Source organism: Pseudomonas sp. SMV7, assembly GCF_052041995.1.
In the GTDB taxonomy this organism is placed as follows: Bacteria; Pseudomonadota; Gammaproteobacteria; order Pseudomonadales; family Pseudomonadaceae; genus Aquipseudomonas.
The window spans coordinates 1-57,671 of record NZ_JBKGGT010000025.1; the positions used below are offsets into that span (position 1 = coordinate 1).

48 protein-coding genes (1 of these 48 running past the window's edge) are annotated in these 57,671 nt (G+C 63.1%); 19 read left to right on the forward strand and 29 right to left on the reverse strand.

All coding sequences use genetic code 11. From position 1 onward, the window contains the following. Nucleotides 1-39: 39 nt before the first annotated feature. The 9 genes from gcvP to ACLEJP_RS22990 form a co-directional block, all read right to left on the reverse strand. On the reverse strand, nt 40-2,895 hold the full coding sequence (gcvP, locus tag ACLEJP_RS22950; protein ID WP_440810210.1) for an aminomethyl-transferring glycine dehydrogenase: 2,856 nt from the start codon (nt 2,893-2,895) through the stop codon (nt 40-42). 11 nt (nt 2,896-2,906) lie between these two features. Next, entirely contained in the window at nt 2,907-3,290 is a 384-nt protein-coding gene (gene gcvH / locus ACLEJP_RS22955) for a glycine cleavage system protein GcvH (protein ID WP_440810212.1), read from the reverse strand. Between the two features lie 264 nt (nt 3,291-3,554). After that, entirely contained in the window at nt 3,555-4,628 is a 1,074-nt protein-coding gene (locus tag ACLEJP_RS22960; RefSeq protein WP_440810214.1) for an SGNH/GDSL hydrolase family protein, read from the reverse strand. Between the two features lie 255 nt (nt 4,629-4,883). Continuing rightward, nucleotides 4,884-5,798, reverse strand: coding sequence for a glucose-1-phosphate thymidylyltransferase RfbA (gene rfbA / locus ACLEJP_RS22965; RefSeq protein WP_440810217.1), 915 nt, complete (start codon nt 5,796-5,798; stop codon nt 4,884-4,886). Nucleotides 5,799-5,836: 38 nt separating this feature from the next. Beyond that, nucleotides 5,837-6,901, reverse strand: a complete 1,065-nt coding sequence (gene rfbB, locus ACLEJP_RS22970; RefSeq protein ID WP_440810218.1) for a dTDP-glucose 4,6-dehydratase — start codon at nt 6,899-6,901, stop codon at nt 5,837-5,839. Nucleotides 6,902-6,943: 42 nt separating this feature from the next. Further along, on the reverse strand, nt 6,944-9,076 hold the full coding sequence (locus ACLEJP_RS22975; RefSeq protein WP_440810221.1) for a prenyltransferase/squalene oxidase repeat-containing protein: 2,133 nt from the start codon (nt 9,074-9,076) through the stop codon (nt 6,944-6,946). A gap of 77 nt (nt 9,077-9,153) precedes the next feature. Next, the gene (locus ACLEJP_RS22980) at nt 9,154-10,368 is read right to left on the reverse strand and encodes a hypothetical protein (protein WP_440810224.1); all 1,215 of its coding nucleotides are present in this window, start codon (nt 10,366-10,368) and stop codon (nt 9,154-9,156) included. Next, the gene (locus tag ACLEJP_RS22985) at nt 10,365-11,336 is read right to left on the reverse strand and encodes a DapH/DapD/GlmU-related protein (protein WP_440810227.1); all 972 of its coding nucleotides are present in this window, start codon (nt 11,334-11,336) and stop codon (nt 10,365-10,367) included. The genes ACLEJP_RS22980 and ACLEJP_RS22985 overlap by 4 nt, the downstream gene beginning before the upstream one ends. Nucleotides 11,337-11,731: 395 nt before the next feature. Then, a complete protein-coding gene (locus tag ACLEJP_RS22990) occupies nt 11,732-12,343 on the reverse strand; it encodes a TetR/AcrR family transcriptional regulator (protein ID WP_440810228.1) in 612 nt (203 codons plus the stop codon). Between the two features lie 336 nt (nt 12,344-12,679). Here ACLEJP_RS22990 and ACLEJP_RS22995 point away from each other — a divergent pair, with 336 nt between their 5' ends. Then, the gene (locus ACLEJP_RS22995; RefSeq protein WP_440810231.1) at nt 12,680-13,147 is read left to right on the forward strand and encodes a flavin reductase; all 468 of its coding nucleotides are present in this window, start codon (nt 12,680-12,682) and stop codon (nt 13,145-13,147) included. A 20-nt stretch (nt 13,148-13,167) separates the two neighbouring features. Continuing rightward, a complete protein-coding gene (locus ACLEJP_RS23000; RefSeq protein ID WP_440810233.1) occupies nt 13,168-13,725 on the forward strand; it encodes a chorismate--pyruvate lyase family protein in 558 nt (185 codons plus the stop codon). Between the two features lie 38 nt (nt 13,726-13,763). Here the strand turns inward: ACLEJP_RS23000 and ACLEJP_RS23005 are convergent, their stop codons facing one another. The 6 genes from ACLEJP_RS23005 to ACLEJP_RS23030 all read right to left on the reverse strand — a co-directional run bounded on the left by ACLEJP_RS23005 (nt 13,764) and on the right by ACLEJP_RS23030 (nt 22,043). After that, a complete protein-coding gene (locus ACLEJP_RS23005; RefSeq protein WP_289134023.1) occupies nt 13,764-14,123 on the reverse strand; it encodes an ArsR/SmtB family transcription factor in 360 nt (119 codons plus the stop codon). A 413-nt stretch (nt 14,124-14,536) separates the two neighbouring features. Next, the gene (locus ACLEJP_RS23010) at nt 14,537-15,976 is read right to left on the reverse strand and encodes an efflux transporter outer membrane subunit (RefSeq protein WP_440810235.1); all 1,440 of its coding nucleotides are present in this window, start codon (nt 15,974-15,976) and stop codon (nt 14,537-14,539) included. A gap of 4 nt (nt 15,977-15,980) precedes the next feature. After that, entirely contained in the window at nt 15,981-19,067 is a 3,087-nt protein-coding gene (locus ACLEJP_RS23015; protein ID WP_440810238.1) for a MexW/MexI family multidrug efflux RND transporter permease subunit, read from the reverse strand. Between the two features lie 9 nt (nt 19,068-19,076). Then, nucleotides 19,077-20,162, reverse strand: a complete 1,086-nt coding sequence (locus ACLEJP_RS23020) for an efflux RND transporter periplasmic adaptor subunit (RefSeq protein ID WP_440810241.1) — start codon at nt 20,160-20,162, stop codon at nt 19,077-19,079. 140 nt (nt 20,163-20,302) lie between these two features. Then, nucleotides 20,303-21,454, reverse strand: coding sequence for an acyl-CoA dehydrogenase family protein (locus ACLEJP_RS23025; protein ID WP_440810244.1), 1,152 nt, complete (start codon nt 21,452-21,454; stop codon nt 20,303-20,305). A 250-nt stretch (nt 21,455-21,704) separates the two neighbouring features. Then, nucleotides 21,705-22,043 (reverse strand): tautomerase family protein, encoded by a 339-nt coding sequence (locus tag ACLEJP_RS23030; protein WP_440810323.1) that lies wholly within the window; start codon nt 22,041-22,043, stop codon nt 21,705-21,707. Between ACLEJP_RS23030 and ACLEJP_RS23035 the strand changes: the two genes are divergently transcribed. Then, complete coding sequence (locus ACLEJP_RS23035; protein ID WP_440810247.1) at nt 22,030-23,112, forward strand: CE1758 family FMN-dependent luciferase-like monooxygenase; 1,083 nt, start codon at nt 22,030-22,032, stop codon at nt 23,110-23,112. The two genes, ACLEJP_RS23030 and ACLEJP_RS23035, sit on opposite strands and share 14 nt — an antisense overlap. 17 nt (nt 23,113-23,129) lie before the next feature. Here the strand turns inward: ACLEJP_RS23035 and ACLEJP_RS23040 are convergent, their stop codons facing one another. The 6 genes from ACLEJP_RS23040 to arcD (ACLEJP_RS23065) form a co-directional block, all read right to left on the reverse strand. Next, on the reverse strand, nt 23,130-24,638 hold the full coding sequence (locus ACLEJP_RS23040; protein WP_440810249.1) for a sigma-54-dependent transcriptional regulator: 1,509 nt from the start codon (nt 24,636-24,638) through the stop codon (nt 23,130-23,132). Nucleotides 24,639-24,720: 82 nt separating this feature from the next. Next, nucleotides 24,721-25,089 carry a DUF5064 family protein gene (locus ACLEJP_RS23045; RefSeq protein ID WP_440810252.1) on the reverse strand — a complete coding sequence of 123 codons (369 nt, stop codon included), beginning with the start codon at nt 25,087-25,089 and terminating at the stop codon, nt 24,721-24,723. A 56-nt stretch (nt 25,090-25,145) separates the two neighbouring features. Continuing rightward, complete coding sequence (gene arcC / locus ACLEJP_RS23050) at nt 25,146-26,075, reverse strand: carbamate kinase (RefSeq protein ID WP_440810254.1); 930 nt, start codon at nt 26,073-26,075, stop codon at nt 25,146-25,148. A gap of 170 nt (nt 26,076-26,245) precedes the next feature. Further along, a complete protein-coding gene (locus ACLEJP_RS23055) occupies nt 26,246-27,256 on the reverse strand; it encodes an ornithine carbamoyltransferase (RefSeq protein ID WP_225780574.1) in 1,011 nt (336 codons plus the stop codon). A gap of 68 nt (nt 27,257-27,324) precedes the next feature. Beyond that, nucleotides 27,325-28,578 carry an arginine deiminase gene (gene arcA / locus ACLEJP_RS23060; RefSeq protein WP_440810255.1) on the reverse strand — a complete coding sequence of 418 codons (1,254 nt, stop codon included), beginning with the start codon at nt 28,576-28,578 and terminating at the stop codon, nt 27,325-27,327. Between the two features lie 33 nt (nt 28,579-28,611). After that, nucleotides 28,612-30,039, reverse strand: a complete 1,428-nt coding sequence (gene arcD / locus ACLEJP_RS23065; protein WP_440810257.1) for an arginine-ornithine antiporter — start codon at nt 30,037-30,039, stop codon at nt 28,612-28,614. A gap of 434 nt (nt 30,040-30,473) precedes the next feature. Between arcD (ACLEJP_RS23065) and arcD (ACLEJP_RS23070) the strand changes: the two genes are divergently transcribed. Further along, nucleotides 30,474-31,901, forward strand: coding sequence for an arginine-ornithine antiporter (gene arcD, locus ACLEJP_RS23070; RefSeq protein WP_440810258.1), 1,428 nt, complete (start codon nt 30,474-30,476; stop codon nt 31,899-31,901). Here arcD (ACLEJP_RS23070) and ACLEJP_RS23075 read toward each other — a convergent pair. From ACLEJP_RS23075 to gap, 6 genes are all read right to left on the reverse strand, one after another. Beyond that, entirely contained in the window at nt 31,881-32,294 is a 414-nt protein-coding gene (locus tag ACLEJP_RS23075) for a YbaN family protein (RefSeq protein ID WP_440810261.1), read from the reverse strand. The genes arcD (ACLEJP_RS23070) and ACLEJP_RS23075 overlap by 21 nt on opposite strands. A 56-nt stretch (nt 32,295-32,350) precedes the next feature. Further along, nucleotides 32,351-32,944: a biliverdin-producing heme oxygenase gene (locus ACLEJP_RS23080; protein WP_289134045.1), complete on the reverse strand. Its 594-nt coding sequence runs from the start codon at nt 32,942-32,944 to the stop codon at nt 32,351-32,353. A gap of 158 nt (nt 32,945-33,102) precedes the next feature. Beyond that, nucleotides 33,103-35,691, reverse strand: a complete 2,589-nt coding sequence (locus ACLEJP_RS23085; RefSeq protein ID WP_440810265.1) for a TonB-dependent receptor — start codon at nt 35,689-35,691, stop codon at nt 33,103-33,105. Between the two features lie 286 nt (nt 35,692-35,977). Then, complete coding sequence (locus ACLEJP_RS23090; protein WP_440810268.1) at nt 35,978-36,940, reverse strand: FecR family protein; 963 nt, start codon at nt 36,938-36,940, stop codon at nt 35,978-35,980. 71 nt (nt 36,941-37,011) lie between these two features. Continuing rightward, a complete protein-coding gene (locus ACLEJP_RS23095) occupies nt 37,012-37,524 on the reverse strand; it encodes an RNA polymerase sigma factor (RefSeq protein WP_440810271.1) in 513 nt (170 codons plus the stop codon). A gap of 170 nt (nt 37,525-37,694) precedes the next feature. Then, the gene (gap, locus tag ACLEJP_RS23100; protein WP_225780583.1) at nt 37,695-38,696 is read right to left on the reverse strand and encodes a type I glyceraldehyde-3-phosphate dehydrogenase; all 1,002 of its coding nucleotides are present in this window, start codon (nt 38,694-38,696) and stop codon (nt 37,695-37,697) included. Between gap and ACLEJP_RS23105 the strand changes: the two genes are divergently transcribed. The 12 genes from ACLEJP_RS23105 to ACLEJP_RS23160 all read left to right on the forward strand — a co-directional run bounded on the left by ACLEJP_RS23105 (nt 38,695) and on the right by ACLEJP_RS23160 (nt 52,152). Further along, entirely contained in the window at nt 38,695-38,889 is a 195-nt protein-coding gene (locus ACLEJP_RS23105) for a hypothetical protein (protein WP_440810273.1), read from the forward strand. The two genes, gap and ACLEJP_RS23105, sit on opposite strands and share 2 nt — an antisense overlap. A gap of 71 nt (nt 38,890-38,960) precedes the next feature. After that, nucleotides 38,961-40,787 carry a phosphogluconate dehydratase gene (gene edd / locus ACLEJP_RS23110; protein ID WP_225780584.1) on the forward strand — a complete coding sequence of 609 codons (1,827 nt, stop codon included), beginning with the start codon at nt 38,961-38,963 and terminating at the stop codon, nt 40,785-40,787. Beyond that, complete coding sequence (locus tag ACLEJP_RS23115) at nt 40,784-41,740, forward strand: glucokinase (RefSeq protein ID WP_440810275.1); 957 nt, start codon at nt 40,784-40,786, stop codon at nt 41,738-41,740. Before edd ends, ACLEJP_RS23115 begins: the two co-directional genes overlap by 4 nt. A 76-nt stretch (nt 41,741-41,816) precedes the next feature. Next, entirely contained in the window at nt 41,817-42,542 is a 726-nt protein-coding gene (gene gltR / locus ACLEJP_RS23120) for a two-component system response regulator GltR (protein WP_225780586.1), read from the forward strand. Further along, a complete protein-coding gene (locus ACLEJP_RS23125) occupies nt 42,523-43,977 on the forward strand; it encodes an ATP-binding protein (RefSeq protein ID WP_440810277.1) in 1,455 nt (484 codons plus the stop codon). Before gltR ends, ACLEJP_RS23125 begins: the two co-directional genes overlap by 20 nt. Before the next feature lie 128 nt (nt 43,978-44,105). Beyond that, the gene (locus tag ACLEJP_RS23130) at nt 44,106-45,356 is read left to right on the forward strand and encodes a D-mannose isomerase (RefSeq protein ID WP_440810280.1); all 1,251 of its coding nucleotides are present in this window, start codon (nt 44,106-44,108) and stop codon (nt 45,354-45,356) included. Between the two features lie 104 nt (nt 45,357-45,460). After that, complete coding sequence (locus ACLEJP_RS23135) at nt 45,461-46,759, forward strand: ABC transporter substrate-binding protein (RefSeq protein ID WP_440810283.1); 1,299 nt, start codon at nt 45,461-45,463, stop codon at nt 46,757-46,759. 132 nt (nt 46,760-46,891) lie between these two features. After that, a complete protein-coding gene (locus tag ACLEJP_RS23140) occupies nt 46,892-47,800 on the forward strand; it encodes a carbohydrate ABC transporter permease (protein ID WP_170028457.1) in 909 nt (302 codons plus the stop codon). Next, the gene (locus tag ACLEJP_RS23145; protein WP_440810285.1) at nt 47,793-48,638 is read left to right on the forward strand and encodes a carbohydrate ABC transporter permease; all 846 of its coding nucleotides are present in this window, start codon (nt 47,793-47,795) and stop codon (nt 48,636-48,638) included. Before ACLEJP_RS23140 ends, ACLEJP_RS23145 begins: the two co-directional genes overlap by 8 nt. Before the next feature lie 3 nt (nt 48,639-48,641). Continuing rightward, nucleotides 48,642-49,796: an ABC transporter ATP-binding protein gene (locus ACLEJP_RS23150; protein ID WP_440810286.1), complete on the forward strand. Its 1,155-nt coding sequence runs from the start codon at nt 48,642-48,644 to the stop codon at nt 49,794-49,796. A 41-nt stretch (nt 49,797-49,837) separates the two neighbouring features. Then, nucleotides 49,838-51,181 carry a carbohydrate porin gene (locus ACLEJP_RS23155; RefSeq protein ID WP_170028460.1) on the forward strand — a complete coding sequence of 448 codons (1,344 nt, stop codon included), beginning with the start codon at nt 49,838-49,840 and terminating at the stop codon, nt 51,179-51,181. 116 nt (nt 51,182-51,297) lie between these two features. Beyond that, nucleotides 51,298-52,152: a D-hexose-6-phosphate mutarotase gene (locus tag ACLEJP_RS23160; RefSeq protein ID WP_440810289.1), complete on the forward strand. Its 855-nt coding sequence runs from the start codon at nt 51,298-51,300 to the stop codon at nt 52,150-52,152. On the opposite strand, the gene hexR is transcribed toward ACLEJP_RS23160, so the two are convergent. Then, complete coding sequence (hexR, locus tag ACLEJP_RS23165; protein WP_169774905.1) at nt 52,145-53,008, reverse strand: DNA-binding transcriptional regulator HexR; 864 nt, start codon at nt 53,006-53,008, stop codon at nt 52,145-52,147. The genes ACLEJP_RS23160 and hexR overlap by 8 nt on opposite strands. A 211-nt stretch (nt 53,009-53,219) precedes the next feature. On the opposite strand from hexR, the gene zwf reads away from it, so the two are divergent. Genes zwf through ACLEJP_RS23180 form a run of 3 tightly spaced genes read left to right on the forward strand, consistent with a single transcriptional unit; the run spans nt 53,220 to nt 56,087 of the window. Further along, nucleotides 53,220-54,689, forward strand: coding sequence for a glucose-6-phosphate dehydrogenase (zwf, locus tag ACLEJP_RS23170; RefSeq protein WP_440810291.1), 1,470 nt, complete (start codon nt 53,220-53,222; stop codon nt 54,687-54,689). Then, nucleotides 54,676-55,389 (forward strand): 6-phosphogluconolactonase, encoded by a 714-nt coding sequence (gene pgl / locus ACLEJP_RS23175; RefSeq protein WP_440810294.1) that lies wholly within the window; start codon nt 54,676-54,678, stop codon nt 55,387-55,389. The genes zwf and pgl overlap by 14 nt, the downstream gene beginning before the upstream one ends. A gap of 17 nt (nt 55,390-55,406) precedes the next feature. Next, nucleotides 55,407-56,087 (forward strand): bifunctional 4-hydroxy-2-oxoglutarate aldolase/2-dehydro-3-deoxy-phosphogluconate aldolase, encoded by a 681-nt coding sequence (locus tag ACLEJP_RS23180; RefSeq protein ID WP_440810297.1) that lies wholly within the window; start codon nt 55,407-55,409, stop codon nt 56,085-56,087. Nucleotides 56,088-56,325: 238 nt separating this feature from the next. On the opposite strand, the gene leuA is transcribed toward ACLEJP_RS23180, so the two are convergent. Next, nucleotides 56,326-57,671 carry the 3' portion of a 2-isopropylmalate synthase gene (gene leuA, locus ACLEJP_RS23185; protein WP_289134075.1) on the reverse strand. It continues 328 nt past the right edge of the window, so 1,346 of the gene's 1,674 nt are visible here — the last part of the coding sequence; its start codon lies off the right edge, out of view; the stop codon is at nt 56,326-56,328.

The window sequence follows — 57,671 nt, forward strand, 5'->3', positions numbered from 1 at the left end:
GAGGCCCACACCTCAAGCAAGGTAGCGGGCCGGGGGCTATCAGGCGTCCTGATAGCTCTCGATCGACGGGCAGGCGCAGACCAGGTTGCGGTCGCCGAACACGTTGTCGACCCGGCCGACCGGCGGCCAGTACTTGCCTTCCACCAGGCTCGGCAGCGGGTACACCGCCTGCTCGCGGCTGTAGCCGTGGGCCCATTCGCCAACCAGCTCGGCCGCCGTGTGCGGCGCGTTCTTCAGCGGGTTGTCGTCCTTGTCCAGGCTACCGTTCTCGACCGCGCGGATTTCTTCGCGGATCTGGATCATCGCGTCGCAGAAGCGGTCCAGTTCTTCCTTGGACTCGCTTTCGGTCGGTTCGATCATCAACGTACCGGCCACCGGGAAGGACATGGTCGGGGCGTGGAAGCCGAAGTCGATCAGGCGCTTGGCCACATCGTCGACGCTGATGCCGCTGGTGTCCTTCAGCGGGCGCAGGTCGAGGATGCACTCGTGAGCCACCAGGCCGTTGCCGCCGGTGTACAGAACAGGATAGTGCTCTTCCAGGCGGCGAGCGATGTAGTTGGCGTTGAGGATCGCCATCTGCGAGGCACGCTTGAGGCCAGCACCGCCCATCATGCGGATGTACATCCAGGTGATCGGCAGGATGCTGGCGCTGCCGAACGGTGCGGCACAAACCGCGCCCTCGGTGTTTTCCAGCTGCGCGTGGCCGGGCAGGAACGGTGCCAGGTGCGACTTGACGCCGATCGGGCCGACACCTGGGCCACCGCCACCGTGCGGGATGCAGAAGGTCTTGTGCAGGTTCAGGTGGGACACGTCGCCGCCGAACTTGCCCGGCGCGCACAGGCCGACCATGGCGTTCATGTTGGCACCGTCGATGTACACCTGGCCGCCGTTGTCGTGGATGATCGCGCAGATTTCGCCGATCGCCTCCTCGAACACGCCGTGGGTCGACGGGTAGGTGATCATGATCGCGGCCAGGCGCTCGCGGTGTTCGATGGCCTTGGCGCGCAGGTCCTCGACATCGACGTTGCCGCGGGCGTCACAGGCGGTGACCACCACGCGCATACCGGCCATGTGCGCAGTGGCCGGGTTGGTGCCGTGGGCCGACGACGGAATCAGGCAGATGTCGCGGTGGCCTTCGCCACGGCTGCGGTGGTAGGCGCGGATGGCCAAAAGGCCTGCATACTCGCCCTGGGAGCCGGCGTTGGGTTGCAGCGACACGGCGTCATAACCGGTGGCGGCGCACAGCATGGCCTCCAGTTCGCTGGTCATCTGCAGGTAGCCCTGGCTCTGCTCGGCCGGGGCGAACGGGTGCAGGTTGCCGAACTCGGCCCAGGTGACCGGGATCATTTCGCTGGCGGCGTTGAGTTTCATGGTGCACGAGCCCAGCGGGATCATGCTGCGGTCCAGCGCCAGGTCCTTGTCGGCCAGGCGGCGCAGGTAGCGCATCAGCTCGGTTTCGCTGTGGTAGCGGTTGAACACCGGGTGCTGGAGGATGGCCGACTGACGCAGCAGCGCCGCAGGCAGCAGCGAGCCGGTGCTGCTGGCCAGGGCGTTGAAGTCTGGCTGCGCCTGGTCGCCACCGAGCAACTGCCACAGGGCCTCGACATCGGCCTGGCTGCTGGTTTCGTCAAGCGACAGGCCGAGGTGCTCGGCGTCGATCTGGCGCAGGTTGATGCCTTGGGCGCGGGCCTGTTCATGCAGGCGGGCGGTGGCGTTGCCGGTGGCCAGGGTCAGGGTATCGAAGGCGCTGCTGCCGACTACCTGAAGGCCTAGTGCCTTCAGGCCGGCGGCGAGGATTGCGGTCAGCGCATGGGTGCGTTCGGCGATGCGCTTGAGGCCGGCCGGGCCGTGGTACACGGCGAACATACTGGCGATGTTGGCCAGCAGCACCTGGGCGGTGCAGATGTTGCTGGTGGCCTTCTCGCGGCGGATATGCTGCTCGCGGGTCTGCATGGCCAGGCGCAGGGCGGTCTTGCCGAAGCGGTCGATCGACACGCCGACCAGGCGGCCCGGCATGTCGCGCTTGAACGCATCGCGGGTGGCGAAGTAGGCCGCATGCGGCCCGCCGAAGCCCAGTGGCACGCCGAAGCGCTGGGCGCTGCCGATGGCCACGTCGGCGTCGAACTCGCCCGGCGGGGTCAGCAGGGTCAGGGCCAGCAGGTCGGCGGCCACGGCGACCAGGGCATTGGCCGCGTGGAAGCGCTGCACCACGTCGCGGTAGTCGAATACTTCACCCTTGCTGGCCGGGTATTGCAGCAGGGCACCGAAGAACGCGCTGACATCACCCAGCTCGCGCTCGTCGCCGACCACGATCTCGATACCCAGCGGCTCGGCACGGGTGCGCAGCACGTCGAGGGTCTGCGGGTGGCAGTGCACCGAGGCGAAGAAGGCATGGCTGGCCTTGTTCTTCGACAGGCGCTTGCAGAAGGTCATGGCCTCGGCCGCGGCGGTGGCTTCGTCGAGCAGCGAGGCGTTGGCGATCGGCAGGCCGGTCAGGTCGCTGATCAGGGTCTGGAAGTTCAGCAGCGCTTCCAGGCGGCCCTGGGAGATTTCTGGCTGGTAGGGGGTGTAGGCAGTGTACCAGGCCGGGTTTTCCAGCAGGTTGCGCAGGATCGGCGCCGGCGTGTGGGTGTTGTAGTAGCCCTGGCCGATGTAGCTCTTGAACAGCTGGTTCTTGCCGGCGATGGCCTTGAGCGCGGCAAGCGCGTCGGCTTCGCTCTGGCCGTCGTGCGCGCCCAGCACGCTGGTGCCCTTGATGCTGTCGGGGATGACCGCGGCGGTCATGGCGTCCAGCGAGTCAAAGCCGAGAGCGGCCAGCATGGCCTGCTCGTCAGCGGTGCGCGGGCCGATGTGGCGGGCGATGAATTCGTTGGCGGTGCCGAGGTTGATGGTCATGGCGGGGTTCCTCAGGCGTCGTCGTTGGCTTTGATCAGGCGGTCGTAGGCGTCCCGGTCGAGCAGGGCGGCTACGGCGCTGGCATCGGCGGGAATGAAGCGGAAGAACCAGCCTTCACCCAGCGGGTCTTCGTTGACCAGTTCCGGGCTGTCTTCGAGCTGGTCGTTGACCTGCACCACCTCGCCGGTCAGCGGCATGTACACGCCGCTGGCGGCCTTGACCGACTCGACGGTGGACGCTTCGCTGCCTTTCTCATACTGCTGCAACTCTGGCAGTTGCACGAAAACCACGTCGCCAAGGGCGTTCTGGGCGTAGGCGGTAATGCCCACGGTAACGCTGCCATCGGCTTCGACGCGCAGCCATTCGTGGTCTTCAGTGAAACGCAACTCGCTCATGGGGAATCCTCGGGAAGCAGGGGCGTTGGGCGCGGTGGCTCCGCGCTCTTGGGTTAGGATTCCCATAGCAATAATGCGGCCAATGTTGAAAATTGGTTTTTAATCAATGAGTTAGGTGATCATTGAAGGCGATGCGACACTTGCGTGGAATGAAAACGCTACAGCAGGTGTCGGAAGTAAAAGGGTTTGAGGATCAAACCCTTGCACAGCCGCACCTCGACTACAGGTGTATCGATATAAGTACACTGTAGTGAAACCGATACATCATGGCCTACGCGTGACCAGGTCCTGCAGTGCTGGCTGCTCCAGCAGCCACTGCACAATGGCCTTGCTTCCTTCTGCACCCGGATGCAGATGGTCGCCCGAGTCGTAGCTGCCGAGCAGCCGCCCTGGGTGCTGCGGATCACGTACAAGCGCATCGATATCGAGCACGGCGTCAAACCCGCTTTCTTCGCGGATCCAGCGATTCAGACGCTGGCGCAGGCATTCCTTCTCTGGTTGATGGAACGCAGCGAATGGCGTGCCGGCGAACGCGCCTTCGAACGGGCTCAGGGTCATGCCGAGCAGGCGGATTCCCCGTGCATGGGCCGCCTCGATCAGCCAGGTGTAGGCGTCGATCAGGGCTTCGTAGCCTGGCAGGCAAGATCCTGGGTCCACCACCGAGTCTGCCCAGCCCAGGTCATTCAAACCCACCTGAACGACCGCCAGTGCAACCCCGGGCTGGCGCAGCACATCGCGCTCGAAACGGCCCAGTACACTGATGCCGAGCCGGTCGCGCAGAAGCCGTCCCCCGGATTGCCCGGCATTGATCAAGGCCACCCCATGCGGGGCCAGGTGTCTGGCCAACAGATCGCTCCAGCACCCATGCGTGTTCTTTTCCAGGCCATGGCCATTTACCAGCGAATCACCGATCACTGCCAACGCCATGCCTTCACTCTGGACCTCGACGGCATGGACCAGTATTCGCACATTCAAGGGCTGGGCATCGGGCAGGGCGAAGTCATTGCCGGTACGATCGCCAGGTTCGATGCTGCCCGTTTGACGGGGGTCCCAGTGAAATGTCCTGACTGGGGTGGCTGCTGGCAGATGGACCGTGACCATCAGGTCGGCAAGGTCGGGGATCGCCAGCTCGAGTGGGTCACTGTGCAGGCGCTGGCCAGCGGCCAGGGTTGTCGATGATTGCCCGCAAAATGTGATGTCGCCCCAGGCGCCGGGACGCCCGTGTGCCTGCAGCGACAACCGGCAGCGCCCGAGCACCAGCGGGCTGTCGCCATACTCATTGGAGAACACCAGGCGTACGGCTTTGCCACCCCGGCTGATGCGCATGGGCTGGCGCACGGTACACTGGCCGGCCAGTTGCGGGAGCTGGGTTGGAAACGGTAATTCGGCCCCCCAGGCAGGTTGGGCCGGGGCCGTCCAGGTAGACAGCCAGGAATCAGCGCCCACGCTTGCGCGTGGGTCAGTCACAACAGAGGCAGACACAGAAGAAAATCCCTTTCGCAAAAGCTGGCACTCCGGCCAACGGTGCCGTATGCAACCGTGGCCAGAGGCTAATGCAGGTGTAGTCAAAATGCTACTATCCGGCGTGAAAGATCACGCGATCAACGCTGTCACCACGCCTGGGTCGGCAGCAACGGCGATGGATGCCAGGTATTGCCCATAGCTGGTCTTTTTCAGTGCCGCGGCGCGTGCCAGCAGTTGAGCCTGATTGATCCAGCCGTTCTGGAACGCAATCTCCTCCAGGCAGGCCACTTTGAGCCCCTGGCGGCTTTCGATAGCCTGGACGAAGTTGCCGGCCTCGAGCAACGACTCATGGGTACCCGTGTCGAGCCATGCGAAGCCACGGCCAAGTACATTGACGTTCAGCGTGCCCTGTTCCAGGTAGGCATTGTTGATGTCGGTGATTTCAAGTTCGCCACGAGCCGACGGTTTCACCTGCGCTGCGATCTCCAGGACCTTGTTGTCGTAGAAGTACAGGCCGGTCACCGCGTAGTTAGACTTCGGTACCCGGGGCTTCTCCTCGATGCTGATGGCCTTGCCGTTCTTGTCGAACTCGACGACACCGAAGTGTTGCGGCTCGGCCACGTAATAACCGAACACGGTCGCGCCATGCTCGCGGCTGGCCGCCTGACGCAAGGTGCTACCGAACTGGCTGCCATAGAATATGTTGTCGCCCAGCACCAGGCACACGTTGTCGTCGCCGACGAACTCCTTGCCAATGATGAACGCCTGGGCCAGCCCGTCTGGTGTAGGTTGCTCGGCATAACTGATCTTCACGCCGAACTGGCTACCATCGCCCAGCATGCGCTGGAAGCCCGGCAAGTCGTTGGGTGTGGAGATCACCAGTATCTCGTTGATGCCGGCGAGCATCAGGACGGACAGTGGGTAGTAGATCATCGGCTTGTCATAGATCGGCAAGGATTGCTTGGACACTCCCAGGGTTATCGGATGCAAGCGTGTGCCCGATCCACCGGCCAGCAGGATGCCTTTGTACTTGGTCTGGTTCATGAAACAGCTCCCTTGAAACATGAGTGAGATGTGAAGAATCAGGCAGCGCTTCCGAGGCGCTCCAGGCGGTAGGCGCCATTGAGCACCCGTTGCCACCAGCCGCGGTTTTCCAGGTACCACTGGACGGTTTTGCGCAGACCGGTCTCGAAGGTTTCCTGTGGCACCCAACCCAGCTCGTCGGCGATCTTGCCGGCGTCGATTGCATAGCGCTGGTCGTGCCCCGGGCGGTCGCTGACAAACTCGATCAGGTCGCTGTAGGCTTCTACGCCCTCCGGCTTGTCGGGGTGCAGCTCTTCCAGCAGGGCGCAGATGCCCAGTACTACATCCAGGTTGCGTCGCTCGTTATGGCCGCCGATGTTGTAGGTCTGGCCGACCACGCCGCGGGTCAGGACGGTATACAAGGCCCGGGCGTGGTCCTCGACGTGCAACCAGTCGCGAACCTGCGCGCCGTTGCCGTATACCGGCAGCGGTTTGCCGTGCAGGGCGTTGAGAATGATGTGCGGGATCAGCTTCTCGGGAAAATGGCAGGGGCCGTAGTTGTTCGAGCAATTGGTCACCAGCACCGGCAAACCGTAAGTGCGTCCCCAGGCGCGGACCAGGTGGTCGCTGCCAGCCTTGCTCGCCGAGTAGGGCGAGCTGGGCGCGTAGGGGGTGTCCTCGGTGAAATAGTCGTCGGTGCCTTCCAGGTCACCAAACACCTCGTCGGTGGAGATGTGGTGGAAGCGGAACGCCAGGCGGGCGTCGGGCTCCAGGCCGTTCCAATAGGCCCGCGTGACTTCCAGCAATGTGGCGGTTCCAAGCACGTTGGTCCGCACGAACGCTTCGGGCCCCTCGATGGAGCGGTCGACATGCGACTCTGCTGCCAGGTGCATCACAGCCTGGGGCTGGAATTCATTGAAAATCCGCTGCAGCTGGGCTTTGTCGCAGATGTCGGCCTGGTAGAAGCGATAGCGCTCGGAGGTGGCAATACTGGACAACGACTCAAGGTTGCCGGCATAGGTCAGCGCATCGACGTTGGCCACATGGCAATCGGTATGTTCGATCAGGTGACGAACCACGGCGGAGCCGATGAAGCCCGCGCCGCCAGTAATCAAGATGTTCACGCAAGCACTCCTGTAATGATTGTTACGAATCCGTTCGCAGGCTCAGTTGACCAGCGCAACCCAGTACTTGCTGAGCGCTCCCTGGAGAATCAGCAGCGACTGGATGCAGGTGAAGCTCTCATCGGTGGTGGCCGAAGTCGTGTTCAGCGGCCCGAATCCGCCATCTTCCTTCTGATGCCGTGCGATCCAGGTCTCGATGCCCTGCAGGTCCCTTGGGCGCGCATCGAGCAGGTACAAGGCGGCAATCGCCATGTAGCTGCCGACCAGGCTGACAGCCTTGCCCGGGCGGTAGAGGAAGGCCCCATGCGGTTGTTGCAGCCCCTGCAGCCAGGCCACGGTGCTGCTGGCGTCGACCAGTTCGTGATCCAGGGCGTGCAGCAAGGACAGGGCACGATAGGTGGAGAATGTGTCCGGCGGGTTGCCTGGCCGGTTGGCGAAGCCACCGTCGCTGTGGCGGCAAGCGAGAATGAAGCCCAGCAGCGCTTGCGGCCTGGTCGCTTCCGCGCCCAGGACATGCAGCGACAGGGCAGCCAGGTTGCTGTGCCAGATATCCGACTGGTAGCCCGGTACATTGCCGAAGCCGCCATCGTCCTGCTGGCAGCGCTGCAGGTAGGCCACGCAGGCTGGCTTCGACAGCGGCTCGCTGCCCAACAGGCGCAGGGAAATCACCGCGCAATAGGTGGCGAACACATCACTGAGCTGACCGGGTTGTTCGGCGAAACCACCGTCTGCGTTCTGCGATGCCTGGATGCAAGCGATCAGGCTGGCCTTGTCGTCGATGTCCGCTTTCAGTGCGTACAAGTCGGAAATCACGTGCAAGGCGGAGAAGACCTGCCAGCAACGGTCAGCACGGAAGCCCTGCGGCGCCATCTCTGCGGTCAGTCCGTACGGAACCGCCAGTGACGCTCGCGCTTGGCGCAGCCATTCGAAGTAAGCCGGCAAGTTCACCTTCAGCTCCGGCAATGGGCCAAGATGCGGCTGCTCCAGTCGGCTGCGGTTGTTCACCCTGCGCAGGGTGCCGAGGTCCACTTCCTGCGGCGCGGCTGCCGGCGGCAGATTCGCAGCATGCCTGTGCAGTGCGCCAAGGCAGGCCAGTTGCCCCTCCAGGCTCTTGATATGCAGTGGCAGATACGAAAGGTTGCCGATGTGGAACACACCCAGCTGGCGGGGTGGTGCCCAGAACTGGCGAATGAACGGTACGGTCGGATCGACCGGCGTCGACCAGAAATACCCTTTTCCGAGGAAGAAGCCACCGTGGCGGCTGTCATGGAAATCCGCCATCGCCTTGAGCAATTGCTCGCGCCGTTGCTGGCTTTCACGCGGCTTCGCCAGTTCCAAGGCCTCGAGCAGCAACGCCACATCCAGGCTGGTCTTGATCGGGAACGGTGACTCGTTGCGCTTGAATGAAGTCAGCCAGTCAGCGCCGACGCGCTGGTCGTAGCGGATACGGTCCCAGTAACCGCCATAGGTGTCGTCGTGCAGACGCTCCAAGGTGTCGTCGAGCAGCAGGCAGGCCAGTTGCAGCATTTCCTGATGGCTGTTGCCCCGGGCCCAGCGTGCCAGTGCCGAGGCGGCTCGGGCGCGGCTGGCCGTCTGGCGCAGGGTGCCTGCCCCCAGGCCCTTGAGCTCGGCACGCACTTCGTCTTCAAGCTTCCAGACATGCTGCTGCAAGTGTGCGGGCAGAGGGTCTTCGGTTTTGCAGATGCACAGGCTGCACAGCAGGTTCACTGCGGCAATGTCCAGGTCGATCGGCATGTGGCTATCGATCACTGTCGCCCAGTCGCTGGCCAGGACACCACCGAGCAGATGGCTGTCGTACACCTGCTGCAAGCGCTGCAGAATTCCTTCGCTGACCTGCTGCAGCTGTGCGCTGTCATGTCGCTGGCGGCGGAACTCCAGCAGTGCCCGCAAGGCGTCGAACTGCAAGGCCAGGGTCCTGCACCGCCCGGAGCCGTGGGCGTTCCATTGCCGGTCGCTGAGCTCGGTAAACCCCTGGTGCTCGGCATCGTGCAGTTCGAGCAACCCGGCCAGCGCGAACTCGGCCTGCCAGGTATCGCCGTGCTGAGCGAAGAACAGGGTGGCAGCCACCTGGTCCTCCAGGCGTTTGTCACTGCTGATACGCAATGCGCCGGTCGCATCTGTGATGGCGAGAAAGCCACCTGCTTCCTTATCCATCAAGGCTTCAGCCAAGAAGGCAGATGAGGTGCTGTGCATGGGCACCCTCCTTTGAAAAATGCTGTGGATGTTTCCGCTTAGTGCGTCAGGCTGAGGATGCGGCTGGCGGCCCGCTGCGCGCCAAGCCCGTCAGGGGCGGCAACGCGCTGGTGAGCGCCGAAATAGCTGGGGGCGTCAGTGTCCTTGTCCAGTTCGGCATCGATCAGCCCGGCAATGGCTGTGGCCTCGCAACCGAGATAGGTCGGGAAGCCGAGGCGTGCCAGGCGGTCGAGGGCTTCGGCCTCGTGGTACTCGGATTTCGACGGCAGCACGAACAGGGTCGGAATGTGCAGTGCAGCGATTTCGGTGACCGTGATCCAGCCTGGCGCCGATACCAGCAGGCTGGCCTCACGCAGCAAGCCCATCCAGTCGGGGTAGTAAGGCACGCTGACGAGGCCCTCCCGCGGGGCGATGTCCTGGCGGCCCAACAGCACCATCTTCAGCTCGGGGCGCACGCTGCGCAGCTGTTCGAATGCTTCCAGGTAGGCGTTGAGCAGGTTCTGCTTGCTCTCGGCGAACATGGTGGTGCCGCTGATGGACGCGACGATGAACGGCCCGTCGCCCAGGCCGAGGTCGGCCCGCACAGTGGAGGCGTTGGTCTGGGTGAAATCACGAATCATCGGGCCGACAAAGTGCGCCTTGCCATCCATCAGCGCGCTGGCCACCGGTGTACCGTCATCCATTTCAGGAATGTACGGTTTGTCGGTGAGCACCAGCTGGCTCTGCTCGATCATCCATGAAAACTGCTTGTGCAAGGCCGTGCGTGCACGCTTGAGATCTTCGGCATTGAGCTCGAAGCCGCCTTCGCTGAGGTCCTGGTCGGTCAGTTGGCACAGGGTGAAGTCGTACCGCTCAGTGACGAACACAAAGGGCGTGCGACTGAAGATGGCCGCCAGGCAGGCCGCCATGTTGAAGTCGGAGATGACGACCCGAGGCTTGTGTTCTTCGATGATCGCCAGGTATGCCAGCATGCGTTCACTGGACAGGAAGGTGTTGGAAATGTAACCGGCGATGTAGCTACCCCAGTCGAGCTGACGCGACAGATTGCTCTTTTTCGAATAGTCCATCAGTTGTCCGGCAACATCGATCACGTCAATGCCGGAGCTTTCGAACATCGGCGTGAACACATCCTGCAACGAGGCCAGGGCGACCTTCATTTCGAGGTCCGGGTTGTAATTGCGCAGGGCCCGTCCAATCGACAGCACGCGCATGTTATGACCAGAACCGGTAGGGGCGGGGGCGAACAGGATCATGCGACTTCCTCTTTGAGTTGAATGACGCCTTTAACGACAGAATTTGCGGGTACATCGCGGATGACGACGGCGTAGGGTTCCACCCTCACGCCATCGCCGAGGGAAACGGGACCGACGATCAGAGCGCCGGTGCCGATGTCGCAACGCTTGCCGATACGGATCGGCGCGGCCTGCCAGGGCAGCGACCGAAACCGATGATCATGGGATGAGGAAACCAGGGTGACGTGATCGCCGAGCCGGCTTTCGTCGCCAATGCTGACACCGCCGGCACCTTCGATGACCACCCCGCGCCCGAGCACTGTCCGCTGGCCAAGCGTGATGCCACCGAACTCGTGTATGCCTCCATGGCGGCTGCTGCGGCCGATCAATATGCAGTCCATGCCAACCTGTACCGCAGGGCCACCGGAAAGCTCGGCGTCGATCAGCGAGTGCTCGCCGAAATGCCAGCCATCAAGTTGCGGATTGAGCTGGTGGATACGGTTCAGCGTGCAGGATTCGGGATCGAGAAAAGAAGGCAACCCGTCACGCTGGCGCTTCAGCACTTTCTGCAGGACGGGAGCGGGGTCTGGCCAGCCATCTTCATTTACCTGCCGGCGGGCGATGACCCGGGCGGGCCGGCCAACGACGATGCAGTCCTGCTCGACGTGTTCGGTGACCAGCGCCCCTGCGGCTACCACAGCACCGGCGCCAATGCGAACGCCTGGTGCAAGCGTTGCCCGGGCGCCGATCCAGGCCCCTTGACCAATATGGATCGGGTGTTCGCAGCTACCCCGTGCAATGACCCCTGTGGCCAGCATGCCGCGATCAGCCACGTCCAGGTGTTGGAGCTGGCAGTTGAAGCCGATGAAGCAGCCTTGCCCGAGTACCACGGTTTGCAGCCGGTTGCCGGCGCGGACCCAGGTTGCATCGCCAATGCTGCTATCGGGTGAGACAAGCGTCCCTGTTTCGACAAGCCATGTCGTCTGCATCACACACTCCTTGCGTGTACAGCTTCAGCACCCGCCACTACCGGGGCGAGAGCGTACGTCTGTGTCCTATTGCTGCTTCCTGTCAGCGGGCATCCTGAAAGCGCGGGTGAACAAGCAACCGCTGAACAGAATTAATGTACTAGTCATTTCGTACTGTTCGCACATCCTAGTACAGACATATTGGCTAAGCAATACGTTTTCTGTGTTGCCTGTTAAAAAAATTGCCGGCAAGAAATGGGCAGTAAAAAGGTTTCAAAATTGTTAAAAAATGCAGGATTTTTATGGCAACCGGTATGGGTAGGCGCAGGCGCGCCAGGATGAGGCCGGCCACGTGGGGTGGCCGGTATCAAAGAAAATATACGGGAAATGATGGCCAATTGCTGGCCTGGCAGGCGTCAGTATGCGGTCGGATACGGGACGATCTTGTCCCAGGTGCCCATCGCATGACTCGCCACTTTTTCCAGGGTGTCGCGTGGCGAACCGTCGCGCGCCACCATTGCCATGCCGCGCTGGACGATGCCGTAGTAGTGGGCCACGCTGTCGCAATCGACATGTGGGCCGATCTCGCGACTGGCCTGGCCAAGGCGCAAGCGGTTCTTGAGCATTTCGAACGGCTTGCAGCGCAGCACTTTCAGCCCCACCCGAAGATTGGGCAACGGCGACTTCAAGTCAGTCTGGGTAACGAAGCAACCATGGGGGCGATCTTCCCGGGTCAGGATTCTCGCCGTTGCCAGAAGGACGGCCTGGATCGAATCTTGCGCCCGTTCATGCTTGTACAGCTCGCTCCAGATTTCCTCGCCAACCGTCGACCAGTAGAGCTCCAGGGCTTCGAGAAACAGGTCCTCCTTGGAGCCGAAGGCGGCGTAGAGACTGGGAGACTTGATCTTCATGGCGGTCATCAGCTCGTTCAGCGATGTCCCGTCGTATCCTTTGTCCCAGAACAACAACATGGCCTGGACCAGCGCCTGATGACGATCAAACTCCCGAGGTCTTCCTCGACCACTCATATCTACCTCTCCATTCTCACCGCGGATGGGGGCCGTAACCCGAGCGGTTGCGCGCCCTGTTCCGTCATGTCCATTCAAGTAAACCTGGAGCCGGCAAACCTTGTAGCGCGCGGGCTGGCCAGGCATTAACTGAACTGCAACACAAAAAGACTTGAATTGTACTAATACATCCGTACAATCAATGATACGCGCCAGCCTCCAGGGTTCGTCAACCCTGGCTTACAAACTGTCGGAAATGGCGCACATTCATGATTGCCAAAGGTTTTTTCGCACGGATAGCTACCCACCAAACACTGGAGCGTATCAACAATGGATGTTGCCACTTACAGAAATGCCATGGCGCGACTCGGCGGCGCCGTATCGATCATCAGCACGGACGGCCCTGGTGGCCGACACGGTTTCACCGCCTCGGCAGTCTGCAGTGTCACCGATACCCCGCCCATGCTTCTGGTATGCATGAACAAGCAGTCTCGCCAGCGCAGCCGTTTCGAAGAGAACGGTGTGCTGTGCGTAAACGTTCTGCGTGGCGATCAGCAACGCCTGTCGAGTGTGTTCGCCGACCGCAACCTCGACATGGAGCAGCGGTTTTTCGCCACTCGCTGGACTACTGGCGCCAGCGGCGCACCGCGGATGGACGAGGCGCTGGTGTGTTTCGATTGCCGGATCAGCGAAATTCACAGTGTCGGTAGCCACAGCGTCTTCTACTGCGAGGTCCTGGACATCGCCAGTGCCCCGCATCCGGAAGGCCTGATCTATTTTGATCGCGCTTATCACCGGGTTGCCGTGGCCCAGCCCACCGCTTGAGTTGATCGGGAGCACGCGTTATGGACGACCTCTGGACTTCGAGGCCGCTACCTGGCCTTTCCGACGACCAACGGCACTGGCTATCGGCACCGGGCTCCCTGACCTTGCGCCTGAAAGCGCTGGGGCAGTTCAGCCTGGACCTGGTCGGGCAATCGGTAGCTAGTGCAGAACCGGGTGAAGCATGTGCCTTGGGCATTGCCCAGGGGCAGGCGGTATGGCTCCGCGAAGTAGCGTTGCGCGTCGATGGCGAGGTCATGGTGTGCGCACGCAGCCTCACCCCCCTGCAGGCCAGTCAGCCGGCCTGGCCAGAACTGGCCGGCCTGGGTGATCAGCCACTGGGAAGCATGCTGTACAGCTCGCCAGACATCCATCGGGAAGCTTTCGAGTGCCAACGGCCACAAGCCGAGTCGCCGTTGTCGCGCCTGGCCCAGCAGCTTGGCCAGCCCAGCCGTGGCCTGCTGGCTCGCAGGTCACGCTTCATGCGCAATGGCAAGCCGCTGCTGATTGCAGAATGCTTCGTTCCGCACTTCTGGGGCCTTGTGCAACAAGGCAGCGCGCCGTTCAAACTGGCTATCTGAACCGGGCGCGCGCCTTGCGGCGTTGAGCGGGATGCGAATCAGGCTTCTTCCAGGCGCATTTCGTTGTCGCGAATGACTTGCGCGGTATATGGATCATTGGCCACGGCTTCGAGCAGCGAAGTCAGCAGGCCAGGGAAACGCGTTTCCAGGTCATCCCGGCGAATCGACAGCAAGTTCTCCCGGCCATAGGGGCGTTGCCAGATCACACCGCTGTCGCGCAAGACGCGCCAGTGGTGGGTCATGGTCGACTTGGACGCACCCTTGAGAATTTGCCCGCAAGGGTGCTCTTCACCATCGGAAAGAACCTTCAGTACCGTCAGGCGCAACGGATTGCCGAGTGCTGTCAGGACGTTTTCCAAGCGAATCTGTTCAATGCTGGGATGGTTGGCAGTGTACATGCGATTACCTCAATTGATTTACAGGGACCACCTTGGCCTGCGGCACGATTGCCATACGGTCCAGCAACTCCCCTGTAGCGATCAGGCGCGCTTCCATCTCGCGCTCTTGGAAATCAGAATCCGAGCCTGGCAGTACCCAGGAGGATGACAATCTCCCCATTACCCTGGGCCATCAGTCGATGGCTGCTCGCAGCCGGGACATGGATTGTTTGTTAGTACGAGCAGTGTGGAACTATATACCAATTTGCCGGGTTTCGTGAGCCGGATGGAATGAACGTGCCATGAAAATGATAAATGCTCAACGCAGAGGACCTTTCAAAACAACAGGTTGGCGTCCACGCGGGGCAGGTGAGGGCAATTATTTCAAAGTGTGAAGCCGGCACCAGGACTGACCCAGGTGCCGGAAGATGCGTTCACTGAACGTTCGAAGCTACCGGTTGATAACCACCGCCAAGGGCCGTTACCAGCCCTACCGCCGAGTCGATCTGCTTGCTGCTCAGCAAGGCCAGGCGCAGTTCATCCTCGATCAGCTGTTCTTCGATGTTGAGCGAATCGAGAAAGTTGTTCTCGCCGATTTCAAACCGTTCCACGGCCAGGTCGAAGGACGATTGGGCTGTGTCGCGAGCGGTGCGCTGCAGGCCGATCTGCCGGTTGACGGCCTGCAGTTCGGTCACCGAGGTGGCTACCTGGTGCAACGCCGTATTCAAGGTGGCGTTGTAGCTGGCAATTGCCATATCCAGGTCGGCATTGCTCTGCTTGAGGCTGGCCCGCAGGCGGCCGGCGTCGAACAGCGGTACTGTCACGGTCGGCGCGATGTTCCAGAAGCGGCTGACCGTGTCGTTGAAACTGTCGCCGGACAGGGCATGCACACCCCCCGCGGCACGCAGGTTGATGTTGGGGTAGAAGCGGGTCTTGACCGAGGCCACCGTGCGGGTCTGGGCTTCGACACGCCAGCGGGCCGCAACGATATCCGGACGCCGCCCCAGCAGTTCCGCCGGCAGGTTTTCAGGCAGTGCCGCGTCATCGCTTTTCAACGGCTTGGGCCGCACGATATCACGTGCGCTGTCGACCCCTGAGCCGAGCAAGGCCGAAAGCTGCAGGCGGGCAATTTCCATGTTGCTACGGGCACCCAGCAGGCTTGCTTCGGCGCGCGCTACCAGGCCATCGACGCGCTGCAGCTGGGATTTGTTGTCCAGGCCATTGTTGAAGCGATCACTGGTCAGCCCCTGCAGGCGTCGCAGGCGCTTGAGATCACGTTCGCTCAGGTCCACCACATCCCAGGCATAAGCCAACTGGTTGTAGGCTTTGACGACATTGGCTGCCAGCAGCAAACGCGCTGATTGCAGTTCGACTTCCGCAGCCTTGGCCTGGCTGACCGAGGCCTCCCACGCGCTGCGCTTGCCCCCCCACAGGTCGAGGTCGTAGTCGAACGTCACGCCCAGGCTGCGCACCGTGATGTAGCGATTCCCCTGGCCGTCGAAATCTTCGCTGCGCGACAGCCGCGAGCGCGAGACTCCACCCGAGGCGTCGAGCTGCGGGGCTTGGTCCGCGTCGTAATACGCCTGCAAGGCATTGGCCTTGTCAGCCCTGGCCTGCACTTCCTGAAGCCCCGGGTTGTGGTTCCAGGCCTTGGCTACCAGGCCGTCCAGCTGGGCATCACCGTAACGCTGCCACCAGTTGTCAGCCGGCCACGGCGCGGCCGGCAGCCGCGCGTCGGCGAGGGACGCCGAAGGTGCCCCCTCTGGAGTCAGCAAGTGCTGACGATGGTCGATGCCGGCGTAATTCACGCAACCACTCGCGACCATTGCGGCCAGCAGCGGCAGCAGCCGTACATAGCGGGTCTTTTTCAACATGGGATTATCCTCGCGCCGCGGCATCGATGGCCTGGCTGTCGCCATCGGTGACGGCCAGCGCCTTGGGCTGCCTGGTGGAACTGAGCAAGCTGTAGACCGTTGGCAGGATGAACAGGGTGAACAATGTGCCGATCAACATGCCCACGACAATGACCAGGCCCAGGCCGAAGCGGCTGTTGGCTCCCGCGCCAGTCGCGAAGATCAGCGGTGCGAGCCCCACTACCATGGCGGCGGTGGTCATCAGGATCGGGCGCAGGCGCACTTCGGCCGCATGGCGGATGGCTTCCAGTTTGCCCATGCCGTGGTGCATCTGCAGTTCGTTGGCGAACGCCACCATGAGGATGCCGTGTTTGCTGATCAGGCCGATCAGCGTGATCAGGCCGATCTGGGTATAGATGTTCAGCGAGGTGTAGCCCAGCGCCAGCGGCAACAGTGCCCCACAGATCGACAACGGTACGCTGATCAGGATGATGAACGGATCGATGAAGCTCTCATACTGGACTGCCAGCACCAGGTAGATGATCACCAGGGCGAAGGCGAAGGTCAGCATCAAGGTGTTGCCTTCCTGCACGTATTGCCGGGTGTCGGACTGCCAGTCATAGGTGTAGCCAGCCGGGAACCCTTTGGCCTGCTCGCTGAGGAAGGCCACGGCGTCGCCCAGCGTCACCCCAGGCATCGGAATTGCCTGCAGCGTCGCGGCGTTCTGCTGGTTGAACTGCGGGCGCAGGTTGGGCTCGACCTTCACCTTGATCGTGGCCAGGGTGGACAGTGGTACCAGGTTGCCGTGTTGATCCTTGACGTAGTAGCGGTTGAGCGCCTCGGGGGTCAGGCGGTCCTGCGGCAGCGCTTGCGGAATCACATCATAGGAGCGGCCATGGTAGGCAAAACGGTTGATGTACTTCTCGCCGATCAGGCTGTTGAGGGTCTTGCCGATATCGCTCATGCGGATACCCATGGCGTTGGCCTTCGCCCTGTCGACCTGCACCTCGACCACCGGGTTGTTGAAGTCCAGGTCGCTGTCGACCACCGCGAACAGGCCGCTGCTGCGGGCGCTGCTCTTGAGCTTGTCCATCACCTCGAACAACGACTGGTAGTCCTGATCACTGCGCACGACCATCTGCACCGGAAGGCCGCCCGTTGATCCCGGTAGCGGCGGCATCTGGAAGACGAAGATGCTGGTGCCCTCGATCTGGCTCACCCGCTGCTGCAGCAATGGCTGGATCTGGTTGGCGCTGCGTTCGCGCTGCTGCCAGTCCACAAGGTTGATGCCGCCAACGCTGTTGGAGATACCGTCGGTACCGTTGGCCACCCAATCGCTGTAGCCTTCGGGAAATTCCTGGAACACCTCGTGGAGCTTGCGGGAGAACGCTTCGACGTAGTTGATGTTGGCATGCTGCGGCGCCTTGATGGCGGTCAGCAGGATATTCTGGTCTTCCATCGGTGCCAGTTCGCTCTGCGCCGACTTGTACAGCACCGGCAGGCTGAAAAAGATCATCAAGGCGATGGCCAGGCTGATCCAGCGCCGGGATAGCGACATCCCCAGCAACTTGCCGTAGCGGTCTGCCAGCCAGTTGAAGAACGTTTCTGCCTTGTGCGCCATGTAGCCTTCGCTCGACTTGGCATCGAGCAGGCGGGTACTCATGATCGGAGACAGCGTGAGCGCTACGATACCGGACACCACCACCGAGCCGGCCAGGGTCAGCGCGAACTCCTTGAACAACGTTCCGGTCAAGCCGCCCATGAGGCCGATCGGGGCATAGACCGCAGCCAGCGTGAATGTCATCGCCACCACCGGGCCGGCCACCTCGCGGGCACCAAGCAAAGCCGCCTCGAAGGGGGTCTTGCCCTCCTCGATATGGCGGTGGACGTTCTCCACCACGACGATGGCGTCATCCACCACCAGGCCGATGGCCAGTACCATTGCCAGCAGCGTCAGCAGGTTCAGGCTGAAGCCGAACATCTGCATCAGCACGGCGGCACCGAGCATCGACAACGGAATGGTGACCAGGGGAATCAGCACCGTGCGGAAAGTGCCCAGGCACAGGTAGATGACCAGGACCACGATGACCAGCGCTTCGATCAAGGTATGGGTAACCTCGTCGATGGACGACTGGATGAAGTGAGCCACCTCGAACGGGATCTGCACCTTGACGCCTGGCGGCAGGGTCTTCTCGATCTCGGGGATCAAAGCCTTGACCGCATTTACGATGGTCAGCGGGTTACCGGTAGGTGCCGCATCGAGGCCCAGGAACATGGCCGGGACCGCGCTCATGGCACCGCTGGTGTCGAACGAGGCTGCGTTGAGCTCGACGGTGCCGACGTCACGCACACGAATGATGTTGCCATTGTCGTTGCGCAGGACCATGTTCTTGAAGTCGTCGACACTGGTCAGGTCGGTGTTGACCCGCAGGTTGCTGACCACGTACAGGCCCTTGACCTGACCAGGAGCGGCCTGGAAGTTGTTTTCCCTGATCGCGTCAGCCACGTCCTGGCCGGTAATGCCATAGCCCGCCAGCAGGTCGGGGTCGAGCCACAGGCGCATGGACAGGGTTTGCCCACCCAGGACATTGATCTTGGCCACACCATCGATACCCGAGAACATCGGCTCGACTACCCGCGAAATGTAGTCGGCCACCTCGGGCATGGACAGTTGTTCGCTGGAAAACGCCACGTAGGCGACGCTGGTGAAACCGCCCGAGGTACGCTCGATCACGGGGTCATAGGCTTCTTCGGGCAGCTTGTAGCGGATCTGGTTGACCTTGGCCATCACCTCGGTCAGGGCGTTGATCGAGTTGCTGTTGAGCTGCATGCGCACGGTCACCAGGCTCTTGCCCTGGGTCGAAGTGGACGACAGGTAGTCGATACCCTCGACCGAGGCCACGGCCTGGCTGATCGGCTGTGTCACGAAACCCTGCATCAGTTCCGACGAGGCGCCTGGATACTGGGTAGTGATGGTGATGGTGGAGGTTTCCAGCATCGGGTACTGACGCACCGGAAGCTTGTTGAAGGCCATGATCCCGAACAGCAGGATCAGCGTGCTGACCACCAGCGCGAGGACCGGCCGGCGCAGGAAAACATCAGTGAAGTGCATGGTCGTTCCTCAGCGCTGGACGTTCAGGCGCACGGTGTCGGCTACCGGCTCGATGGCCACACCGTCCTGCAGTTTGATTTGCCCGGAGGTCACCACCTCGTCACCGGCCTGCAGCCCCTTGAGCACCACCGCCAGGCCATCGCGGCGCTCGCCGATGCTGATGTTCTTGCGCCGCACCTTCTTCAGGCCGTCTTCCGTGTAGCTGACGAACACGCTTTCGCCATAGGCGTTGTAGGTGATCGCGGTCTCGGGAATGACCAGCTCGTCCTTGCCTGGCAGCTGCACTTTCACCTTGGCGTACATGCCGGGGCGCAGTTTGTCCTGATGCTTGTCGAGCAAGGCCTGGACCCGTATGACATGGGAATTGTTGACCTGCGGATCGATGGCGCCGATCACCCCTTCGAACTTCTCATCGCCCCATGCATCGACTGTCACTTCCACATGCTGGCCCTTGACAATACTGGCGCTGTCACGCTCGGAGACGGTGAAGTTGACCCGCAGCCGGTCAAGATCGGTGAGCGTGGCCAGCGGCCGGCCCGCCTGCACGTAATCGCCCAGGTGAACCTGGCGGATGCCCAGCTCCCCGGAGAACGGTGCACGGATGGTCTTCTGCGCGATCTGGGCCTGCATGTTCTCGAGGTTGCCTTTGGCGGCATCGAACTGGGCACGGGCGCTGTCCAGTGCCCGCTGGCTCTCGGCGCCGTTTCGCGCCAGTGTCTGCAAGCGGGTGTAGTGGGTTCTGGCGGCATCGAATTCGCCGCGCAAGCGGGTCAGTTCACCCTCTTCGGGCGATGTATTGAGCCTGACCACCACATTGCCGGCCTTGACCTTGTCACCCGAGTCAAAGGCCAGTGCGACCACCTGGCCACTGACTTCCGCCGTCAGCAGCACCTGCTGGCTCGCTTCGATCTGGCCGATGGCGACCTGGTAATAGGTGTATGGCACCTGCTTGACCTGCGCCAGTGCCGCCGGTACCAGTACGGGGGCAGGCGCCGGCTCTTCTCCATGAGCCATGTAGCGCAGCGTGAAGCCTCCCAGTACGGCAAGTGTCACCACCGATGCCGTTACCTTTCCGAGATAGTGTTTCGCACGCATGACTTACCCCCTGTCGCCTGGGACGGCGACCACCTGGAAATTCAACATTCAAGAAACTCCAACCTGCATCAGTCCTGGCCCGGCCGGCCTGGCCGGGAGCTGCTCGACTGACTGTCAGTAATGCGCGACCACGGTCGCGATCAATAGATCTTGCTGGTCTGTGCCTTGCCCAGATACAGCTTGCCCAGGCCGAAGAGGTTCAACGGCGAGAGGACAAAATGCTTGGAGCCCACATGGATATCGCGAAGGCAGCGTTCCAGTTCGCATGCTTTGTAGACCGCCTTGGAGCCGGTCAGCCCATGCAGCTGGTTCACCGCATTGACGGCGTACTCGTTGAGGAGCGAGGCGGCCAGTGCGACGCGGACGTTGAGGCCATCGCCATCAGCCTGCTGGGCCTGCGTGATGGCATCCTCGAGCAGCAGTTGCGCGGTGTGCAGCTGCGCCAGCACGATACCGGTCTTCTCGCTGGTCAGTGCCGCCACGCCTTCATCGCCCGGCAGGGTGCGCTCGTCACGGAAATACGCCAGGGCGGCCTTGGCCACGCCGAGCACGGTGCCCATCGCGGCGATCGTGCCGAAGTCGTAGTAACCCACCTTGTAGGCCAGGGACTCACGAGGCGCAGGCGCCTTCTTCAGTGCTTCGGTGTTGACGCAGTAGTGGGCCGGTACCCAGACATTGCTGCATTCGAAATGATTGCTGCCGGTTCCGCGCATGCCCAGTACGTCCCAGGTCTTGATGATGCGGCAGTCGGTGCGTGGTACGAAGAACATGCGCACCTGGGGTTCCGTGCCATCGGCAACTTCCTGGTGGAGTGTCGCCGTGCACACTAGCCAGTCAGCATGTGCCGAACCGCTGGCGAAGCCCCACTTGCCACTGACCCGGTAACCACCGTCGACCGCGATCGCCTCGCCACCCGAATGGATCGCACCGACGACGAAGCCATTGCAGGAACTGTAGATTTCACGAGCCGCCTGCTCTGGCAGGTAATCGGCGAGCCGCCCCATGGCGACCTGCACCATGACCTGCCACGAGACCGAGGCGTCAAGGGCAGCAAGACGCTGGATAATTTGCGAGATGACGCGGATGTCCAACTGCTGGCCACCAAACGCCTTGCTGACGCACAGACGGGAAAAGCCCAGCTTGAACAGCTCGGCCATGACCTCGGGGTGGGTTTCGCCTTGCGCTTCGGCGTAATCCCGGTGCTGCAGAATCAGCGGCCGGACCGCTTCGATACGCGCCATCCATTCTTCTGCCTCGGCAGGCAGGTCACGCCACTGCATCAATGTCTTCATGTTCAGCTCCTTGCTGTTAGGGATTAAACCTTGGGTCCGTATCGACATCGAACAAGGCCAATGTACGCATACAGTCGTACTGTTGCAAGTCTTTCGTACAGTCCTTCTGTAAACGGCGTTTTTCGAATGACACTTGTGCAATCAAGGCGCAGAACACCGTGAACCGTCGGTTCGCTCAGGGCATTGCCGAATATATGTAAGGCTTTGCATAGAAAGGGCACGGTGCCATGCACCGTGCCTGCGGCAGGCTTCAACGCTCGTCGAAAGGGATCCCGCCCTTGGCCTTGTCGCCAGGTTGTGCTTCCACGATCTGCACCACCACGTGTTCGCGGGCTATCTCGAAACTGCTCGCAACAGCCTCGGTCACCGAGCGCAGCAGTTTCTTCTTCTGCTGTTCGGAACGGCCTGCAGTTGCGTAAACAATGACCTCTGGCATGACGTATCTCCTTTGTCCGGCTATCCATGAGTGCCGCGACGAGGTGGCGGCGACGGGATGATCATACGCTCGGGAAAAGGAGTTGAACAGTTCGCGTACAGGCGTACAATCAAGAAAAACGTTAGCCCTGGAGGCAAGGATGCAATTCGGAATCTACAGTGTTGGCGATGTGACCCGCGACCCCAGCACTGGTCGTACCCCGAGCGAGGCCGAAAGGCTGCAGGCCATGGTCCGCATCGCCCTCAAGGCCGAGGAAGTCGGCCTCGATGTGTTCGCGACAGGAGAGCACCATAACCCGCCATTCGTGACGTCGTCGCCCACGACACTCCTGGCCTTTTTAGCCGCGCAGACTTCACGGCTGATCCTGTCCACCTCGACCACGCTGATCACCACCAACGACCCGGTGCGCCTGGCTGAGGAATATGCCGTGCTGCAGCATCTCTCGGGCGGGCGCATGGACCTGATGCTGGGGCGCGGCAACACGGCGCAGGTCTACCCCTGGTTCGACAAGGACATCATGCAGGCGCTGCCGCTGGCGCTGGAGAACTACGACCTGCTGCACCGGCTCTGGCGAGAGGAAGAGATCGACTGGGAAGGGCGTTTTCGCGCACCGCTTCGTCGTTTCACCTCCATTCCCCGGCCACTGGATGGGCTGCCGCCGTTCGTCTGGCATGGTTCGATTCGCACACCGGAAATCGCAGAACAGGCGGCGCGCTATGGGGACGGCTTCTTTGCCAGCCATATCCTCTGGCCAAAAGGCCATTTCCAACGGCTGGTCGCGTTCTACCGCTCGCGCTACGCCTACTACGGCCACGGCACCGAGCAGGACGCTATAGTCGGCCTTGGGGGGCACATCTTCGTCAACCGTCAGTCCCAGGTCGCACGCGAGCGTTTTCGTCCGTTCTTCGACAACGCACCGGTGTATGGCCACGGTCCATCGCTCGAGGAGTTCATGGAGCAGACGCCATTGTCGGTCGGCAGCCCTCAGGAGATCATCGACAAGACCCTGACTTTCCGCGAGCAGTTCGGCGATTACCAACGGCAACTGTTCCTGTTCGACCATGCCGGTATTCCATTGCCCGAGGTGCTGGACATGCTCGAGCTGTTCGGTAGCGAGATCCTTCCGGTGCTGCGCCGTGAAACAGCGAGGGCGCGTGACGCCAGAGCAGCCCCGGCGCCGACTCATGCGCGGCGCCTGGCAAGCATGACCGCGCTCCAGTAGGGCCGATGTTCGTTCACTCAAGCCTTGCCCGGTATTCCATATTTACGCAGGCGCTGGGCAATGGCGGTATGTGAGGTTTGCAAGCGCCCGGCCAGTTGCCGCGTCGAGGGGTAGCTGGCGTACAGGCGTTGCAACAACTCGCGCTCGAAATCGGCCACGGCCTGTTCCAGGCTGGCCACTTCGCCATCCTGTCCGCGCGCGACCGAGGTGCCGGCGATGTCCAGGTCGCCGATATCCACCAGGTTGCCTTCGCAGATGGCAGCCGCGCGGAAGATCACGTTCTGCAACTGGCGCACGTTGCCTGGCCAAGGGTTGGCCAGCAGTGCGGAATGGGTGGCCGGGGTCAGCCGGCAGGGCGGGCGCTGGATCTGCGTGCAGGCCTGCTGCATGAAGAAATGCGCCAGCATCAGGATGTCCTGGCCTCGGTCGCGCAACGGTGGCACCTGCAGGTTGAGCACGTTGAGGCGGTAGAACAGGTCTTCACGGAAGCTGCCGTCGGCGACCATGCGTTCCAGGTCACGGTGGGTGGCGCTGATGATGCGTACATCCACCTTCACTTCACGGTCGCCGCCCACCCGGCGGAAACTGCCATCGCTGAGAAAACGCAGCAGCTTGGCCTGCAGGTACGGCGACATCTCGCCGATTTCATCGAGAAACACCGTACCCTGGTTGGCCAGCTCCATCAGCCCGGGCTTGCCCCCTCGTTGCGCGCCGGTGAAGGCACCCGGGGCGTAGCCGAACAGTTCGCTCTCGGCCAGGCTCTCGGGCAGCGCGGCACAGTTCAGCGCCAGGAAAGGCGCCGCGTGGCGGCTGCTGATGGCGTGGCAGGCGCGGGCTACCAGCTCTTTGCCGGTGCCGGTTTCGCCGTGCACCAACAGCGGCGCATCGAGCGTCGCCACGCGCAAGGCACGGGCCTTGAGGGTGCGGATCGCCGACGATTCGCCGAGCAACGCATCGAAGCCCTCGGCATGGTCGTGGTGCAGGGCCGACAGGCGTTCACCCATGCGCGTGGGCGGGTACAGCGTCAGCAGGCCACCGGCGTTGGTGATCGGCGTGGCGTCCAGCAGCAAGCTCTGGCCGTTGAGCTGCATCTCGCGCATGGGCAGGTGGAAGTTGTTGTCCAGCAGGGCCTGCAGCAGCGCCGGGTCGCCGAACAGTTCACCCACCGAGCGCTCGGCTGATTCGCGGCCGCACAGCTCGATCAGCGCCGGGTTGGCCAGCAGCACCGTGCCGGCACTGTCCACGGCCAGCACCGGGTCGCTCATTGCCGCCAGCAGGGCATCGAGCTGCAGGTGGCGGCGTTGGCCGGGGAGGATGTCGACCACGTCCACCGATTGCACGCCATGCACCTCGAACAGCGCGTCGTGCAGTTCTTCAAGCACGGCGGGGCTGAGCGTGGGGGCGTCGATGTAGACGTTCGGCGGGACCATCTCCACTGCGTCCAGGTTGAGGTTGCGGGCGCCGAGCAGGGCGAGTACTTCCTGGGTGATGCCGACGCGGTCGATGAAGCTGACGTGGATGCGCATGGAGAGCTGCGGTGGTGGCTGGGGAGGGGGGTAGTATGCCTTAACATCGTCGGGGCCGCTTTGCAGCCCCGAAATGGTGGCATCACTCCAGGTGTTCAGGCTTGATCGGGTCGCCCGACTTCACATCGAGTTTTTCGCGAATGTCCGCGAACATCTGGTCATAGAGCTTGTGCGGCGAACCCAGGCTCTCGAATTTCTTGGGCGGCGCCAGGTACGACTGGGCCTTGCGGCTCAGTACCATGAGAAAGTTGGGTAGTACCTGATCCTTGGCCAGGAAGAATTTTTCATCGACTGTCTTGCCTTCGATGTTGCCATGCATCTTGAACTGGATGCCTCGGCCTTCCTTGGGGTCCGACACTGCCTCGTATTCGATGTTCAGGTCATAGCTGTGGTCGTTCTTGTTCAGCGCGGTGCGCTCGATGTGTACATGACCGGGGTGGTACTGGGCCATGGCAAGCTCCTCTGGAAGGTCGAAAATGGCGGGCAGCAAGCGCCCGCCCACTGCTTTCAACGGTAGCTGATACCCGGCTTCGCGGTGGAAACCCGTGTACCGGCGGTGCCTTTGACGATGTCTTCGATTTTTTCCAGCGAACTGATCACCGCCACCTTGCCCGTGTGGCGGGCAAAATCGCAGGCGGCCTGCACCTTCGGGCCCATGGAACCGGCGGCGAAACCAAGGCGTTCGAGTTCGTCGGGGTGGGCCTGGGCGATGGCTTTCTGCGTGGGTTTGCCCCAGTCGATGTAGGCAGCATCGACGTCGGTGGCGATGATCAGCAGGTCGGCATCCAGCTGCTCGGCCAGCAGGGCCGAACACAGGTCCTTGTCGATCACCGCCTCGATACCCTTGAGCTTGCGGTTCTCGTCGTACATGGTCGGGATGCCGCCACCGCCGGCGCAGATCACGATGCTGTTCTTTTCCAGCAGCCACTTGATCGGGCGAATCTCGAAGATGCGCTTGGGTTTCGGGCTGGCCACCACACGGCGGTACTTGTCGCCGTCGGCCTTGACCACCCAGCCTTTTTCCTTGGCCAGGCGCTCGGCCTCTTCCTTGCCATAGACCGGGCCGATGAACTTGGTCGGGTCCTTGAAGGCGGGGTCGTTGGCGTCCACCTCCACCTGGGTCAGCAGGGTGGCGAACGGCACTTCGAAGGCCAGCAGGTTGCCCAGTTCCTGCTCGATCATGTAACCGATCATGCCCTCGGTTTCGGCACCCAGCACGTCCAGCGGGTACGCCTCGTCGGGCTTGTAGGAGAGGCCCTGCAGCGACAACAGGCCGACCTGCGGGCCGTTGCCGTGGGCAATGACCAGCTCGTTGCCAGGGTGGATCTTGGCGATCTGCTCGGTGGCGGTGCGGATATTGGCGCGCTGGTTCTCAGCGGTCATGGGCTCGCCGCGACGCAGCAGGGCGTTGCCGCCCAATGCAACAACGATACGCATGGGGAATGTCCTTTAACGAAAAGTATGAGCTGCCGCTACACGGAGGTTGCAGGGTTCCTGTGGGAGCGGGCGTGCCCGCGAAGAGGCCAGGCCAGGCACCATCACTGGTGCGGCTGACGCATTCGCGGGCATGCCCGCTCCCACAAGTACAGCGCAGTCCGCGGACAGGCTTACAGGTCAGCCAGGGTCGAAACCAGGATCGCCTTGATCGTATGCATGCGGTTTTCCGCCTGCTCGAAGGCGATGCAGGCCGGCGACTCGAACACGTCGTCGGTCACTTCGATACCATTGGCCAGGTCCGGGTACTGTTCGGCGATCTGCTTGCCCACTTTGGTTTCGGAGTTGTGGAACGCCGGCAGGCAGTGCATGAACTTGGTCCGCGGGTTGCCGGTGGATTTCATCAGCTGGCTGTTGACCTGGTACGGCTTGAGCAGCTTGATGCGCTCGCCCCAGGCTTCGATCGGCTCGCCCATCGATACCCAGACGTCGGTGTGCACGAAGTCCACACCCTTGACTGCGGCAAGCGGGTCTTCGGTGAGGGTGATGCGCGCGCCGCTTTCCTCGGCGTACTTGCGGCAACGCTCGACCAGGTCGTCATGCGGCCACAGCGCCTTGGGCGCGGCGATGCGCACATCCATGCCGAGCTTGGCACCGATCAGCAGCAATGAGTTACCCATGTTGTTGCGGGCATCGCCCAGGTAGGCGTAGCTGATGTCGTGCAGCGGCTTGTCGCTGTGCTCGCGCATGGTCAGCACGTCGGCAATCATCTGGGTCGGGTGGTATTCGTCGGTCAGGCCGTTGAACACCGGCACGCCAGCGTACTTGGCCAGCTCTTCGACGATTTCCTGCTTGAAGCCACGGTACTCGATGGCATCGTACATGCGCCCGAGCACGCGGGCGGTGTCCTTCATGCTTTCCTTGTGGCCGATCTGCGACGAGTTGGGGTCGATGTAGGTGACGTTGGCGCCCTGGTCATAGGCGGCCACTTCAAAGGCGCAGCGGGTACGGGTGGAGGTTTTTTCGAAGATCAGGGCGATGTTGTTGCCCTTCAGGTGCTGTTGCTCGGTGCCGGTGTACTTGGCGCGCTTGAGGTCGCGGGACAGGTCCAGCAGGTAGCGCAGCTCACGGGTGGTGTGGTGTTCCAGGCTGAGCAGGTTGCGGTTGTGAATGTTGAACGCCATGACGTATCTCCTTGAGTTTGGTGAACGCCCCGGCCGCCGCTGGGTGTGGGCGGCCGGGGTGATGGTCGTTAGTAGTCGATGGGGTCGCGCACGATCGGGCAGGTCATGCAGTGGCCGCCGCCACGGCCGCGGCCCAGTTCACCGGCACTGATGGTGATGACTTCGATCCCGGCCTTGCGCAGCAGGGTATTGGTGTAGGTGTTGCGGTCGTAGCCAATGACCACGCCCGGCTCGATGGCCACTACGTTGTTGCCGTCGTCCCATTGCTCACGCTCGGCGGCGAAGCTGTTGCCGCCGGTTTCGACCACGCGCAGCTTGACCCCCAGTTGCTCGCCCACCACCTCGATGAACGACTTGTGTTCGCGGCGCACGTCCATGCCGTACGGCTTGCTCTCGTCCGGGCGGATGATGAACGGCACGATTTCCCTGACCACTTCCGGGAAGACCGTGACCAGGTCGCGGTCGCAGAAGCTGAACACGGTATCCAGGTGCATGGCGGCACGCGATTTTGGCAGGCCGGCAACAATGACCTTTTCCACCGCGCCCTTGGCAAACAGGTTCTGTGCCAGCTGGCCGATGGCCTGGCGCGAGGTGCGCTCGCCCATGCCGATCAGCACGATGCCCTTGCCGATCGGCATGACATCGCCGCCTTCGAGGGTGGACTGGCCGTGTTCCTTGTCCGGGTCGCCGTACCAGACCTGGAAGTCGGCGTTGGTGAACTGTGGGTGGAACTTGTAGATGGCGGTGGTCAGCAGGGTTTCCTGGCGTCGCGCCGGCCAGTACATCGGGTTCAAGGTCACGCCGCCGTAGATCCAGCAGGTGGTGTCACGGGTGAACTGGGTGTTCGGCAAAGGTGGCAGGATGAAGCTGGAGTGGCCCAGGTAGTCGTTGTACATCTTGACCACATCGGCACCTTCGCTTTGCGGCAGGTCCTGCCCGGCGACGCCGCCGATCAGGAACTCGGCCAGGTGGCGCGGTTCGAGGCCTTCGAGCCAGCTGCGCACTTCGTTGGTCAGGCCGACACCGACGGTGTCGGGGGTGATCTTGCGGTCGAGAATCCACTTCAGCGCTTCGGGTTGCTGGACGATGTCGGTCAGCAGGTTGTGCATTTCCAGCACGTCCACGCCACGTTCGCGCATCTTGGTGACGAAGTCGAAATGGTCACGCTTGGCCTGGTCGACCCAGATCACATCGTCGAACAGCAGCTCGTCACAGTTGCTCGGCGTCAGGCGCTTGTGCGCCAGGCCCGGCGAGCAAACCATCACTTTGCGCAGTTTGCCGGCTTCGGAGTGGACACCGTACTTCTGTTTTTCAGCGGACATGGTTTCATTCCTCCAATTGAACGATGACGTGGGTCAAAGGGTCAGGAAGCCGTCGTACAGGCCGAAGGCTGCCACCAGGGCACCGATGACCACGGCTGCGAAGATCAGTTTTTCCACGTTGGTGAAGACAGGCTGGCCAACCTCACGCTTGGCCTTGGCGAACAGGATCGCGCCAGGGGCGTAGAGCAGGGCCGAGAGCAGCAGGTATTTCACGCCGCCGGCGTACAGCAGCCAGATGGCGTACACCAGGGCGATGGCACCGATGATCAGGTCCTTGCGCCGTTCGGCCAGGGCCTGTTCGTAGGTTTCGCTGCGCACTGCCAGCAGCACGGCATAGGCTGCCGACCACAGGTAGGGCACCAGGATCATCGACGTAGCCAGGTAGATCAGCGACAGGTAGGTGCTGTTGGAGAACAGCGTGATCACCAGGAAGATCTGCACCATGGCGTTGGTCAGCCACAGGGCGTTGGCCGGCACCTGGTTGGCATTCTCGCGGCGCAGGAACTCCGGCATGGTGTGGTCCTTGGCCGCGGCGAACATGATCTCGGCGCACAGCAGTACCCACGACAGCAGGGCCCCGAGCAGCGAGATGATCAGGCCGACGCTGATCAGCACCGCGCCCCAGTGGCCGACTACATGTTCCAGCACGGCGGCCATCGACGGGTTCTGCAGCTTGGCCAGTTCCGGTTGGGTCATGATGCCCAGCGACAGCACGTTGACCAGTACCAGGAACAGCAACACGGTGACGAAGCCGATGACCGTGGCCTTGCCCACGTCGGAGCGCTTTTCCGCCCGCGACGAGAAGATGCTCGCGCCCTCGATGCCGATGAACACCCACACGGTGACCAGCATCATGTTGCGTACCTGGTTCATCACGCTGCCCAGTTCGGGCGTGCCCAGGCCCCAGATGTCGGCGGTGAAGATGTCGAGCTTGAAGGCGAACAGGCAGATCAGGGCGAACAGCACCAGCGGCACCACTTTGGCCACGGTGGTGACCAGGTTGATGAACGCCGCTTCCTTGATGCCGCGCAGTACCAGGAAGTGCACCGCCCACAGCAGCACCGAAGCGCCAATGATGGCGGCTGGCGTGTTGCCTTCGCCGAAGATCGGGAAGAAGTAGCCCAAGGTGCTGAACAGCAGCACGAAGTAGCCGACGTTGCCCAGCCAGGCGCTGATCCAGTAGCCCCAGGCCGAAGAGAAGCCCATGTAGTCGCCAAAGCCGGCCTTGGCATAGGCGTATACCCCGCCATCCAGGTCAGGCTTGCGGTTGGCCAGGGTCTGGAACACGAACGCCAGGGTCAGCATGCCGACCGCCGTGATGGCCCAGCCGATCAGTACCGCACCGACGCCTGCGCTGGCCGCCATGTTTTGCGGCAGCGAGAAGATACCGCCGCCAATCATCGAGCCGACGACAAGTGCAACTAACGCGCCGAGTTTTAGTTTTCCGGATGCATCAGACATTTAACGACTCCTGCCAGGAGAAAGTTGACGACAGGGTAAATCCGTCGCCGTTGCCATACGCTGACTTGGATCAGCTCATGGCGACGTGAAGTGGGAAATTTCCTTCACGTTGCTCCTGGAGAGTGCCGACAACTTGTGCTGCAGGCCTTGCACGCTGGCACCTCCATGTCCCCTCTAGAGCAAACGCTCTGTTCAGCCTGCGATGCTTGAAGCTAGCCGCTTTTGTCGCTTTCGCAAATTTTTGCCGAGAATTTTCAGTTTTAACCAGTTGCTTTCCTAGTTGCATTGCAGCTGCTAGTTTTATCTCGAAGGTGTTATAGACAATGTAGTTATGAATGCTATAGCTTCCTTGCTTACTATCAGTATAAGTAACCTCATCCATATGGCCCGAGTGGCTGTTGCAAACCTATGACGGCGCGCAAAAAAGGAGGCGCATGAGCGAATCGGGACAGAAGCTGCGCCTGGGCGCGCTGATCGCGTTGGTGGTCGGCTCGATGATCGGCGGCGGTATCTTCTCGCTGCCGCAGAACATGGCGGCGCGTGCGGAGGTGGGGGCGGTGCTGATCGGCTGGGCCATCACGGCGGTCGGCATGCTGGCCCTGGCGTTCGTGTTCCAGACCCTGGCCAACCGTAAGCCAGAGCTGGACTCAGGGGTTTACGCCTATGCCAAGGCCGGCTTTGGCGACTACATGGGCTTCTCTTCGGCCTGGGGCTACTGGATCAGCGCCTGGCTGGGCAACGTCGGCTATTTCGTGTTGTTGTTCAGCACCTTGGGCTTCTACTTCCCGGCGTTTGGCGAGGGCAACACGCCGCTCGCCATCGGCTGTGCCTCGCTGCTGCTGTGGGCGGTGCACTTCCTGGTGCTGCGCGGTATCAAGGAAGCGGCGTTCATCAACCAGGTGACCACCGTGGCCAAGGTCGTGCCGCTGCTGATCTTCGTGGTGATCGCGCTGTTCGCTTTCCGTGCCGATATCTTCACCCGCGACATCTGGGGCCTGGGCAACCCGCAGTTCGGCAGTGTGCTGGAGCAGTTGCGCAACATGATGCTGGTGACGGTGTTCGTGTTCATCGGCATTGAAGGTGCCAGCGTGTATTCCGGCCGTGCCCAGCGCCGTTCGGATGTGGGCAAGGCCACGGTGATCGGCTTTCTCGGGGTGCTGGCGCTGCTGGTGCTGGTGAATGTGCTGTCGCTGGGGGTGATGACCCAGCCGGAGCTGGCCGGGTTGCAGAACCCGTCGCTGGCCTCGGTGCTGGAGCATATCGTCGGGCCCTGGGGCGCCCTGCTGATCAGTATCGGCCTGGCGGTTTCGTTGCTCGGCGCGCTGTTGTCGTGGGCACTGCTCTGTGCCGAAATTCTCTACGCCACGGCGCGGGACAAGACCATGCCGCGGTTCCTGGCCAAGGAAAATGCCAACCAGGTGCCGGCCAACGCCCTATGGCTGACCAACTGCATGATCCAGGGTTTTCTGCTGATCACGCTGTTCTCTGCCGGTACCTACACCAGCCTGATCTACCTGGCTTCGTCGATGATCCTGGTGCCGTACCTGTGGTCGGCGGCCTACGCCGTACTGCTGGCGGTGCGTGCGGAAACCTATGCCGGGCAGCCAGCGCTGCGTCGCAAGGACCTGCTGGTGGCGCTGGTTGCCTTGCTGTATGCCATCTGGCTGCTCTACGCCGGTGGCCTCAAGTACCTGTTGCTGTCAGCGCTGCTCTATGCCCCCGGGGTGATCCTGTTTGCCAGGGCCAGGCATGAGCAGGGCCAGGCGCTGTTCACCCGTTGGGAAAAGCTGATTTTCGCCGCCGTGCTGGCAGGCGCCGCGTTCGCTGCCTATGCCTTGTATTCAGGGCTGCTGAGCCTGTGATGGGGCAGGGCAAGGATGTTCCGGGCGTGACCAGATCCACAGGTTGCCCAGGGCCATGCCGGCGATGGCCAGGTACACCGGCCAGTGGTGCTGCAGAAGCGTCAGCATCAGCCCTGCGCACAGCAACATGCTGAGTGTCGCACTGACTTTCGCGCGCCGCCGGATCACCTTGCCATTGCGCCAGTTGGACAGGGTCGGCCCGAACAGCCGGTGGTTTTCCAGCCAGGCCGACAGGCGTGGCGAACTGCGGGTAGCTGCCCAGGCGGCCAGCAGGATGAATTCGGTGGTTGGCAGGCCGGGAATCACAATCGCGACCAGGCCCACGCCCAGGCTGACATAAGCCAGGATCGCATACAGCACGCGGGCGAGTTTCGAGCGGGCGGGTCGGGTCATGGTCTCACTGCATAAAAAGCGGTTCGGCCACCGACAGGGTGGCCGGGTATGGCGTATCAAGCCAGCGCGGCATCCGTAGCATAGGCGTGCCTGAGCAGCTCGGTGAAGCGTTCGAAGGCAGCCACCGCGCCGCGTTCTGCTGCAGCCTCGTCGTCGGCCGACAGTGCCAGGCCATCAAGAATACGGGTGAAGTGTTTCCAGCCTTCGGCCCGGCCACCGGCCGGCTCGCCCAGGTGGCGAGCACCGAAACTGTCGGACAGGCCCAGGGCCATGGCACGCTTGATCAAAAACGCCGCGCCCAGTTTGGAGCCTTCGGAGACGAAGATCCAGCCCATTGCCTCACCCAGGCCTGGATTGCGCAGCGCACCGGGTAGCGCGGGTGGCACTTCGGTGGCCAGGTCGGCGAGGTCCAGGCGGGCCTGTTCGGCACGGCAGCGCTCGGCCAGGTCGGGGACGATGGCGATCAGTTGCGGGTCGTTGTAAAGGGGCTGCAATTCGGCCTGGAACAGGTACTGGGCGACCACGAAACGGGCAAAGCTCTCGCGGCTGTCGAACGGAGCGTGGGATTTGACCAGGGCATCCAGTTCGGCGTGCGGGGCATGGGTGATCTGGTTCAGGCGTTGGGAACGCAGGGCTGGGCGGTCGGTCATGGGAAATCCTTGGAAAAAGGGCTCTAGAGACAAGACGAAACAGTACGGGGGCGACGGTAAAAAAAATCTGCGATCTATGCCTGCAGTGCCGGCCTCTTCGCAGGTGAGCCCGCGGCGAGGCCGGCACTGAAGAAACAACCTGTCAGTGCCAGTCCAGGTCAGATGTCCCAGACCACATTGATGCCGAAGTTGCGCCCCGGCATGCTCAGGCGGTCGATGTTGGCTGGCTGGGTCACTGCCGCTTCGCCCTGGCCGTCGTAGCTGCGCACCGAATCCCACTGCCAGTACTTCTTGTCGGTGAGGTTGTACAGGCCAGCATTGATGGTGACGTCGTCGCTGACCCGGTAGTAGCCGGTCAGGTCCAGCACGCCGTAGCCCGGGGTGCGGAACTTGCTGCCGGAGCCGTCGGGCGAATGGAAGGTGCTGTCGTCGATGCGGGTCTTGCGCTTGACCAGTGTCCAGCTCAGCAGGCCACCGTATTGCGGTTGCTCGTAACCGAGGCCGAACACACCCTTGAGCGGGTTGACGCTGTTCAGCGGCGCGCCGCTGTCGTCGTTGCGGCCGTAGGCGTAGGCAAGCGAGCCCTGGCCGTACAGGCCCTGCGGCGCGCCGAAGCGGTCGAGGTTGAGGCGGCCCTTGAACTCGGCGCCCTTGATGGTGGCGTGCTTGATGTTGCTGGCGCGGAAAGTCTGCTCCAGGTTGGCGCTCTGCACGGCGTCTTCATCGATGAAGTCGCGGTACTTGTTGTAGAACACCGCCACATCGAAGCTGCCGGCGTCGAAGTTGCCGCGCAGGCCGGTTTCATAGCTCTTGCTCTTCTCCGGTTCCAGGCCCGGGTTGCCTTCCACGCGGTAGCCCTGGTCGAGGTTCTGGAATTTGCCGAACATGGCTTTGGCGGTCGGCGTGCGGAAGCCTTCCGCGTACTGGCCGTACCAGGTGTAGTTTTCGTTGAAGGCGTAGGTGAGGCCGAACTTGGGCGAGACACGGTGCCACGTCCTGGTGGAGTCGTCCAGGGAGGTGGGCGCCGCACCGGTTGATTCCAGGCCGCGCAGGTATTCCTCGGTGAACCTTGGCTCCATGCGCGTGTAGTCGTAGCGTGCGCCGGGCAGGAAGGTCCAGTCGTTCCAGCGGATTTCATCCTGCACGAACAGGCTGTAGGTGTTCACGGTCGGGTCCGGGAAGTCGCTGACCAGGGCCTGGCCATCGGCCGGGCGGTCGGCGCCGGCGGCAGGGCAGCCTGCGCCAACGGCCAGGCAGGTACCGGTGCCGCTGCGCGAGCCGGTGACCTTCTCATGCCTGAGGGTGGTGCCGTAGGTCAGCAGATGGTCGGTGGCAGCCAGGCTGAAAGCCTTGTCCAGTTGCGCGTCGAACACCCATTGGCGGTCCTTGTAGAGGGTATCGCGGGTGCGCAGTACCTGGCGGGTGAAGGGCGCATAGATTTCCTCGGTGTGCTGGTCGGTCTTGGCGATCTGGTAGTTGAGGCTCCACTTCATGTGCTCGGCAAGCGGCGATGCCAGGCCAAGCTCATGACTGATGCCGAAGCGCTCACGGGTGATGGTGTCGTTGCCGGTACGTGCCTTGTAGAAGCCCATGCCATTGGCGCCGCCGGTGAACGGCCCGCCCACTGCGCTGAGGATGTTCTGGTCGCGGTCATCCTTGTAGCGCTCGTAGGTAAAACCGAGGCGCGCATCGTCGGCGTAGTCCCAACCCAGCTTGGCCAGCACGTTGGTGGTGCGCGCGTCCATCGGGTTGGCTTCGCTACGCGACAGCCCTTCGCCGCCGTGGCCGCCGTGGGTCTCGGTTTCGTGGCCGTTGCGCTGGCTCAGGTGCAGCAGGCCGTCGAAGTCGCCCTGGCGAGCGGCGACTGTGGCGGAGGTCAGCCAGCTTTCGTCGGCCGAGCTGTAGCCGCTCTTCAGGCGGGCACCAGCGTCCTGGCCGGGCTTGATGATGTCGTCTGGGTCGAGGGTGAAATAGCTGACCGCGCCGCCGATGGCATTGCTGCCGTACAGCACCGAGGCCGGGCCGCGGAGGATTTCCACGCGTTTGACGATTTCCGGGTCGACGTAGTTGCGCTGGGTCTGGGCGTAGGGCCCGTAGAAGAAACTGTCGGGGATCGACACGCCGTCGACCTGGGTGAGGATTCGTTCACCGTCGATACCACGGATGTTGTAGCCGTTCAGGCCGCTGCGCTGGCCGGTGCCGGCCACTGACACGCCGGGTTCGTAGCGCACCAGGTCCTGGATAGTGTTGACGTTCTGCCGGTCCAGTTGCTCGCGGGTCTGTACGCTTACGGTACTCGGCACCTGGCTGACGTCCTGGGCGCTGCGGGTGGCGCTGACGGTGACCTGCTGCAGGGCGACCACGCTGCTGCCAGCCTGGCGTTCGAGCACCACATTGCCGTTGCCGATCTTGCGTACGCCCAGGCCGGTGCCGTGCAGCAGGCGCTTGAGTGCGGCTTCCGGCAGCAGCGAACCCTGCACCCCTGGCGAGACTACGCCGTCGGCCAGCTCGGCGCTGAAGCCGACTTGCCAGCCGGTGGCCTGGCTGAACGCATTGATGGCCGTCACCAGTGGCTGCTGGCCGATGTTGAAGCGGTATTCGCCCATGCGCGGGCTGCTGGCCTGGGACGGCTCGGCGGCCAGCGCCGGCAGGCTGCAGGTACCGCTGGCGAGCAGGGCCAGTGTGAGCAGGGACAGTGGCCCTGTACGGCGGGTAAGGGTGGAGGGGCGGGTAGGACCTGTGGACATCGAAAGCGCTCCCTGACGCGCGGACTGTTATAGGTGTTGGCTGTTCTCGTCTTTGAACAAGAATCAGTCGCATTGGCTATAACGAGACGAGCGAGGCGGCGCGACCGCGTAAAAATAAATACAAGAAGCCAGCGCATTACCTGCAGGAGCGGATTTATCCGCGAACCAGGCGACGCGGTGGATGGCACCGGCCGTGCTGGTGATCGCGCTTGAAGCCGCTCATAAGGTGATGTTTTAAGGCGCGGTGGAGCGGGCTCGCCGGCGATCGGGCCGGCCAGGCAAAGGATCAGTTCAGGATGACCAGCGCCGGGTACTCGTGCAGCCGGGCCGAGGTGATGTGGGCCAGCGCACGCAGGGTTTCCAGGGGCTGATCGAGGCGGTAGTTGCCGGTCACCGTCACGTTTTCCAGCTGCCTGTTGCGGTTGATGATCCAGCCTGGGTAATAGCGCCGCAGTTCGGCCAGCACCTGGCTGAGCGGGCAGTTTTCAAACACCAGGCGGCCATCGACCCAGGCCAGGTCCTTGTGCAGGTCGGGGCGCTGGCGCTGGCCGAAGCCATGGGGGCCGACACTGATACTCTCGCCGGCACCCAGGCTGATACGTTGGTCGCGGTCGCCCTGCAGGTCGATATCGCCGCGCTGCACGCGCACTTGTGCCTCACCGTCGAGATAACGCACGGCAAAGTCGGTGTCGCGCACCTGCGCGCGCAACGGCCCGGCCTGCACTTCCAGCGGTCGCCGTGCACCCCCGGCCACCTGGAAATAAGCCTCGCCTTGCAGCAGACGGGCAACCTGGCGACCGTCGTGATGCTCGCTGGCGAATGCCGTATCGGTGTTGAGCAGCACGTTCGCCCCGTCGTCCAATTGCAGGCGCTGGCGTTCGCCGACCACCGTCAGGTGGTCCGCCTGCAGGCGCATGGGCAGGTTGCCGAGTGTGCACAGCCCTGCCAGCAACAGCGCCGCCGTAGCCAGTGGCTTCCAGTGACTGCGCAGACGCCCGCGCCATGAGCGGCGCTGTTGCTGATGCATCTGCGTGGCCAGCTGGTGCAGCGGTGCGCCATTCCACAGGGCTTCTGCCGCCACGAAGGCTTCGGCGTTTTCCGGCGCCGCGCTGAGCCAGGCTGCAAAGGCCTGGGTATCCTCGGCATCCGCGCATTGCAGGCGCACCAGCCAGTCCAGCGCCTCGTCCATGGCACGAGCACGGGCGCTGGGCCCGGCGGGTGACGGGCGGGGGGCGGGGCTATCGGTCACGGTGAATCCCTGAATGGTCTTTTTGCGAATGATCAAGGCTGCGGCGGGCAGTGGCAAGGGCTTGGCATGCCTTACTTGAGTCGGTCGGCAACACCCATGCAGATCGCCATGATCAGTTTCAGTTCCTTCTGCACCGTGCTCGGCGAAACCTTCAGCTGTTCGGCAATTTCCAGGTAGGTGGCGCCATGCAGGCGGCTGAGGATGAAGATACGCTGCTGGCGTTGGCTCAGTTGGCCAAGGCTGACGCTCAGTTGCCTGAGCAATTGTTCGGCATGGGCGGCGTCTTCGCTGCTGCTGGCTGGCGCAGCCACGCTGTGCAGAACCTCGTCGGACACGTCGTCGACCAGCATGCGCGACTGCACCCGGCGTGCACGCAGGTGGTCGAGGGCCAGGTTGCGCGCGGTCTGGAAGACGAACGGTTCGATGTGTTCGACCGGCCGCTCAGCGAGGGCGCGCGACACCCGCAGGTAGGTCTCCTGCAGCAGGTCCTCGGCCGTGTTCGGGTTGCCAACCATACGCTGCAGGGTGCGCAGCAGACTCAGGCGCTGGACGAGGAAGACGGAATTGAACCGGGACTGACTCACGAGGTGACCTGGCCGACAAAAGGTTAATGATAATGCTTATCATCCGTGTCGAAGGTCAAGCTTGGAAATGTTAGGAAAAGGTAAAGATTGTGAGTACCGCACCTTGCGCGGTCCCTGTGCAGCAGCGGCCTTGCGTCGCGATGGCGCGCAAGGCGGCTGCTGTCCGGCGCTCAGCCGGCGCGGCACAGCGCCAGGCAGTTATCCAGCATACGGTTGGAGAAGCCCCACTCGTTGTCATACCAGGCCAGCACCTTGAGCATGCGCCCGTTGGCCCGGGTATGGTTGGCATCGAAGATCGACGACAGCGGGTTGTGGTTGAAATCGCAGGAAACCAGCGGCAAGGCGTTGTAGCCCAGCACCCGCGAATGTTTGCTGGCTTCGAGGAACAGCTGGTTGACCTGCTCGGCCGTGGCCTCGCGCTTGAGGTTGACGGTGAGGTCCACCAGCGACACGTTGATCACCGGCACGCGCACCGCCATGCCGGTCAGCTTGCCGGCCAGTTCCGGCAGCACCAGGCCCACCGCCTCGGCGGCCCCGGTCTTGCTGGGAATCATCGATTGGGTTGCCGAGCGTGCGCGATACGGGTCGCCATGGTACACGTCGGTCAGCACCTGGTCGTTGGTATAGGCATGGATGGTAGTCATCAGGCCCTGCTCGATGCCGAACTCGCGGTGCAGCACCTGGGCGATCGGCGCCAGGCAGTTGGTGGTACACGAGGCGTTGGAAATGACCTGGTGCGAGGCCCGCAGCACATCATGGTTGACACCGTATACCACCGTGGCATCGGCGCCCTTGGCGGGTGCCGAGACGATCACCTTGCCTGCCCCCGCAGCCAGGTGCGCTGCGGCCTTGGCGCGCTCGGTGAACAGCCCGGTGCATTCGAACACCACGTCGATCGCCTCGGCCTTCCAGGGCAGTTCGGCCGGATTGCGGATGGCGCTGACGGCGATACGGTCGCCATTGACCGTCAGGCTTTCGTGGTCGGCCTCGACGCTGGCGTCGAAGGTGCCGTGCACGCTGTCGTACTTGAGCAGATGGGCGTTCATGGCGCTGTCACCCAGGTCGTTGATGGCGACGACTTGCAGGTCCTGGCGGTAGCCTTGGGTATACAGTGCGCGCAGGACATTGCGCCCGATGCGGCCGAATCCATTGATGGCGATGCGTAGAGTCATGGCAGTACCTCTGGCAGTCCGAGTGAAACCTGTGGCACAAAGGAGCTTCACTGAAACGGTTTTGTTGTTGGAATTACAAGATTATTCACTGGCGGATAGAAAACAAGCCTTTTTAATGGCAGTATTTTGTTTAAACATACAACGAGTGGTTGGGCAGCGTGCCTTCACCGATGCAGCGGGCTCCTCTTCTTGAGCCTAGGCCGCAATCGTTTGGAGGGAAAATGCCTGGTAAACCGCCCTTACAATTAGCCTGGAGTCCAGTACATGCATCCGCGCATCCTTGAGGTCACCCAGCGGCTGGTCGAGCGCAGCCGTGCCACCCGCGAACGCTACCTGCAGCTGATTCGCGGCGCGGCCAGCGAAGGCCCCATGCGTGCCAGCCTGCAATGCGCCAACTTCGCCCATGGCGTGGCCGGTTGCGGCAGCGAGGACAAGCAGACCCTGCGCCTGATGAACGCGGCCAACGTGGCCATCGTCTCGGCCTACAACGACATGCTCTCGGCGCACCAGCCCTACCTGCACTTCCCCGAGCAGATCAAGCAGGCCCTGCGCGAGGTCGGTTCGGTCGGCCAGTTTGCCGGTGGCGTACCGGCCATGTGCGACGGCGTGACCCAGGGCGAGCCGGGCATGGAACTGGCGATAGCCAGCCGTGAAGTCATCGCCATGTCCACCGCCGTGGCCTTGTCGCACAACATGTTCGACGCCGCGCTGATGCTGGGCATCTGCGACAAGATCGTCCCCGGGCTGATGATGGGCGCACTGCGCTTTGGCCACCTGCCGACCATCTTCGTCCCCGGTGGGCCGATGGTGTCCGGCATCTCCAACAAGCAGAAGGCTGACGTGCGCCAACGCTACGCCGAGGGCAAGGCCAGCCGCGAGGAGCTGCTGGAATCGGAAATGAAGTCCTACCACAGCCCGGGCACCTGCACCTTCTACGGCACGGCCAACACCAACCAGCTGGTGATGGAAGTGATGGGTCTGCACCTGCCCGGCGCCTCCTTCGTCAACCCGTACACGCCGCTGCGTGACGCGCTCACTGCCGAGGCCGCGCAGCAGGTCACGCGCATGACCAAGGCCAGCGGCAACTTCATGCCGCTGGGCGAAATCGTCGATGAGAAGGCACTGGTCAACTCCATCGTTGCCCTGCATGCCACTGGCGGCTCGACCAACCACACCTTGCATATCCCGGCAATTGCCCAGGCGGCGGGGATCCAGCTGACCTGGCAGGACATGGCCGACCTCTCCGAAGTGGTGCCGACCCTGTCCCACGTCTACCCCAACGGCAAGGCCGACATCAACCACTTCCAGGCGGCTGGCGGCATGGCTTTCCTGATCCGCGAGCTGCTCGATGCCGGGCTGCTGCACGAGGACGTCAACACCGTGGCCGGTCATGGCCTGCGTCGCTACACCCAGGAACCGTTCCTCGACGACGGCAAGCTGGTGTGGCGCGAAGGGCCGCAGCACAGCCTGGACGAAAGCATCCTGCGCCCGGTGGCCCGACCGTTCTCCGCCGAAGGCGGCCTGCGGGTGATGGAAGGCAACCTTGGTCGAGGCGTGATGAAGGTGTCCGCGGTCGCCCCGGAGCACCAGGTGGTCGAAGCCCCGGCGCGGGTGTTTCACGACCAGCAGTCGCTGGCCGATGCGTTCAAGGCCGGCGAGCTGGAGCGCGACTTCGTCGCCGTGGTGCGCTTCCAGGGCCCGCGCTGCAACGGTATGCCAGAACTGCACAAGCTCACGCCGTTCCTCGGTGTGCTGCAGGATCGCGGCTACAAGGTGGCGCTGGTCACCGACGGGCGCATGTCTGGCGCCTCCGGCAAGATCCCGGCGGCCATTCATGTCTGCCCAGAGGCGTATGACGGTGGCCCGCTGGCGCGGGTGCGCGACGGTGATATCGTGCGGGTTGATGGTGTCGAAGGCACGCTGCGGGTAATGGTGTCGGCCGAAGAACTGGCCAGCCGCGACCTGCCGCCAGCGCCCCAGGGCAACGACCTGGGCTGCGGGCGCGAGCTGTTCGGCTTCATGCGCATGGCGTTCAGCCCGGCAGAGCAGGGCGCCAGCGCCTTCACCTCGGCCCTGGAGAACCTCAAATGAAGGACCTGCTGGTTGGCGACATCGGTGGCACCAATGCCCGTTTCGCGTTATGGCGTGACAACCAGCTGCATGCGGTGAAGGTTTTCGCCACCGAGGACTACACCAGCCCGGAACAGGCCATCGAGGCTTACCTTGAAGGCCTGGGCATCGCTCGCGGCGGCGTGGCTGCTGCCTGCCTGGCGGTGGCCGGGCCGGTCAATGGCGATGAGTTCCGCTTCACCAACAACCATTGGCGCCTGAGCCGCCAGGCGTTCTGCCAGCGGCTGCAGATCGGGCAGTTGCTGTTGATCAATGACTTCACTGCCATGGCGCTGGGCATGACCCGCCTGCGCGATGGCGAGTTCCGCGAAGTGTGTCCGGGCCAGGCCGACCTTTCGCGCCCGGCATTGGTCATCGGCCCGGGTACCGGTCTGGGTGTCGGTTCCTTGTTGCGAGTGGGCGAGCGTTGGTGCGCCTTGCCAGGCGAGGGCGGGCACGTCGACCTGCCGGTGGGCAATGCCCGCGAAGCAGCGATTCACCAACAGATTCACGCCCAGATCGGCCACGTCAGCGCCGAAACCGTGCTCAGTGGCGGTGGCCTGCTGCGCCTGTACCAGGCCATCTGTGCACTGGACGGCGACACACCCCGACACAACACCCCGGCGCAGATCACCGATGCTGCGCTGGCCGGTGAACCGCGGGCGCTGGCGGTGATCGAACAGTTCTGCCGATTCCTCGGCCGCGTGGCGGGTAACAATGTGCTGACACTGGGTGCGCGCGGTGGGGTCTATATTGTCGGCGGTGTGATCCCGCGCTTTGCCGAGCTGTTCCTGCGTAGCGGGTTCGCCACCAGCTTTGCCGACAAGGGTTGCATGAGCGGTTATTTCGCCGGGGTGCCGGTATGGCTGGTGACGGCCGAGTTTTCCGGGTTGCTGGGGGCAGGGGTGGCCTTGCAGCAGGCGCTGGAACACTGATTGGTGATGGGGGGCCGCTGCGCGGCCCCGATAGCAGGCGACGAAGACCTGTAACCAGACAATAGGAATGACCACCTTGAGCACTGCCGGTAAATCGATCCTGATGGTCGACGACGACCAGGAAATCCGTGAACTGCTGCAAACCTACCTGAGCCGTTCCGGCTTCCAGGTGCATGCCGAAGCCGACGGCAAGGGCTTTCGCCGCGCCCTGGAAACCACCCCTTGCGATCTGGTCATCCTCGACGTCATGTTGCCCGACGAAGACGGCTTCAGCCTGTGCCGTTGGGTACGCCAGCACCCGCGCCAGGCGCGGGTGCCGATCATCATGCTCACCGCCAGCTCGGACGAAGCCGACCGGGTCATCGGCCTGGAACTGGGCGCCGACGACTACCTGGGCAAACCGTTCAGCCCGCGCGAATTGCAAGCGCGGATCAAGGCCCTGCTGCGCCGTGCCGAGTTCGGCCAGGCGGCGCCGGGCAGCGCCGTGCTGGCCTTCGACGACTGGCGCCTGGACACGGTCAGCCATCGCCTGTTTCATCGCGACGGCGAGGAGGTGATGCTCTCCGGCGCCGACTTTGCCCTGCTCAAGCTGTTCCTCGACCACCCCCAGCAGATCCTTGACCGCGACACCATCGGCAACGCCACCCGCGGCCGCGAGCCGATGCCGCTGGACCGCATCGTCGACATGGCGGTGAGTCGCCTGCGCCAGCGCCTGCGCGATACCGACAAACCGCCCCGGCTGATCCGCACCGTGCGCGGCAGTGGCTACCTGCTGGCTGCCCATGTCTGCAGTGCCTCCTGAGCGGCGCTGGCGGCTGCTACCGCGCTCTTTGCTGGGGCGCATGCTGCTGCTGACCTTGCTGGTGGTGCTGCTGGCCCAGGGGCTGTCCAGCATCATCTGGGTCGCCCAGTTGCGCGCCAGCCAACTGCAAGGCCTGCGCGCCAGCGCCAGCAGCCTGGCCCACTCGATGAGCGCCAGCGTCAGCTACTTTCGGTCGTTGCCGGTGGGCTACCGGCCCATGGTGCTCGACCAGCTGCGCAGCATGGGCGGCACGCGCTTCTTCGTGTCGCTCAACGCCAAGCCGCTGGACATGCCAGTGCTGCCTGTCACCGCGCGCAAGCAGGCGGTGATCGACGTGTTCCAGCAGGTGCTGCACGAGCGCCTGGGTCCGCAGATGGAGATTTCCGTGGCTTTCGTCGGCCCCGACGACCTGCGCATCTTCAACAGCGGCCTCAAGCTCGACGAGCTGCCACGCTCCTGGGCGCACTACTCGTTGACCCTCGAACCGCTCAACCCGCCGGTGCTGGTGACCCAGATCCGCCTGGGCGAGGGCGAGTGGCTGTACATTGCCTCGCTGCTGCCCGAGCCCTATACCAGCCTGGAAGCCGAACGCCTGCCGCGCCAGCAGATCGGCTTCATCGTGCTGACCACCGTGTTGCTGCTGTTGTTCATCGGCCTGCTGGTGCACTGGCAGAGCTGGCCGCTCAAGCGCCTGGCACGCGCCGCGCGGGAGATGTCGCTGGGTGCCGATGTGGCGCCGGTGGCTGAAGGCGGGGGCAGTGAGGTGGTGGAAGTGGGGCGGGCGTTCAACAGCATGCGCGAACGAATCAGCCGCTACCTGACCGAGCGTAGCCAGCTGTTCAGCGCCATTTCGCATGACCTGCGCACCCCGATCACCCGCCTGCGCCTGCGCGTCGAGCTGCTGGAGGACGAACGCCTGCAGGCCAAGTTCAGCCAGGACCTGGATGAACTGGAGTTGCTGGTCAAAGGTGCCCTGCAATGCGTGAAGGACACCGACATTCACGAAAACATCGAGCCGGTCGATCTCAACCAGGTACTGGAGATCCTGGCCGAGCCATACCTGGGCGATGGCCGCATCACCCTCGAAGGTCGGGCGCTGGCGCCGTACCCGGGCAAGCCGCTGGCGCTGCGACGGTGCATCGGCAACCTGATCGACAATGCCATCAAGTACGGCGAGCGGGCTCGGTTACGCATCATCGACAGCGCCGAGGGTTTCGTGCTGCAGGTCGACGACCACGGGCCGGGGGTGCCCGAGCAGCAGCTGGAGCAGGTGTTCGAGCCGCACTTTCGCCTGGCGGGGCAGCAACAGGGCTACGGGCTGGGATTGGGGATCGCACGCAACATCGCCCATAGCCATGGCGGTGAGGTGAGCCTGCTCAATCTGCGCAAGGGCGGGTTGCGGGTGACCTTGTACCTGCCGCGGGGCATGGACTGACGGGCTGTATTACCGGTGCCGACAAGCGAAATGTCACGGCATGGTGACAATCCGCCGGCCCTTCGTGACATCCCGCCCGACCGCGCTGACTAAAATTCGCCCACGACTGGCAAGGATCAAGCTGGCCCATGAATACGCATAACCTGCCTGCCACCCATTGGCTCGACACCCCGGCCCACAGCGCCTGGCGCCTGGCCGAAGCGCAGCGCCTGCTGGCGTTCGCCAAGGCTGCGAAACTGCCCGACGGCTTTGGCAGTCTCGATGCCAGGGGGCAGCTTCCCCCCGGCGCACGCGCCGATACCCTGAACACCGCGCGCATGACCCACTGCTTCGCCCTGGCCCACCTGCAGGGGCTGCCCGGTTACCTGGCTTATGTCGAACACGGCGTCGCGGCTCTGCGCGGCGCCATGCGGGATGCCACCTACGGCGGCTGGTTCGCCCACCCCGAGGGTGATACCGACAGCGGCAAGACGGCCTACCTGCATGCCTTCGTCGGCCTGGCAGCCAGCTCGGCCGTGCTGGCCGACGCTGTCAATGCCTCCGCCCTGCTGGAAGACGCGGTGCAGATGCTTGACGCGCATTTCTGGAGCGAAGAGGAGGGTGCCCTCAGGGAAACCTTCTCCCGTGCTTGGCAGCTGCCCGAGCCGTACCGTGGCGCCAACAGCAACATGCACGCGGTGGAAGCCTTCCTGACCCTGGCCGACGTCACCGGCCACAGCCTCTGGCTGCACCGCGCCCTGCGCATCGCCGAGCGCATCATCCATAACCATGCCGCTGCCAACGGCTACCGTGTCATCGAGCATTTCGACGCTCTCTGGCAGCCACTACCGCACTACAACCAGGAGCGCCCTGCCGACCAGTTCCGGCCCTATGGCAGCACGCCCGGGCATGCGCTGGAATGGGCGCGGCTGCTGCTGCACCTGGAGGCCAGCCTCGATCGGGCCGGCCTGGATGCCCCGGGCTGGCTGCACGACGACGCCCGCGCGCTGTTCGACGCGGCCTGCCTGCAGGCGTGGAACGTCGATGGCGCGGAGGGGTTCGTCTACACCCTGGACTGGGCCGATCGCCCGGTGGTGCGCGCGCGCCTGCATTGGGTGCACGCCGAGGCCTGCGCCGCTGCGGCGGCCCTGCTGCAACGCACCGGCGAGGCGCAATACGAGCAGTGGTACCGGCGCTGCTGGGACTTCATTGCCAACCATTTCATCGACCTGGCTGCGGGCAGCTGGCACCACGAACTCGATGCGCACAACCAGCCGGCCGGGACGCTGTGGCCGGGCAAGCCCGACCTCTACCATGCCTACCAGGCGCTGCTGTTGCCAGGCTTGCCATTGGCGCCGAGCCTGGCCAGCTGCCTGGCTGGCAATGTAACCAAACGATGACATTCGCGCGTCGCTTCGTTACCTGACGAGGCGTGCACGCTGTTTAGACTCAATGCAACGCAAGCGACCGACTTGCACGGCATAACAACAAGAAAGGTGCTTCGATGAACTCCACGTTTCGTCTCGCTGCCGCAATTTCCATCGCCTCGCTCGGGGCTTCGCTGTTTCCACTGACTACCCTGGCTGCCGATTCCAAAGGCAGTGTCGAGGTGGTGCACTGGTGGACATCCGGTGGTGAAAAAGCGGCGGTCGATGTGCTCAAGGCCCAGGTCGAGAAAGATGGCTTTACCTGGAAGGACGGCGCTGTCGCTGGCGGCGGTGGTGCCACGGCCATGACCGTACTCAAGAGCCGCGCCGTGGCGGGCAACCCGCCGGGTGTCGCGCAGATCAAGGGCCCGGACATCCAGGACTGGGCAGCCACCGGCTTGCTCGACGCCGATGTGCTCAAGGATGTGGCCAAGGAAGAGAAGTGGGACACGCTGCTCGACAAGAAGGTCGCTGACACCGTGAAGTATGACGGTGACTACGTCGCCGTACCGGTGAACATCCACCGCATCAACTGGCTGTGGATCAACCCCGAAGTCTTCAAGAAAGCCGGCATCGACCAGGCGCCGTCCACCCTCGACGAGTTCTACGCCGCCGCCGACAAGCTCAAGGCTGCCGGCTTCATCCCGCTCGCCCACGGCGGCCAGCCATGGCAGGACAGCACCGTATTCGAAAGCGTGGTGCTGGCGGTGATGGGTGTCGATGGCTACAAGAAGGCCCTGGTCGACCTCGACAATGCGGCACTGACCGGCCCGCAGATGATCAAGGCGCTGACCGAGCTGAAGAAGGTCGCCACCTACATGGACCCGGATGGCAAGGGCCAGGACTGGAACCTCGAAGCGGCCAAGGTCATCAACGGCAAGGCCGGCATGCAGATCATGGGTGACTGGGCCAAGAGCGAATGGACCCTGGCGAAGAAAACCGCCGGCAAGGACTACCAGTGCGTGCCATTCCCCGGTACGGACAAGGCGTTCCTGTACAACATCGACTCGCTGGTGGTGTTCAAGCAGAACGACGAAGGCACCGCCGCCGGCCAGCAGGACATTGCACGCAAGGTGCTGGGCCAGGACTTCCAGAAAGTTTTCAGTATCAACAAGGGCTCCATCCCGGTACGCAACGACATGCTCGCCGACATGGGCAAGTATGGTTTCGATGCCTGCGCGCAAACCTCCGCCAGGGACTTCCTCGCCGACGCCAAGAGCGGCGGGCTGCAGCCGAGCATGGCGCACAACATGGCCACCACGTTGGCTGTGCAGGGGGCGTTCTTCGATGTGGTGACCAACTACATCAACGACCCGAAGGCCGACCCGGCCGATGCGGCGAAGAAGCTGGCGGCGGCGATCAAGGCAGCCCAGTAAAGCCATTCGCGGGCAAGCCCGCTCCCACAGGCTCGGCGTCCTGCCCAGGACCTGTGGTGAGCAGGCCCCCTGTGGGAGCGGGCGTGCCCGCGAAGCGGTGCAAAGCATCGCCTTTACCTCGAGATCCACAACATGACCACAACAACCGCCCAACTGCGGGCCTCACCCCTGGACGCGCTCCAGCGCTGGCTGCCCAAGCTGGTACTGGCGCCAAGCATGTTCATCGTCCTGGTGGGCTTCTATGGCTACATCCTCTGGACCTTTGTCCTGTCCTTCACCACGTCGACCTTCCTGCCGACCTACAAGTGGGCCGGCCTGGCCCAGTACGCCCGGCTGTTCGACAACGATCGCTGGTGGGTGGCGAGCAAGAACCTGCTGCTGTTCGGCGGCCTGTTCATTGCCATCAGCCTGGTCATCGGCGTGCTGCTGGCAGTCCTGCTGGACCAGCGTATCCGCCGCGAAGGCTTCATCCGCACCATCTACCTGTACCCCATGGCGCTGTCGATGATCGTCACCGGCACTGCCTGGAAGTGGCTGCTCAACCCGGGCATGGGCCTGGACAAGCTGCTGCGTGACTGGGGCTGGGAGGGTTTCCGCCTGGACTGGCTGATCGACCCGGACCGGGTGGTGTACTGCCTGGTGATCGCTGCGGTCTGGCAGGCATCGGGCTTCATCATGGCGATGTTCCTCGCCGGCCTGCGCGGTGTCGACCCATCGATCATTCGCGCCGCCCAGATCGACGGCGCCAGCCTGCCGCGCATCTACTGGCGTGTGGTGCTGCCCAGCCTGCGCCCGGTGTTCTTCAGCTCGCTGATGATTCTCGCGCACATTGCCATCAAGAGCTTTGACCTGGTGGCGGCGATGACTGCCGGCGGACCGGGTTATTCCTCCGACCTGCCGGCGATGTTCATGTATTCATTCACCTTCAGCCGCGGGCAGATGGGCATGGGCTCGGCCAGCGCCATTCTCATGCTCGGGGCGATCCTGGCGATCCTCGTGCCTTACCTGTACTCGGAGCTGCGGAGCAAGCGCCATGCATAGCCCTGTCGACAAACCGCTGCTGAGCCTCAGCCGCATCGCCATCCACACGGTACTGTTGCTGGCCGTGTTGCTGTACCTGGTGCCGCTGGTGGTGATGCTGCTGACCAGCTTCAAGACCCCGGACGATATCAGCACCGGCAACCTGCTGAGCTGGCCGGTGGTGTTCAGCGGTATCGGTTGGGTCAAGGCCTGGGCCACGGTCAGCGGTTACTTCTGGAACTCGATCATGATCACCGTGCCGGCGGTACTGATTTCCACCGCCATTGGCGCGTTGAACGGCTATGTGCTGTCGATGTGGCGCTTCCGCGGCTCGCAGCTGTTCTTCGGCCTGCTGCTGTTCGGTTGCTTCCTGCCGTTCCAGACCGTGCTGCTGCCGGCCTCGTTCACCCTTGGCAAGCTCGGCCTGGCCAGCACCACCAGCGGCCTGGTGCTGGTGCACGTGGTCTATGGCCTGGCCTTTACCACGCTGTTCTTCCGCAACTTCTACGTCAGCATCCCTGATGCGCTGGTCAAGGCTGCGCGGCTGGATGGCGCCGGGTTCTTCACCATCTTCCGCCGCATCATCCTGCCGATGTCCACGCCGATCATCATGGTCTGCCTGATCTGGCAATTCACCCAGATCTGGAACGACTTCCTGTTTGGCGTGGTGTTCTCCAGCGGCGACTCGCAACCGATCACCGTGGCCTTGAACAACCTGGTCAACACCAGTACCGGGGCCAAGGAATACAACGTCGACATGGCGGCGGCGATGATCGCCGGTCTGCCAACCCTGCTGGTCTACGTGGTGGCAGGCAAATATTTCGTCCGCGGCCTGACGGCTGGCGCGGTAAAGGGGTAAGTCATGGCAACGCTCGAACTTCGCAATGTGAACAAGACCTACGGCAGCGGCCTGCCGGACACCCTCAAGGACATCCAGCTGTCGATCAAGGATGGCGAGTTCCTGATCCTGGTCGGCCCGTCGGGCTGCGGCAAGTCGACCCTGATGAACTGCATTGCCGGCCTGGAGCAGATCACCGGTGGGGCGATCCTCATCGACCAGCAGGATGTCAGCGGCATGAGCCCCAAGGACCGCGACATCGCCATGGTGTTCCAGTCGTATGCGCTGTACCCGACCATGAGTGTGCGCGAGAACATCGAGTTCGGCCTGAAGATCCGCAAGTTGCCCCAGGCGGCCATTGACGAGGAGGTGGCGCGGGTGGCCAAGCTGCTGCAGATCGAACATCTGCTGGCGCGCAAACCGGCACAGCTGTCCGGCGGCCAGCAGCAGCGCGTGGCCATGGGCCGGGCCCTGGCGCGGCGGCCGAAGATCTACCTGTTCGATGAACCGCTGTCCAACCTCGATGCCAAGCTGCGCGTCGAGATGCGCACCGAAATGAAGCTGATGCACCAGCGCCTGAAGACCACCACCGTGTACGTCACCCATGACCAGATCGAGGCCATGACCCTGGGCGACAAGGTGGCGGTGATGAAGGACGGCATCATCCAGCAGTTCGGCACCCCGCAACAGATCTACAACGACCCGGCCAACCAGTTTGTCGCCAGCTTCATCGGTTCGCCGCCGATGAACTTCATCCCGGTGCGCCTGACCAAACAGGATGGCCGCCTGCTGGCGCTGCTCGACAGCGGCCAGGCGCGTTGCGAACTGCCTCTGGGGCTGGCTGCCGACGAACACGAGGGGCGCGAGATCATTCTGGGTATCCGCCCCGAGCAGATCGCGTTGGGCACCGCAGAGGGCAACGGCTTGCCGGGCATCCGCGCCGAGGTGCAGGTGACCGAGCCTACCGGGCCGGACCTGCTGGTGTTCGTTACCCTCAACCAGACCAAGGTTTGCTGCCGCCTGGCGCCCGATGTGGCGTGCCAGGTAGGTGACAACCTGAACCTGCAGTTCGACCCGGCCCGGGTGCTGCTGTTCGACGCCGACAGCGGCGAGCGCCTGCACCTGGCCAGCTCTGCCGCAGCAGTAAAGGACAACGTGGCTCACTTCAAGGGCCGTTGATTCGTCTACACCATCAATAAGAAAAAAGAGGACGCAAAGGGATGGAACAGCGCAAACGCATCAGGACATTGGGCTCGCTGGCCTTGCTTGCCATCGTTGGCAGCAGCGGCGCGCAGGCTGCCGAGGCCTTTTCCAGCGAATCGAAGTGGATGACCGGCGACTGGGGCGGCACCCGCACCGAACTGCTGGAAAAAGGTTACGACTTCACCCTGGATTATGTCGGCGAGGTAGCCGGCAACCTGCACGGCGGCTACAACGACGACAAGACCGCGCGCTACAGCGACCAGTTCGCCCTGGGCGCACACCTGGACCTGCAGAAAATCCTCGGCTGGCACGACGCCGAGTTCAAACTGGCGATCACCGAGCGCAGTGGCCGCAACCTGTCCAATGACCGCATCAGCGACCCGCGCGCCGGGCAGTTCAGCTCGGTGCAGGAAGTGTGGGGCCGCGGCCAGACCTGGCGCCTGACGCAGATGTGGGTCAAGCAGAAGTACTTCGACGGCGCGCTGGACGTGAAATTCGGCCGCTTCGGCGAAGGCGAGGACTTCAACAGCTTCCCTTGCGACTTCCAGAACCTGGCCTTCTGCGGCTCGCAGGTGGGCAACTGGGTCGGTGGCATCTGGTACAACTGGCCGGTCAGCCAGTGGGCACTGCGGGTCAAGTACAACATCACCCCGGAATTCTTCGTCCAGGTCGGCGCCTTCGAGCAGAACCCTTCCAACCTGGAAACCGGCAACGGCTTCAAGCTCAGCGGCAGCGGCACCAAGGGCGCGATATTGCCAGTGGAAGCGGTGTGGTCACCCAAGGTCAACGGCCTGCCGGGTGAGTACCGCCTGGGTTACTACTACAGCACGGCCAAGGCCGATGATGTGTTCGACGATGTCAACGGCAACCCGCAGGCGCTGACTGGCGAAGCCTTCAAGTCGCACTCCAGCAAGCATGGCTGGTGGGTCGTGGCACAGCAGCAGGTGACCGCCCACGCTGGCGATGTCAACCGCGGCCTGAGCCTGTTCGCCAACTTCACCGTGCACGACAAGGCCACCAACGTGGTCGACAACTACCAGCAGGTCGGGTTGGTCTACAAAGGCGCCTTCGACGCCCGGCCCAAGGACGATATCGGTTTTGGCGTGGCACGCATTCATGTAAACGACGACGTGAAGAAGCGCGCCGAGCTGCTCAATGCCCAGAGCGGTATCGACGATTACGACAATCCCGGCTTCGTGCCGCTGCAACGCACTGAGTACAACGCCGAGCTCTATTACGGCTTCCACGTCACCAACTGGCTGACCGTGCGGCCCAACCTGCAGTACATCAAGAGCCCCGGCGGGGTCGACGAGGTGGACAATGCGCTGGTCGCAGGCTTGAAGATTCAGTCGTCATTCTAAGGGCAGTTGTTGTAAATTTACGCCAATCCAATTTCGGCTCCCGGCACCCACTGGCCTGCAGTGGGTGTTGGGGATAGGTCGAGACAGCGCTATCTCAAACAACAAGAGCCCTGAACATGCCCGAACATCCGCTTCATCGCTTCTTTACCTCGCAGCGGCCCCGGCCGACATTCGAGTGGGAGCGTTACCAGCAGCGCGATGTGCTGATCATCGACCACCCACGCTGCCAGGCGGTGTTCAGCCGCCAGGGCGCGCAACTGCTGCACTTCCAGCCGGCCGGCGAACGGCCCTGGCTGTGGTGTGCCGAGCAGTGGCCGCAGGTCGGGGCGATCCGCGGTGGCGTGCCGGTGTGCTGGCCCTGGTATGGCCGTCACCCCAGCGAAGACCTGTGGCCGGCCCATGGCTGGGCGCGCCTGCTGGACTGGAAACTGGTCGACAGCCGCGAGGACGAGGAGGGCGTTACCCTGAAGTGGCGGCTGGACCTGTGCGACTGGCAGGTCGACCTGCATGCGCGGCTGGGCAGCCGCATGGAGCTGAGCCTGAGCACCGAGCACCAGGACAGCGAACCCTGCCAGCTGAGCCATGCCCTGCTGGCCTACTGGTGTATCAGTGACGTGTCCGAGATAGCGCTGTCCGGGCTCGAGGACATCGAAGGCTATGACCGCCTCAACCGCCAGGCCTGCCGCGAGGATGGCGCGCTGAAGCTCAAGGGCGGCTGCCAGAAGGTCTACCCCGGCACGCCACGGGTGCAACTGCAGGACCCGGCCTGGCAGCGAGAGTTGTGCATCGATACCGGCGACAGTGACGACACCGTGGTCTGGCACCCGGGCAATCGCCCGCTGATGGGGGTGAGCGGCCGCGAATGCCAGCGCTTCGTCTGCGTCGAGGCCGCCAGCGGCAGTGGCGAAGGCCTGAGCCTGGCGCCGGGGCAGCGAGCCCACCTGCGTTTGCAGGCGCACCGGCTCAGTTGAGTTCGTCGTCCTCGATCGGGTAGCGGCTGGCGTTGAGGCTTTCCTTGATCTTGCGCAGGTGCGGCTGGAAGTCCACGCCACGGCGCAAGGTCATGCCGGTGGCCAGCACATCGAGCACGGTCAGCTGGATGATCCGCGAGGTCATCGGCATGTAGATATCGGTGTCTTCCGGCAGCGGAATATGCAGGCTCAGGCTGCAGGCATTGGCCAATGGCGAACCGGCGGCCGTCAGGCCCAGCACTGAGGCACCGTTTTCCCGGGCAAGACGCGCCACTTCGACCAGTTCGCGGGTACGTCCGGTATAGGAAATGATCACGAACAGGTCGCCGGTGTGGGCGACCGAGGCCAGCATGCGTTGCATCAGAACGTCGGCGTGGGCCGACACTGCCAGGTTGAAGCGGAAGAACTTGTGCTGGGCATCCAGCGCCACCGGGGCAGAGGCGCCCAGGCCGAAGAAGTGGATCTGCCGCGCCTGGATCATCATGTCCACGGCACGGCTGACCTGCTGTGGGTCGAGTTGCTGGCAGGCGCTGTCGAGCGAGGCGATGGCACTGGCGAAGATCTTCTGGGTATAGGCTGCCGGATCATCGTCGGCCTCTACCGCGCGGCTGACATAAGCGGCGCCGCTGGCCAGGCTCTGCGCCAGTTGCAGCTTGAGTTCGGGGTAGCCGCTGACGCCGAACGAGCGGCAGAAGCGGTTGACGGTCGGCTCGCTGACCTTGGCCGCCTGGGCCAGCGCAGCGATGCTGAAACGGGTGGCTTGTTGCGGGTTGAGCAGGATGACTTCGGCGACTTTGCGTTCGGCCTTGTTCAGCTCGTCGAGGCGTCCCTGGATCTGTTCCAGGAGGTTTCGCACGCGGTCCATGGGTGTGTCCTTGGGTCGGGAAGACAGCCGGCTGTGGGAGCAGCAGGCTTTTTGCACGGTCGTCTATCGTACTGTCGGCGCGGTTGGCGTACCACTTGTCTGTAACACTTGTGTCGAATGTTGTGGTTTTTACTACATTATCCCTTGAAAACCGTATGTGAAAGCGGTATTCCTAGACCAACTTTAGGAAAGAACCAACATCATGGCTGCGATCAGTGTCGAACCTTGCACCTTTGCCCTGTTTGGCGCCCTTGGCGACCTGGCATTGCGCAAGCTGTTTCCAGCGCTCTACCAACTCGACCGGGCCAACCTGTTGCACCCGGATACCCGCCTGCTCGCCCTGGCCCGCGAGGCCGGTACGGCACAGCAACACCTGGACAGTATCGAAGCGCACCTGCGCCGGCATGTGCCCGAGGCCGACATAGAGCCGGCGGCGCTGGGGCGCTTCCTTGCCCGGCTGAGCTACCAGCACCTGGACTTCCTCCAGCCCGAGGGCTATCAGGCACTGGCTGAACAGTTGCAGGCCGAGCAGCCGCTGATTGCCTATTTCGCCACGGCGGCGGCGGTGTACGGCGCCATCTGCGAGAACCTCGACAAGGCCGGTCTGGCCGAGCGCACCCGGGTGGTGCTGGAGAAGCCCATCGGCCACGACCTGGAGTCGTCGCGCCGGGTCAATGACGCCGTGGCGCGGTTCTTCCCCGAGAACCGGGTCTACCGCATCGACCACTATCTGGGCAAGGAGACGGTGCAGAACCTGATCGCCCTGCGCTTCGCCAACAGCCTGTTCGAAACCCAGTGGAACCAGAACTCCATCTCCCATGTGGAGATTACCGTCGCCGAGAAGGTCGGTATCGAAGGCCGCTGGGGCTACTTCGACAAGGCCGGGCAACTGCGCGACATGATCCAGAACCACCTGTTGCAGCTGCTGTGCCTGATCGCCATGGACCCGCCCAGCGAACTGTCTGCCGATGCCATCCGTGACGAGAAGGTCAAGGTGCTCAAGGCCCTGACACCGATCACCGGTGAAGGCCTGAGCACCCGTGTGGTGCGTGGCCAGTACATTGCCGGCTACAGCGATGGCAAGCCGGTGCCGGGCTACCTCGAGGAAGACAACGCCAACGCCCAGAGTGACACCGAAACCTTTGTCGCCCTGCGTGCCGACATCCGCAACTGGCGCTGGTCGGGCGTGCCGTTCTACCTGCGTACCGGCAAGCGCATGCCGCAGAAACTGTCGCAGATCGTCATCCATTTCAAGGAAACGCCGCACTACATCTTCGCCCCGGAACAGCGTTTGCAGATCGGTAACAAGCTGATCATCCGCCTGCAACCGGACGAAGGCATTTCCTTGCGGGTAATGACCAAGGAGCAGGGCCTGGACAAAGGCATGCAACTGCGCAGCGGCCCGTTGCAATTGAATTTTTCCGACACCTGGCGCAGCGCGAGGATTCCGGATGCCTACGAACGGCTGTTGCTCGAGGTGATGCGCGGCAACCAGAACCTGTTCGTGCGCAAGGACGAAATCGAATATGCCTGGAAGTGGTGCGACCAACTGATCGCCGGCTGGCGTAATGCGGGCGATGCGCCGAAACCTTATGCGGCCGGTTCCTGGGGGCCGATGAGCTCGATTGCTCTGATCACACGCGACGGGAGGGCGTGGTATGGGGATATCTGAACTGAAACTGCCAGGCTCGGTGAACGTACACGAGCTGGCGAATGCCAAGGCCCTGGCCGTGCGCCAGGCGCATGACGTGGCTGCACGCCTGCGTGAGGCGATCGCCAGCAAGGGCCAGGCCTGCGTGGTGCTGTCTGGCGGTCGCAGCCCGGTACCGTTTCTCGAACAGCTGGCCAGCGAAGACCTCGACTGGGCCAGGGTCACCGTCAGCCTGGCCGATGAGCGTTGGGTGCCGGTGGAACACGCCGACAGCAATGCCGGCCTGCTGGCCCGTCATCTGTTCAAGGGCGCAGCGGTCAAGGCCCGTTTCATTGGCTTGTACCAGCAGGCGGCAAACCTCGACGCCGCCGCCATCAAGGCCGACCAGGCCCTGGCCGAGCTACCGCCGATCGATGTGCTGGTGCTGGGCATGGGTGACGATGGCCATACCGCCTCGCTGTTCCCCGCCAGCCCCAACCTGGAGGCCGGCCTCGACCTGGCCAACCCGCGCCGCTGCCTGCCTTTGCTGGCACCGAGCGTACCGCGCCAGCGCCTGTCGATGACCCGCGCACTGCTGGCCAGTGCTGCTTTCACTGCGCTGTCCGTGCAAGGGCAGGGCAAACTCGCTACCCTGCGCGCCGCGCTGGCTGGCACCGACCTTACGGAAATGCCGATTCGCGCTTTTCTTCACGCCCCCCTGGACATCTACTGGTGCCCATGAGCCAAGGATCCACAGTCATGACCACCCTCGAACGCCCACAGCCCAAGCTCTCGATGGCCGATAAAGCCGCACGGATCGATGCCATTTGCGAAAAGGCGCGCATCCTGCCGGTGATCACCATCGCCCGCGAGGAAGACATCCTGCCCTTGGCTGATGCCCTGGCCGCCGGCGGTATCCGTACCCTGGAAGTGACCTTGCGCTCCCAGCATGGCCTCAAGGCCATCCAGGTACTGCGCGAGCAGCGCCCGGAGCTTTGTGTTGGTGCCGGCACCGTGCTCGATCGCCGCATGTTCGCGGCCGTCGAAGCTGCCGGAGCGCAGTTCGTCGTCACCCCCGGCATTACCCAGGACATTCTCGAAGCGGGTGTAGACAGCGAGATCCCGTTGCTGCCGGGCATCAGCACGCCCTCCGAAATCATGATGGGCTACGCCCTGGGTTATCGCCGTTTCAAGCTGTTCCCGGCAGAAATCTGCGGCGGCGTCGCGGCTATCAAGGCCTTTGGTGGCCCGTTCGGCGACATTCGCTTCTGCCCGACTGGTGGGGTCAACCCGGGCAACGTGCGCAATTACATGGCGCTGCCGAATGTGATGTGCGTGGGGGGCACCTGGATGCTCGACAGCAGCTGGATCAAGAACGGCGACTGGGCGCGGATCGAGGCGTGCAGTGCCGAGGCGATTGCGTTGCTGGACGCCAACTGAATCTGTTGTGTGCTTTACGGCTTATGGGGCGCTTGGTCAGCGCCCCTTTTTTTGCCTGGAATTCTTCTGCTGTCTGTACCGGCCCTTTCGCGGGCTTGCCCGCCCCCACAAGTATCGCGCTGCTCTCAGGTGCCGTGCAGTACCTGTGGGAGCGGGCGAGCCCGCGAAAGGGCCGGCACAGGCCAACAAAAAAGCCCGCATCAGACGATGCGGGCTTTCTTGTTCACCATGGTAGGGCTCAGGCCGCCTTGGCTTCCTGCTGGCTCAGCGAGCGGTTCAGTGCGCTGAACAGGGCCTTGAAGCTGGCCGTGGTGATGTTTTCATCGATACCCACGCCGTGTACCGGGCGGCCACCGGCCACGCGCAGTTCGATGTAAGCCGCAGCCTTGGCATTGGTACCGGCGCCAATCGCGTGTTCGTTGTAGTCCATGATCTCGACGGCAATCGGCAGGCCGGCCACCAGGGCTTCCAGCGCGCCATTACCCTTGCCGCGCCAGTGCAGGGTGGTTTCGCCTTCGCCGGCCACTTCCACTTCCACGGAACTGTTGCCGTTTTCTTCCTGCAGGCGGTGGCTGACCAGCGCATACGGGGCGTTGGCCTGGAGGTATTCCTTGTGCAGCAGGCTGTAGATCTGCTGGGCGGTCATTTCCAGGCCCAGGCGGTCGGTTTCACCCTGTACCACCTGGCTGAACTCGATCTGCATGCGGCGCGGCAGGCTGATGCCGTATTCCTGTTCGAGCAGGTAGGTGATGCCGCCTTTGCCCGACTGGCTGTTGACGCGAATCACTGCTTCATAGCTGCGACCGATATCGGCCGGGTCGATCGGCAGGTACGGCACTTCCCACAGCTCGCCTTCCTGTTGCTTGGCGAAGCCCTTGCGAATGGCGTCCTGGTGCGAGCCGGAGAAGGCGGTGTGGACCAGGTCGCCCACGTACGGGTGACGCGGGTGCACCGGCAACTGGTTGCACTCTTCGACCACCTTGCGCACGCCATCGATGTCGGAGAAGTCCAGCAGCGGGTCGATGCCCTGGGTGTAGAGGTTCAACGCCAGGGTCACCAGGTCGACGTTGCCGGTACGTTCGCCGTTGCCGAACAGGCAGCCTTCGGCGCGGTCGGCACCGGCCATCAGGCCCAGCTCGGTGGCGGCGATGCCGGTGCCACGGTCGTTGTGGCAGTGCAGGCTGATGATCACGCTGTCGCGACGGCTGATGTTGCGGCAGAACCACTCGATCTGGTCGGCGTACACGTTCGGCGTGGAGACTTCCACGGTGGCCGGCAGGTTGAGGATGATCTTGTGCTCAGGCGTGGGGTTCCATACCTCGATGACCGCGTCGCAGACTTCCTTGGCGAACTCCATTTCGGTGGCGCTGAAGGTTTCTGGCGAGTACTGGAAGGTCCACTGGGTTTCTGGCTGCTGCGCGGCGTATTTGACGAACAGCTTGGCCGCGTTCACCGCGATGTCCTTGACGCCTTGCTTGTCCTGGTTGAAGACAATGCGGCGGAACGACGGGCTGGTGGCGTTGTACAGGTGGACGATGGCCTTCTTCGCGCCGCGCAGCGACTCGAAGGTGCGCGCGATCAGGT

Excerpts from the sequence above, each read along its gene's own strand:
- arcA (WP_440810255.1), bottom strand. The coding sequence starts at position 28,578 with ATGTCCGCTGAAAAACAGAAGTACGGTGTCCACTCCGAAGCCGGCAAA.
- ACLEJP_RS23045 (WP_440810252.1), bottom strand. The coding sequence starts at position 25,089 with ATGGCCCAGTACCACCCCGGTCATGTACACATCGAGCGCACCGCGCTG.
- ACLEJP_RS23155 (WP_170028460.1), top strand. The coding sequence starts at position 49,838 with ATGGAACAGCGCAAACGCATCAGGACATTGGGCTCGCTGGCCTTGCTT.
- arcD (WP_440810258.1), top strand. The coding sequence starts at position 30,474 with ATGAGCGAATCGGGACAGAAGCTGCGCCTGGGCGCGCTGATCGCGTTG.
- ACLEJP_RS23020 (WP_440810241.1), bottom strand. The coding sequence starts at position 20,162 with ATGCGTGCGAAACACTATCTCGGAAAGGTAACGGCATCGGTGGTGACA.
- ACLEJP_RS22985 (WP_440810227.1), bottom strand. The coding sequence starts at position 11,336 with ATGCAGACGACATGGCTTGTCGAAACAGGGACGCTTGTCTCACCCGAT.
- pgl (WP_440810294.1), top strand. The coding sequence starts at position 54,676 with ATGGGGATATCTGAACTGAAACTGCCAGGCTCGGTGAACGTACACGAG.
- gcvH (WP_440810212.1), bottom strand. The coding sequence starts at position 3,290 with ATGAGCGAGTTGCGTTTCACTGAAGACCACGAATGGCTGCGCGTCGAA.
- ACLEJP_RS23135 (WP_440810283.1), top strand. The coding sequence starts at position 45,461 with ATGAACTCCACGTTTCGTCTCGCTGCCGCAATTTCCATCGCCTCGCTC.
- ACLEJP_RS22980 (WP_440810224.1), bottom strand. The coding sequence starts at position 10,368 with ATGATCCTGTTCGCCCCCGCCCCTACCGGTTCTGGTCATAACATGCGC.
- ACLEJP_RS23180 (WP_440810297.1), top strand. The coding sequence starts at position 55,407 with ATGACCACCCTCGAACGCCCACAGCCCAAGCTCTCGATGGCCGATAAA.
- arcC (WP_440810254.1), bottom strand. The coding sequence starts at position 26,075 with ATGCGTATCGTTGTTGCATTGGGCGGCAACGCCCTGCTGCGTCGCGGC.
- ACLEJP_RS23140 (WP_170028457.1), top strand. The coding sequence starts at position 46,892 with ATGACCACAACAACCGCCCAACTGCGGGCCTCACCCCTGGACGCGCTC.
- ACLEJP_RS23055 (WP_225780574.1), bottom strand. The coding sequence starts at position 27,256 with ATGGCGTTCAACATTCACAACCGCAACCTGCTCAGCCTGGAACACCAC.
- ACLEJP_RS23000 (WP_440810233.1), top strand. The coding sequence starts at position 13,168 with ATGGACGACCTCTGGACTTCGAGGCCGCTACCTGGCCTTTCCGACGAC.
- ACLEJP_RS22990 (WP_440810228.1), bottom strand. The coding sequence starts at position 12,343 with ATGAGTGGTCGAGGAAGACCTCGGGAGTTTGATCGTCATCAGGCGCTG.
- ACLEJP_RS23025 (WP_440810244.1), bottom strand. The coding sequence starts at position 21,454 with ATGAAGACATTGATGCAGTGGCGTGACCTGCCTGCCGAGGCAGAAGAA.
- ACLEJP_RS23105 (WP_440810273.1), top strand. The coding sequence starts at position 38,695 with ATGGCAGTACCTCTGGCAGTCCGAGTGAAACCTGTGGCACAAAGGAGC.
- ACLEJP_RS23005 (WP_289134023.1), bottom strand. The coding sequence starts at position 14,123 with ATGTACACTGCCAACCATCCCAGCATTGAACAGATTCGCTTGGAAAAC.
- gcvP (WP_440810210.1), bottom strand. The coding sequence starts at position 2,895 with ATGACCATCAACCTCGGCACCGCCAACGAATTCATCGCCCGCCACATC.
- ACLEJP_RS23075 (WP_440810261.1), bottom strand. The coding sequence starts at position 32,294 with ATGACCCGACCCGCCCGCTCGAAACTCGCCCGCGTGCTGTATGCGATC.
- rfbA (WP_440810217.1), bottom strand. The coding sequence starts at position 5,798 with ATGAACCAGACCAAGTACAAAGGCATCCTGCTGGCCGGTGGATCGGGC.
- zwf (WP_440810291.1), top strand. The coding sequence starts at position 53,220 with ATGGCTGCGATCAGTGTCGAACCTTGCACCTTTGCCCTGTTTGGCGCC.
- ACLEJP_RS23125 (WP_440810277.1), top strand. The coding sequence starts at position 42,523 with ATGTCTGCAGTGCCTCCTGAGCGGCGCTGGCGGCTGCTACCGCGCTCT.
- ACLEJP_RS23035 (WP_440810247.1), top strand. The coding sequence starts at position 22,030 with ATGCAATTCGGAATCTACAGTGTTGGCGATGTGACCCGCGACCCCAGC.
- ACLEJP_RS22995 (WP_440810231.1), top strand. The coding sequence starts at position 12,680 with ATGGCGCGACTCGGCGGCGCCGTATCGATCATCAGCACGGACGGCCCT.
- ACLEJP_RS23085 (WP_440810265.1), bottom strand. The coding sequence starts at position 35,691 with ATGTCCACAGGTCCTACCCGCCCCTCCACCCTTACCCGCCGTACAGGG.
- ACLEJP_RS22975 (WP_440810221.1), bottom strand. The coding sequence starts at position 9,076 with ATGGATAAGGAAGCAGGTGGCTTTCTCGCCATCACAGATGCGACCGGC.
- gap (WP_225780583.1), bottom strand. The coding sequence starts at position 38,696 with ATGACTCTACGCATCGCCATCAATGGATTCGGCCGCATCGGGCGCAAT.
- ACLEJP_RS23160 (WP_440810289.1), top strand. The coding sequence starts at position 51,298 with ATGCCCGAACATCCGCTTCATCGCTTCTTTACCTCGCAGCGGCCCCGG.
- arcD (WP_440810257.1), bottom strand. The coding sequence starts at position 30,039 with ATGTCTGATGCATCCGGAAAACTAAAACTCGGCGCGTTAGTTGCACTT.
- ACLEJP_RS23015 (WP_440810238.1), bottom strand. The coding sequence starts at position 19,067 with ATGCACTTCACTGATGTTTTCCTGCGCCGGCCGGTCCTCGCGCTGGTG.
- ACLEJP_RS23080 (WP_289134045.1), bottom strand. The coding sequence starts at position 32,944 with ATGACCGACCGCCCAGCCCTGCGTTCCCAACGCCTGAACCAGATCACC.
- ACLEJP_RS23130 (WP_440810280.1), top strand. The coding sequence starts at position 44,106 with ATGAATACGCATAACCTGCCTGCCACCCATTGGCTCGACACCCCGGCC.
- ACLEJP_RS23115 (WP_440810275.1), top strand. The coding sequence starts at position 40,784 with ATGAAGGACCTGCTGGTTGGCGACATCGGTGGCACCAATGCCCGTTTC.
- ACLEJP_RS23145 (WP_440810285.1), top strand. The coding sequence starts at position 47,793 with ATGCATAGCCCTGTCGACAAACCGCTGCTGAGCCTCAGCCGCATCGCC.
- ACLEJP_RS23040 (WP_440810249.1), bottom strand. The coding sequence starts at position 24,638 with ATGCGCATCCACGTCAGCTTCATCGACCGCGTCGGCATCACCCAGGAA.
- edd (WP_225780584.1), top strand. The coding sequence starts at position 38,961 with ATGCATCCGCGCATCCTTGAGGTCACCCAGCGGCTGGTCGAGCGCAGC.
- ACLEJP_RS23010 (WP_440810235.1), bottom strand. The coding sequence starts at position 15,976 with ATGTTGAAAAAGACCCGCTATGTACGGCTGCTGCCGCTGCTGGCCGCA.
- ACLEJP_RS23150 (WP_440810286.1), top strand. The coding sequence starts at position 48,642 with ATGGCAACGCTCGAACTTCGCAATGTGAACAAGACCTACGGCAGCGGC.